The sequence below is a fragment of the Bradyrhizobium sp. LMTR 3 genome, from assembly GCF_001693485.1.
Taxonomy (GTDB): domain Bacteria; phylum Pseudomonadota; class Alphaproteobacteria; order Rhizobiales; family Xanthobacteraceae; genus Bradyrhizobium.
In genome coordinates, this window is the sequence record NZ_MAXC01000033.1 from 502465 (window position 1) to 558183 (window position 55719).

Genomic DNA, 55719 nt, shown 5'->3' on the forward strand with positions numbered 1-55719 from the left:
CTCGGCGCGATGACGCTCGGCGAGCGCGACGGCGCGCCGTTCTTCCATTGCCACGGGCTGTGGACCGAGACCGACGGGCAACTGCACGGCGGCCACATTCTTCCCGAGGAAAGCGTCGTCGCCGAATCGTTCGAGGTCGAAGCATTCGGTATCGACGGCGCTGTCTTCACGGCCGAGCCCGATCCCGAGACCAATTTCAAATTGTTCGGGCCGGTGGCGTGCGCGAGCACGGACGCCGAGACCACGAGCCGCGCCTTTGCGCTGCGGCTGCGGCCGAACCAGGATTTTGCTGCGGCGCTGGAGACCTTCTGCCGGCAGCACGGAATCCTGCGCGCGCGGATTCACGGCGGCGTCGGCTCCACCATCGGCGCGCATTTCACCGATGGCCGAACCGTGGTGCCGTTTGCAACCGAGCTTGCGATCAGGGACGGCCTGATCGCGCCCGGCGCTGACGGCACGCTGCACGCGGGGCTCGATGTCGCGCTGGTCGATTATCTCGGCGGCATCGCCGAGGGACGGCTGATGCGCGGCGACAATCCGGTGCTGATGACGATGGAGCTGGTGCTGGAGGTGGTGTGAATCCGTAGGGTGGGCAAAGGCGCAACGCGCCGTGCCCACCATCTCTCCGGTTCGTTTGCGGAATGGTAGGCACGCTTGCGCTTTGCCCACCCTACGCAGCTTGCGCGGTGATAGCGCGTCTCACCTGAAGTGATAGTTCACGCCCACCTTGATGGTGTGGAAGTCAACGGTGCCGGAGTCAAACACGTCGCCGGCCAGATTGTAGGTCTCGCCGCCGAGGCTGGTGTACATGTATTCGGCCTTGGCCGACCAGTTCGGCGTGAACAAATATTCGAGGCCGCCGCCGATGGTGTATCCAGTGTGAGACTGGCTATCCGAATCCGACACGCCAAGCGCTGGAATTGAAAGGGAGTCCTTTCTGTTGGCCCACGCAAAACCGCCCTTGGCGTAGATGAGGGCCGCATCCAATGCGAAGCCCGCGCGGCCGGTCACGCTGCCGAACGAGTTGATCTTGATCTCCTCCGTGGCCAGGACGCCGCCGCCGATGTCTGCGGTGAGGCTATCCTTGATGCTGGCGCCGGCGGCGTCGACTTCGATGCCGAAAACAAACTGACTGCCTGGGAATTGCCAGTTGTAGCCGATGGTGCCGCCGCCGAATCCGCCGCTGGCGTCCCCGCTGTCCCAGCCATAGCCGCCCATCGCGCCGATATAGAAGCCGGACCAGTTATACGCCGGAGACACCACCGCCGCAGGAGGCGCCTTGGCGTAGGGCCGCGCCTGCATGTCGGCGGCCGAGGCTGCGGTCGCGACCGAGAGGGCCACACTAGCTAGAAGTAGTCGTTTCATTTTTTGTCCCCTAAAGTTGAACATTCGTATAACCCCCTGCGGGCTCGATAGCGAACCGATCGCACCGGCATGGTGACGTATCGTTTTCGGAAAGCGGGCGCGAACGCGCCCCAAAGAGCCGTCTGCAAGCAACGTTCGCGCGGATGTGAGAACGCCGCTCGCAAGTTCACCATACGATGCGTATGCCGGCAAAAATTGGACCGAAGCGCGTTCCCTCATTGGCGCAGGCAGGTTGCTATTTCGACAGCAGTGCGGCGACGTGTGGTGCAGAACGCTCTCGCGATCTGCGAGAGAGGGGCGCGAATGCGAGCGTGATGAGAGGCGGGCCCGCGTCAGCGCCGCTTTCGAACATGAACGTTGATGTCGAGATCGATATCGTTGACGCAGGTCTGCGTCGTGCGATGCGAGCCGCCTTCGTGCCAGCGCCCCTCGCGCGCGTGGGCATCTCTGACATTTGCCAGCTTCAGGCAGCGCCATTGCGGCAACGGGCCAGAGCTTTCGCCCGCGAATTGCCAGGCCAGTGCGACCTCTTCGCCGTGTCTGTTGGTGCCGATGATGTGCGGGCATAGTTCGCGGGCGCAGCCGTCATAGCGGCAGACGACCTGCTGTTCGTCAAGGATGGCATTGCGGAAGAGGGTGTAGGTGGCACTCGGCATCGCTGGTTCTTGGGAGGGCTTTCTCGCCATCTGGGGTTGCAGGACGATCCGGATATATGCATTGAATGCGATGTTGTTCCCTTCGGACCTGCGCACATGGCTTCACGACGCAACCGCCCGATCAACCTGCCGGCGCCGTACCTCAAGCGCATCTGGCTCGAGCCATCACGGGTCACCGATCGCGAGGCCTATCCGTTCTGCCTTCCCTTGCTGCGCGACGATTTCGAATTGAGTTTTGAGCGCGCGATCACCATCATTGTCGGCGAGAACGGGACGGGGAAGTCCACGCTGCTTGAAGGCATCGCTGTGCTTGCCGGCTACGATGAAGCCGGTGGCGGCAAGGGGTACATGCCCGTCGATCATTCGAAGGCGTTGGAGAAGATGGGTGGAACGTTGTCGACCGCCCTTCGCGCAAGCTGGCTTCCGAAGATCACCAACGGATGGTTCTTTCGTGCCGAGAGTTTCTTTTCGGTCGCCCGATATCTCGATGAAGCGGCCATCGGAACGCCCGGGCCGCCGCCTCCCGATTTCCTCTCGCACTCCCACGGCGAAGGCTTTTTGCGCTTCTTCGAAGAGCGCTGCCAGCGGCAGGGCATCTTCATCTTCGATGAACTGGAATCCGCGCTGTCGCCCGCGCGCCAGATCGAGTTTCTGAAGCTGATGCGGCGCATGGACCAGATCGGCCATTGTCAGATCATCATGGCCACGCATTCGCCTGTCCTGATGGCCTATCCGAACGCGACGCTGCTGCGGCTGACAAAATACGGGCTGGAGCCGGTCACGGTGCGCGAGACCGACCACTACAAGGTGCTGCGCGAGTTTTGCGACGACCCGGACGGATTTGTGCAGGCCGCGATCGAGGAGTGAGAGGGCGGTGAGTTGCTGACCAGCTTGTAGTTCACCGGAACTCGTAGTATGTCCATGCCATGATCAAGTCGTGGCGGAATTCGGTGACCCGCAAGGTTTGGGATGGAGACCGGCCAAATCAGTTCCGCGGGTTGGATTTTGAAGCTGCCATTGACCTGTTGCTGGCTTTGAATGTCGCCAAATCGCTGAACGATTTGAGTCCGTTGAGGAGCGTCGGCTTGCATAAGCTTAAGGGTAATCGTCGCGGACAATGGGCGATGACCGTCAATGATCGATGGCGAATTTGCTTCGAGTTTCGCAAGAGCGACGCCTTCGAGGTAGAAATCGTGGATTATCATAGAGGATGAATAATGGCTCCCGTCGTACATCCCGGCCGCTTGCTGAAGCGCGAGATGGCAGCCCGCAAGCTGAGTGCCAACCGGCTATCTCTGGACATTGGCGTGCCGTCCGGCCGCATCACCGATATTCTCAACTTTCGCCGGGCGATCACCGCTGATACAGCCGTGCGGCTCGGCCGGTACTTCGGAAACGGCGCACAGTTTTGGCTCGACCTGCAAGGTCAGTACGACATCGGCGTGGTCGAGCGCGAGAAGGGCGCGGAGATCGCCAAGCGCGTGAGGCCCGCCGACGCGGCGTGAGCTGTCGTAGGGGCCGGCCTCTCGACCGAGCTTCGCCCGTTGGGCTAAAGCGGACACCTCGTTCCACCCACGCCACTGCAGAGTTTTGTTGCAGGGTGGCTCGTCCATCTCGAGCCCAGTTGTGCTATTATGTCAACCGAACAAGGGAAGACAGGGAGGTCGCCATGCCCCATACCCTGGTGCCCAGTGATCGCGTCGAGCGCGTGAACGTGTACGGGCGCGACGGCACAAAGCTCGGCTCGATCGAGCGACTGATGCTCGACAAGGTGAGCGGAACGGTTGCCTACGCCGTGATCAAAACCGGAGGACTGCTCGGCAGCCACCATCATTGTCCGATCCGGTGGGACGCACTCCGATTTGATCCCGCGCGTCAGGCCTACCAATCCGACGTAACACTGGAGGATCTGCGCGCGGGCCCGTCCGAGCTCGATGACGACGCCTTCGACTGGGGCGACCGCTCGCGGCCGCATCCGCATTATTGGGGGGTGTAGCGGCGGCAGCGGAGTGACCTGCTCGCAGAGCGAAGCGATACCCATCAATCCAATCGACAGTTGTGATGGGTATCGCGAAGCGATACCCATCCTACGCTACTGGCATGGGTGTTCCGGGTTTGTGTCCGCCCTGCCTCTGGCTTATTCCGCCGCCTCGCTCGCAGCTCCGCTCTTCCGCGGCTTGCCATCTGCCTTCTTCAGCACGGGCGCCAGAAACTTGCCCGTGTAGCTCCGCGGCGCCTTGACGATGTCCTCCGGCGGGCCCCAGGCGACGATTTCTCCGCCGCCGTCGCCGCCTTCGGGGCCGAGGTCGATGACCCAATCGGCGGTCTTGATGACCTCCAGATTGTGCTCGATCACGACGACCGTGTTGCCCTGGGCGACGAGCTCGTGCAGCACTTCCAGGAGCTTTGCGACGTCGTGGAAGTGCAGCCCCGTCGTCGGCTCGTCCAGGATGTAGAGCGTGCGGCCGGTTGCGCGTTTTGACAGTTCTTTTGCAAGCTTGACGCGCTGGGCTTCGCCGCCGGACAAGGTCGTCGCCTGCTGGCCGACGTGGATATAGTCCAAGCCGACGCGGTGCAGCGTCTTGAAGGTTTCGCGCACGCGCGGCACCGCCTTGAAGAATTCGGCGGCTTCTTCCACCGTCATGTCGAGCACGTCGGAGATCGACTTGCCCTTGAACAGGACCTCTAACGTCTCGCGGTTGTAGCGTTTGCCTTTACAGGTATCGCAGGTTACGTAGACGTCGGGCAAAAAGTGCATCTCGATCTTGATGACGCCGTCGCCCTGGCAAGCCTCGCAGCGGCCGCCCTTGACGTTGAAGGAGAAGCGGCCGGGTTCGTAGCCGCGCGCCTTGGCTTCGGGCAGGCCGGCAAACCATTCGCGGATCGGGGTGAAGGCGCCGGTATAGGTCGCAGGGTTGGAGCGCGGGGTGCGGCCGATCGGCGACTGATCGATATCGATGATCTTGTCGATGTGCTCCAGCCCCTCGATGCGGTCGTGGGGGGCGGCGCCTTCGCTGGCGTTGTTGAGTTTGCGAGCGATGGCACGGTAGAGCGTGTCGATCAGCAGCGTGGACTTGCCGCCGCCGGAGACTCCCGTCACGCAGGTGAATAGCCCCAACGGAATTTCCGCCGAGACGTTTTTCAAATTGTTGCCGCGGGCGTTGACGACCTTGATGGTGCGGCGATGGTTCGGCGGCCGGCGCTCGGGGATCGGCACCGACAATTCGCCGGTGAGGTATTTGCCCGTCAGCGACTTCGGATTCCGCATGATGTCGGCCGGTGTGCCTTGCGCCACGATATGGCCACCATGCATGCCGGCGCCGGGGCCGATGTCGAGCACGTAGTCCGCCAGACGTATCGCGTCCTCGTCATGCTCGACCACGATCACGGTATTGCCGAGATCGCGCAGCCGCTTCAGCGTTTCCAGCAGGCGCGCATTGTCGCGCTGGTGCAGGCCGATCGAGGGCTCGTCCAGCACGTAGAGCACGCCTGTTAGCCCCGAGCCGATCTGCGAAGCGAGGCGGATGCGCTGGCTTTCGCCGCCGGAGAGCGTGCCGGAGGAGCGGGAGAGCGTGAGGTAGTTCAGGCCGACGTCGAGCAGGAAGGACAGCCGCTCGCGGATCTCCTTCAGGACGCGCGCGGCGATCTCGTTCTGCTGGTCGTTGAGCGCCTTCGGCACGCTTTCGAACCATTCGCCGGCGCGCTTCACCGACATTTCCGAGATCTCGCCGATATGCTTGCCGCCGATCTTGACGCAGAGCGCCTCGGGCTTGAGGCGATGGCCCTTGCAGGCCTCGCAGGGGATGTCGGAGAAATATTTGGCCAGTTCCTCGCGCGCCCATTCGCTCTCGGTCTCGCGGTAGCGGCGCTCGAGGTTGGTGATGACGCCCTCGAACGGCTTTTTGGTATCGTAGGAGCGGACGCCATCCTCGTAGGAGAACTTTATCTCGTCGTCGCCGGAGCCATGCAGCAGGGCTCCTTGTGTCTTCTTCGGCAGGTCCTTCCACTTGGTGTCGAGCGTGAACTTGTAAAACTTTCCGAGCGCGGTCAGCGTCTGGATGTAATAGGGCGAGGACGACTTTGCCCACGGCGCGATTGCGCCCTTGCGCAAGGTCAATTCCTTGTCGGGAATGACGAGGTCCTCGTCGATGTGCTGCTCGATGCCGAGGCCACCGCAGGCCGGGCAGGCGCCATAGGGATTGTTGAACGAGAACAACCGCGGCTCGATTTCGGGAATCGTGAATCCGGAGACCGGGCAGGCGAATTTCTCCGAGAACAGAATCCGCTCGGGCCCGCTCTTGTCGTGGATCTTTGCGGTTTTCTTCTTGTCCTCCGCCGCAGATGCGCCCGCCGGCGCGTCGGCGTATTCGATGACGGCGAGGCCTTCGGCCAGCTTCAGCGCGGTCTCAAAGCTTTCCGCGAGGCGCTGGCCGAGATCGGGGCGCACCACGATGCGGTCGACGACGACGTCGATGTCGTGCGGGAATTTCTTGTCGAGCGTCGGCGCGTCGGAGAGTTCATAGAAGGTGCCGTCGATCTTGACGCGCTGAAAGCCTTTCTTGAGCCATTCGGCGAGCTCCTTTTTGTACTCGCCCTTGCGGCCGCGCACGACGGGAGCCAGCAGATAGAGGCGGGTGCCTTCGAGTAGCGCCAGCACGCGATCGACCATCTGCGAGACGACCTGGCTTTCGATCGGCAGTCCAGTTGCCGGCGAGTAGGGCACGCCGACGCGCGCCCATAGCAGGCGCATGTAGTCGTAGATCTCGGTGACGGTGCCGACGGTGGAGCGCGGATTCTTCGACGTGGTCTTCTGCTCGATCGAGATCGCAGGAGACAGCCCGTCGATCTGGTCGACGTCCGGTTTCTGCATCATCTCCAGGAATTGGCGCGCGTAGGCCGAGAGCGACTCGACGTAGCGGCGCTGGCCCTCGGCATAGATGGTATCGAAGGCGAGCGAGGATTTGCCGGAGCCGGAGAGGCCGGTGAACACCACGAGCTTGTCGCGGGGAATCTCGAGATCGACATTCTTGAGATTGTGCTCGCGCGCACCGCGGATGGTGATCGCACGCGATGCGGAGCCGGCGTTCTGTTGGCGCTTCGCCCTTAGCACTTCATCCATATCGGCATTTCCAGGCGCGAGGCACGCGCCACGTTGGGCGCGCATCGCCGGGCAAGAACCGGGATCAGGCGCCGTTGATTGAAAGTCGGAACATAGGAAGAACGGCAAGGAATTTCCAGTGCCGCGCGCGAATCATCAACGGATTGTTTGTGCTGTCATATTTTTGGCAGCAGCAGGCAGCAGCTCGAATTCGGAACTCCGCAAACAGAAACGCCTCCGTTCCGGATTCGTCGGAACGGAGGCGCAGGTAGCTTCAGCCAAACAGACTTAGAAGTGATAGTTCACGCCGACCTGGACGCTGTTGAGATTGAGCGTTCCCGTCGGGAGGACGCCGGCGAAGTAGGTCTCGCCGTCAAAGCTGCGGTAGAGATACTCGGCCTTGACGGACCATTTCGGTGCGAACATCACCTCAACACCGGCACCGAGAGTCCAGCCGGAGTGGATCTTGCTGTCCGACAGTCCTGCGATCGACAGACGGTTGTCGGCCCAGGCATAACCGCCGGTGCCGTAGACCAAGACCTGGTCGAACGCGTAGCCGACACGGCCACGAACGGTGCCCATGTCGCGAGTCCGGGACTCGAGCAGGCCGATGGTTGCGCCGACATCCGCCCAGGCCGCATCAGCCTCGATGCCGAGAACGACGTTGCCCATTTGCCAGTTGTAACCAACGGTGCCGCCGGCGAAGCCGCCGCTGAGCGTACCGATGCCATCGCTGTTTTCCTGCGCGTAGCCGCCCATCGCACCGATGTAGAAGCCGGTCCAGTTATTGATCGCAATCGCTGCAGCCGGCGCCTTGGTGTAGGGCCTGGCAGCGAGATCGGCGGCCATCGCAGGCGCCATCCCAAGCGCGATCAGGGCAGTGGTGGTCAGCAGAATCTTCTTCACTTTCGTCTTCCTTTCGCGGATATCCAACGCAACTTTCCTCAGCCGTCAATTTGAGGTTGCTGGGCGATATAGCGCGAAGTTCCCGAGAAATGCTGTCGCTGAAAAACCACATCCGCGGCGAAAGTAGGCGCAATGCAACCGATGCGGGTGGTGACCGCGCCGTCCTACAACCAAACAAAAAGGCCGGCATGAAGCCGGCCTTTCCGTAGTCCCGCGCTGGTGTTGCGGTCAGTACCTCCCGATGACCGGGCCGCCCCAGCGGTAGTTGACGCGGACCGTGACGAGATCGACGTCCTGGCTGATGTTACTAGTCCTCGAAAACGAGCCGGCCGGAGCAAAGATGCCGGATGCAGCAAAGTCGACGTCGCGGTCACCCATGAACAGGTGGTTGTACTCGACGCCAACCGACCAGTTCGGGGCGAAGCCGACTTCGAGACCGGCACCAACGACGCCGCCCCAACGCGTTTCCTTGGCGCTGTCGACCAGAAGCCCGGTCGGGATATCGAATCCCCTGTACTTGTCGCTGGTCACCGCAGCGCCGCCCTTTACGTAGAGCAGGACGTTGTTCCAGGCATAACCGACCTGACCGGTGATCAGTCCGAACGCGTTGATCCTCGACTCATTCTCAGTGGGAGCGAGCAAGGCCAAACTTGTGTTGGAGCCCGTGAAGTCAGCCCAGTTGCCTTGCCCTTCCACGCCAAACACCCAGGTACCGGCCTGCCAGCGGTAGCCGAGTTGACCGCCGGCCGTGCCGCCCGTCGCGTCATGGCAACCTTCGGCCAGGGGCGGAACGAAAGGACCCACGACGTCGGCGGTGAGATCCCAGCACTTGCGGCCCGAACCCCAGCCGCCGTTGGCGCCGATGTAGAAGCCAGTCCAATCATACACGGCGGCGATCGGAGCGGGCGGCGCCTTGGTGTAAGGGCGCGCAGCAAGGTCGGCCGCCGCCGCAGGTGCGGCGAACGCAATGAGCGCAACTGTAGCCAACAGATACTTCTTCATGATCTATCCCCAGTTTTGTCCGCTTCCCGCTAGGCCTGAAGCGTTGTTGTGACGCGAGCGCCCGCGCCGCTGGAGAATTCTATAGCGTGACTCGCGCGGAAATGGCGTGTCCCGGATGCAACAGGCGCCCACCAAGTTTGTGGAACAAGCTTATGATTTATCTGGTATAATTGGAACCGAGGCGGGAATTTTCGGGTTCCATTTCGTCTCTTTCGGTTCCCCCGTGAGTTCCCGGGGTTCGCTTAAAGATTGTAGAGCCGCCAGCAAGCGCACATGGGACGTTATCCGGAACAAAGCTGGAACGTGCACATAGGCGATGCTATATGTGGATAACCGGCGACTTGCCGAGCGATCGCCAAGTCAGCGGGGTCTGTCAGTGTATAGGGTCCGGATGTCCGGGAGCGGACGCGGAAACGGACAAGCGACAGGTCAAGAATTGAAGACGGCCGGCACGGAAGCGGCCGGACCAGTGATTTTTGCCGGCGATATTGAGTGGAGAGCGGCGATGGCGGGAAGCGTGAACAAGGTGATTCTGGTCGGCAACCTCGGCAAGGATCCTGAAATCCGGCGGACACAGGACGGGCGACCGATCGCCAATCTGAGCATCGCGACATCGGAGACCTGGCGCGACAAAGGCACCGGCGAGCGCAAGGAAAAGACCGAGTGGCACCGCGTGGTGATCTTCAACGAGGGTCTCTGCAAGGTCGCCGAACAGTATCTGAAGAAGGGCGCCAAGGTTTACATCGAAGGCCAGTTACAGACGCGCAAATGGACGGATCAGAGCGGGGTCGACAAATACTCGACCGAGGTCGTACTGCAGGGCTTTAACTCGAACCTGACCATGCTCGACGGCCGCAGCGGCGGTGGGGGCGGCAGCTTCGGCTCCGATGATTCCGGTGATTTCGGCTCGAGCGGTCCGGCCAGCTCCGCGCCGCGGCGGGCGGTCGCGGCGGGCAGCCGCAACAGCGATATGGACGACGACATCCCGTTCTGAGTGCGAAATCACCCGGCAGAATCGCATTTTCGGTAGAGCGTTAGTTTGAGGCATTCGGCCTATCTCGCGCCGAATGCCTTCGTGCGCCTGCAATTCCACGGCAGCCAAATCTGCAAGGATGATCGGGGTTGACCTGACCATGACGAACGCATGCGTTTTGAATGGCCCGGCAGAAGCTTGAACCTGGGGGCAAGCGCGATAGGATCGAACTTGACAGTGGAAAGATTGATGTAAATACTTCTTACATGATGCGGGAACCCTGCATCACACGTGCGGTCGCCGGGAGTTTCAGATGTCGCTTGCACCGCTACTGGATGCCGCTCCCGCCATACCGGTTCATGCCTTTGCCGCCATGGCGGCGTTTGCGCTCGGTGTCGTTCAATTGGCCGCGCCAAAGGGAACGCTGCCGCACCGGACGGTTGGCTGGATCTGGGTCGGCCTGATGGCCGTCGTCGCCGCCAGCTCGTTCTGGATCCACGAGATCCGGCTGCTCGGCCCCTGGAGTCCGATCCATCTCCTGTCGGTCATGGTTCTGCTGATGCTGCCGATCGCCGTCATCGCTGCGCGCCGGCACAATGTGAGCCGCCATCGCAAGACGATGATCGGTATTTTCGCCGGCGGATTGATCATCGCCGGGCTGTTCACGTTCGTCCCTGGGCGGATCATGCACGCCGTGCTTTTTGGCCATTAGGCCGACCGCGGGAACATCACTTTTGACACCGCCCTCCGGCCCTGAAATGGCGGTTCCGGCAGGGCTCGGGCGAGCTGTCTCCGATCCCGGTAAGTCTATGAAAAAACGAGCGGAAAAACAGCTTCCTCCTGACAGCTTCGGGGTGGTTATCGGACCCTCGATGCGCTATATGATTCTTAGCTGAGAACTGACTGGATTCCCCTTTGTCCGATAACGAAGACGACAAGTCCGGCGAGCCGCCGGAGCATTCCGACATTCGCCCCGTTTCCATTCTCGACGAGATGAAACGCTCCTACCTCGATTACGCCATGAGCGTGATCGTGGCGCGGGCGCTGCCGGACGCGCGCGACGGGCTCAAGCCCGTGCATCGCCGCATTCTCTACGCGATGCACGAGAACGGCTTCGAGTGGAACAAGCCGTACCGCAAATCGGCGCGCACGGTCGGCGACGTCATCGGTAAATACCACCCCCACGGCGATCAGTCGGTCTATGACGCCCTGGTGCGCATGGCGCAGGAATTTTCCATGCGCGTGCCGCTGATCGACGGCCAAGGCAATTTCGGCTCGGTCGACGGCGATATGGCGGCGGCCATGCGCTACACCGAATCCCGCCTGACCAAGATCGCGCAGAGCCTGCTCGACGACATCGACAAGGATACGGTCGACTTCCAGCCGAACTACGACAGTTCGGAGAAAGAGCCGTCGGTCCTGCCGGCGAAGTTCCCGAACCTTTTGGTCAACGGCGCCGGCGGCATCGCGGTCGGCATGGCCACCAACATTCCGCCGCACAACCTCGGCGAAGTCATCGACGCCTGCGTGGCGCTGATCGACAACCCTGCGCTTGCCATCGACGATCTCATCAACATCGTGCCGGGCCCGGATTTCCCGACGGGGGGCATCATTCTCGGCCGCCAGGGCATCCGCTCGGCCTATCACCTCGGCCGTGGCTCGATCGTGATGCGCGGCAAGGTGACGATCGACACCATCCGCAAGGATCGCGAAGCGATCATCATCACCGAAATTCCCTACCAGGTGAACAAGGCCACCATGGTCGAGCGCATCGCCGAACTGGTGCGCGAGAAGAAGATCGACGGCATTTCCGACCTGCGCGACGAATCCGACCGCGACGGATTCCGCGTCGTGGTCGAACTGAAGCGCGATGCAGTGCCCGACGTGGTGCTGAACCAGCTCTATCGCTTCACGCCGCTGCAGACCAATTTCGGTGCTAACATGGTGGCGCTGGATGGTGGCCGGCCGCAATTGATGAATTTGAAAGACCTGCTGACGCTGTTCATTGCATTCCGCGAGCAGGTCGTCACCCGTCGCACCAAATTCCTGCTCAACAGGGCGCGCGACCGCGCTCATATCCTGGTTGGCCTCGCGATTGCGGTGGCGAATATCGACGAGATCATTCGCGTGATCAGAACTTCGCCCGATCCGAACACGGCGCGGGATACGTTGATGTCGCGCGATTGGCCGGCGAAGGACGTGGAGGCGATGATCACGCTGATCGACGATCCCCGTCACCGGATGGCGCCCGACGGCACCGCGCGGCTGTCGTTGGAGCAGGCCAAGGCCATTCTCGACCTGCGCCTGCAGCGGCTGACCGCGCTCGGCCGGGACGAGATTTCGGAAGATCTCGACAAGCTTGCGGTGGAAATCGCCGATTACCTGGAAATCCTGCGCTCGCGCGCGCGTGTGCAGGCGATCATCAAGGACGAACTCGCCGCGGTGAAGAACGAGTTCGCGACCCCGCGCAAAACCGTGATCGTCGAGCAGGAAGGCGAGGTCGAGGACGAGGACCTGATCCAGCGCGAGGACATGGTGGTCACGGTCTCGCACGCCGGCTACGTCAAGCGCGTGCCGCTCTCGACCTATCGCGCCCAGCGCCGCGGCGGCAAGGGCCGCGCCGGCATGCAGACCCGCGACGAGGATTTTGTGAGCCGGCTGTTCGTGGCCTCGACCCATACGCCGGTGCTGTTCTTCTCCTCGCGCGGCCAGGTCTACAAGGAAAAGGTCTGGCGGCTGCCGGTGGCGGCGCCGAACGCGCGCGGCAAGGCGATGATCAACATCCTGCCGCTGGAGCAGGGCGAGCGTATCACCACCATCATGCCGTTGCCGGAGGATGAATCCTCCTGGGGCAATCTCGACGTGATGTTCGCTACCACCGGGGGCACGGTCCGCCGCAACAAGCTATCCGACTTCGTCGACGTCCGCCGCTCCGGCATCATCGCCATGAAGCTCGGGGAGGGTGAATCGATCGTCGACGTGCAGATCTGCACCGAGCGCGACGACGTGCTGCTGACGGCGGCCGGCGGGCAGTGCATCCGCTTCCCGGTCACCGATGTGCGCGTCTTCACGGGGCGCACATCGATGGGCGTGCGCGGCATTGCGCTGGCGGGAGGCGATAAATTGATCTCGCTGGCGATCCTGCGCCATGTCGAGACCACCTCGGACGAGCGGTCGGCCTACCTGAAGATGCGCCGCGCGGTAGCCGGCGAAACCGCGGCGGAAGAGCCCGTTGATGCCGAGGGCGAGGAGACTTCGGGTTCGCTCCAGCTCTCGCAGGAGCGCTACGCCGAAATGTCGGCGCAGGAGCAGGTGGTGCTGACGGTCTCCGTCAACGGCTACGGCAAGCGTACCTCGTCCTACGAGTACCGCACCACCGGCCGCGGCGGCAAAGGCATCGTCGCAATGAGCGTCAACAACCGCAACGGCAAGCTGGTGGCGTCGTTCCCGGTTGAGCACAGCGATCAGATCATGCTGGTCACCGACAAGGGCCAGCTCATCCGCTGCCCGGTCGAGGACATACGCATCGCCGGCCGCTCGACCCAAGGCGTCATCGTGTTCGATACCGCCGAGGACGAGCACGTGGTGTCGGTCGAGCATATCTCGGAAGACGAGAACGGCGTGAACGGGAATGGCGGCTAGCGCCGTCCACCGTCATCCCGGGCATCACGAACGCGATGAGCCCGGAATCCATCCCGCCATTTGCGTTTGCGGCGCGATGGATTCCGGGCCTGCGTGCTGCGCATCCCGGAATGACAAGGTGCGTAGTCCGAAAGAGCTGGACGCTCGCCCCGGCGCGCCGCGTCAGGGCTCCCGTCTACGGTAAACCAAGCATTAACTATAGATTGATACCGTTTGCTGTGTCCGGGTGGTGACCGTCCGGCCAACGGGAGCGGATCTCATGCCCGTCGAGATGCTGACGTATGCCGGTCTGGGCGAACGGCTCAAGATTTCCCCAGAGGCTGCCCGCGCTCTGGTGAAGCGACACCGATGGCCGCGCTCCCGCTCCAACGACGGCAAGACGCTAGTCCAGATCGATCTCAGCGAATTCAGCCATTCCCCAATACCCCGTCAGCCGCAAACGCAGGCCGGTCACCAGGTGGTCACCGCCCTAAAGCAGCAAATCGAGACGTTGCAGGCCGAGCTGGCGGAGATGAAGGTGATTGCCGCCGGCCATCGGGGCGACTTTGAAAGAGAATGCGAACGCACGAACAAGCTGTTGGCCGAACTGCTCAAAGTCAGCACGGAAAGCGTGGGAGCCCGGGAAAGGGCAGCTCTGCTCGAAGGCAAGCTATCGATGCTGACGCAACCTTGGCGACGTCGGCTGGTCGATGCTTTCACCCTTGCTTTACCTCAAGTCGCCTCCAACCCTCGCGAGAGCGCCGGCCCTGTAGCCCAATCACAGAATTGAACCGGCTTGCCGACGGGCCGGGTTCCGCCGCGATTGGCACAAACTTTCAGATCACACCGGACATTCCGGAGCGTTGCCGATCTAGGTTCAACCTCGGCGCCGATTGACATACAGGAGCGTCACTGGAGCGCATCAAGCAGCGCCTTGGCCTCCCGCAGATCAGGGGTGTCGAAACCTTCCGTGAACCAGCCATAGACCGGCGCGAGAAGATCACCGGCCTGCCGCTGCTTGCCCTGATCACGCCAGAGCCGGGCCAAGCTCATGGTGGCGCGCAGCTCCAGGGCCTTCGCGCTCTGGCGACCGGCCACGTCAACCGCTCGCCGAAAGTACGCTTCCGCTTCGGTCCTGTCGCCGCCTGGCCTTGCCATCGTAAGCTCCCCAATCAAGCGATAAATTTCCGCCTCCCATCGCTGCTCGCCGGTCTCCTCGACAGCGGTCGTAGCTTCGGCCAGCGCAGTCAATCCTTGCTCGATTTCACCGACCCACGCCAAAGCTTCAGCCAGTAGTGCGAGATAATAAGGTCGACGGATGCGCACGCCCGTCGGCTCGACGGCTGCGAGACCGCCGCGAACCTCCGCGATCCCTTCCACCGCCTGGCCGCGTTCCGCGATCGCCCAGCCCCGCAAGATGCTTCCAGCCGCCGCCAAGTGCGGTGCGATGCCATGCTCGGCGCACACCGCGATTGCGGCCTCCGCTTGCTCCAGGGCCGGCTCCGCTTCCCGCCGATGCTGGTAGATCATCCCCGCGAACACCAGGGCGAGAACAAGGCTAAAGGGATGCGACAGCTCCCGCGCCATGCTCACGGCCTCGCGCGCCATCGCAAGCGCCTGCTGAGGGAAACCAAGCGGCCACAGCGCCGCGGCCGCGGTGTATCGGTTGCAGACGCCCGCGTCGTGGCTGCCGTAGAGGAACTTGTGAGCCCGGTACGCGTCCGGCCGATAGAGCGTCAGTCCCGCCTCGAGATGCGCACGGCACGCGGTCGGCTCCGGGAGATTGAGAAGCGTTGTCCATGCGGCATGATGCGCCTGCAGGAGGAGTCCCGGATCGGCGCTCCGCCGAGCGACTGCGAACAGCTCGTCCAACAGATCGCGAGCCGTCTTGAACTCGCAGCGCTGCTGGTACACGAGCCACAATCCCCAACTGACGGTAAAGAGCTGCACCACATCGCCAGCTTGCCGGCACAGGTCGCGGGCGCGCAGGTATGCTTGCTCCACCTCCGGTGCCGACCAGCTCTTGGTGGCGATCAGCACCGGCGCAAGCACGAGCTGCAACTCGAGTTCGCGGCAGGCGCGTTCCGCCGGATCGGCAACTTGCTCTGCGACGATCAGCCCATTGCGGAGATGGGCGATCGCCTCCGCGTGTGCCGAGCGCTCGGCTGCGCGCTGGCCGGCCTTGCGCCAGTAGGCAACAGCGCTTTCGGTCAGATTAGCCTCGGTGAAGTGGTGCGCAAGCACCTCCGGCTGGGTGGCTGCAATGTCTGGGAAATGCTCCTCCAGCGCCCGCGCGATGCGCGCGTGTAGAGGTTGCCGCCTGCTGCGCAGCAGTGTGCCGTAGGCGGTGTCCTGGACCAGGGCGTGCTTGAAGCTATAGGCCGATGAACCACGATGGAAAATCAACTGTGACGCAGTGAGCTGTTCGAGGGCCGCCTGCAAGGGAGCTTCCGGCAGCGGCGAGACGGCCCGTATCAGATCGTCGGAGAACTCCCGGCCAATAGCGGCGCCGGTCTGGGCAATTTCTTTGGCTTCCGGGCCGAGGCGGTCGAGACGGGCAAGGAGCGAGGCGTGCAGGGTGGCCGGGACGGCGAGTGCACCCGGCGAGATTCGCGATAGCACAGCCTTGGCATCCCCTTCAACGGCTCCTGTTTCGAGCACCGCCTTGGTCAGTTCCTCAACGAACAGCGGCACGCCGTCCGTGCGGTCGACGATTTCGTGGACGATCGCGCGAGGCAGCACCTTCTCGCCGACTACCCGCTCCACGAGGGTTGCGGTGTCGCGGCGGTTCAAGCGACCAAGCGTCAGCATCGTGACGTGCGGCTGGCCGATCCATGGTGGCGGGAACTCCGGTCGGAAGGTGAGGAGCAACAGCACCGGTAGCTGCTGCACGCGATCGACCGTCATCTGGAGCAGTTCAAGCGAGGTCGGGTCGATCCAGTGCACGTCTTCGAAGACCATCAGCACGGGATTGCGCTGAGACAGGTTCTCCACGTGCCGGATCAGCGCCTGAAGCGTGCGCTCCTTCTTCGCCTGCGGACTGAGCGCTGCCAGACTATAGCGGTCGGAGGGCAACGACAGCAGTTCCGCCAAGAGTGGCACGTCCTCGGTGGTGGTCGCTGCGCCCGCCAATAGCGCCTCGAGTTTGTCGAGCTTGACCGCCAGCGGATCGTCCCGGGCGAACCGGGCCGCCCGCTCCAGTTGCTTGATCACGGGGTACAGCGCGCTGCCCTGGTGGTGCGGCGAGCAGAAGCAGCGCGGGCGCGAGTACGGTTCGGCTTGAAGCTTCTCCTGGAGGGCCGCCACGAGCCGCGATTTCCCGACCCCGGGCTCGGCTGAGAGCAGCACCACCTGCCCCTCGCCAGAGATCGCTCGCTGCCACCGGCGCAGCAGTAGTTCGATCTCCTCCTCGCGACCGACCAGCGGGGTCAGACCGGCCGAATGAAATGCTTCAAACCGGCTCTCGACGGCGCTCGACCGGAGCACCTGATAGGCTCGGACCGGCTGCGGGAAGCCCTTCATCGCAACCGTGCCGAGATCACGGTACTCGAAAAGATCACCCAGCAGGTGGCGCGTCGTGGGGCCGACGACAATGGTGTTCGGCTCGCCAAGAGCTTGCAGGCGCGCCGCGAGGTTGGGCGTCTCGCCTACCACGACGCGTTCCTGTGCTTCGCCCGAGCCAATGAGGTCGCCGACCACGACTAGCCCGGTGCCGATGCCGATGCGGACCCGAAGGCGCTCGGAGGTTTGCAGTTGGTCGACGGCGTCGATAAGGGCCAAACCGGCGCGCACCGCTCGCTCGGCGTCGTCCTCGTGCGCATGCGGATAGCCGAAATAAAGCAGTACGCCGTCGCCCATGTACTTGGCGACGAAGCCGTCGAAGCGGGCGACCGTCTCAGCTACGCAGCGGTGATAGGCGCCAATCACCTCGCGTAGGTCCTCGGGGTCAAGACCAGCCGATAGCGCGGTCGAACCGACGAGGTCGCAGAACATCACCGTGAGCTGCCGACGTTCGGCCGAGGAGACGGCACTGAGGCTTGGCGCCGACGCGGCGCTCGGGCCTGCCAATTCCGAGGGCTGTGGCAGGCATGCGGCCGCTTTCAATAGCTTCTTGCGCTGGCCAAGCGAGAGACCGAGCTTCTCCAGGTCCGCCTCGCTCAGCTCAGGCAGGATCTTGAGATCGACATCGTTCGCCCGCAACGCGGGTGCGAGCTGCATCAGCCCAAGCGGCGCCAGCCAGCGCTCCAGCTCGTCCACGGCTTCCTCCTCGCTCGTGCGAATTCTACCAGATCGAGCGCGCGCTCCAAAGGGATCTCTGCCGGCTGCAGGAGTTCCGAAAGAGGTGGACTCGGCTCCGATCCGCGATAGTCGGCTCTTGGCCCTTCGCGTCATTACGCTGCCGTGCGGTAACGCGTCGCTTTAGGACCGAGCAGACACTACTTCTGTACGTCACGCCACAGGTCTTATGAGTACACGGCCGAGAGCGGAAACGGGCGTGGAAGTCGCCCGGCGGAAGGTCACGATCAGCACCTGCAGAAGATCACCAGGCCGTCCGAGATGTTCGTGATCGATGATCGGATTGTAGCGGAGTTTTCCTCCCTGATGTTTATTGATCGTACTTATCGTTTGCTGTGTCGCGCGAGCACGCGGTCGACCATCGCTCCCGCGGTGCCGAGATAGTTTGACGGCTCGCACAACGCGGCCAGCCGATCGCGCGGCACGGCCGATGCGATGGCAGGGCGGCGCAGCGCGGCATCGAGCAGCGCGTCGCCGCGGTCGAACGCATCGCGGCAGGCGGCATAGACCTCATCATGGGCCAACTGGCGCCCAAGCGCGGGCGCGAGCCCCATCATGACTGCTTCGGCGACGATCAGCCCGCGCGTGGATTGCAGGTTTCGCTTCATCGCCTGGGGATCGACGATCAGGCCGGACAGCATGAATTGCGCCTGCGCCAGCGATCCGGCCGTCAGCAAACAGACTTGGGGCAATGCCAGCCATTCGCAGTGCCAGGGCCCGGTTGCGCGCTCGAGATCCTGAACCATGGCATCCAGCATCAGCGAAGCGGCGTCGCGGGATGCCTTTGCGTTCGCCAGCAGAATTTCCGAGGAGATCGGGTTGCGCTTCTGCGGCATGGTCGAGGATGCGCCGCGATGCGAGGAGAACGGCTCGAACACCTCGCCGATCTCGGTTGCCATCAGGATCATGACGTCGTAGCCGATCTTGCCGAGTGCGCCGCAGATCACGGCGAGCGTCTGCACCATCTCGACCAGTCCGTCGCGGGCGACATGCCAGGTGATGTCGGGGTCGGCCAGACCGAGCACGCGGGCATAGGCGGCACGTACATCCAGTCCGCGATCGCCGAGTGAAGCCAGCGTTCCCGCCGCGCCGCCGAGCTGAGCCTGAAGAGCGCGAGGCTTGACCTGTTCGAGGCGATCGGCCGAGCGCTGCAGCGCAGACAGCCAGATCGCTGCCTTGTGTCCGAACGTGATCGGCAGCGCCTGCTGCAGGTGCGTCCGTCCCGCCATCGGCGTATCGCGATGGAGGCGGGCGAGATTGGCAAGAGTTGCCATGACCTCGCCGAGCTGCGCTTCGATCAGCGCGACCGCTTCGCGCAGTTGCAGCACAGTCGCCGTATCCATGATGTCCTGGGTGGTCGCCCCCCAATGCAGATAGCGGCCGGCTTCGCCGAGTCGCTCCGATAGCTGGCGGACCAGGCCGACGATGGGATAGCCGACGTTCTCGGTGTCGCGCTTCAACTGCTCGATATCGAGCGCGATCGTCAGCGCCTGCCGCGCGATCGCCTCGGCCGCCTCGCGCGGAATCACGCCGGCTTCGCCTTGCGCCGTGGCAAGCGCCACTTCGGCCTGCACATAGGCCTTGAGCTGTGCCTCGTCGGAAAACACCGTCCGCATGGCCGGCGTCGAGAAAACGTCGCGATAGAGGGCGCTGTCGAACATCGTGCTGGCCACGCGCTTGTTTCCTCCCTGTTAATATGTCCGGCCATCTGATTGATACGTACAAATCCGTCAAGCGCGGCCCGCGAAGACCTCGAACGCTTGCTCGCGCGCTGTGGCAGGCAGAAGAATTTCGCGCAATCCAGGCCTCCAGAACGCAATGGCGAGCAGGGGGGCATCCCTACTCGCCACGAGAGCGTTTCTTGGAGGTGGGGTCGGAACGAATATTTGCCGTTACGGGGTGCGGTCGGCGGTCACCAGGCGGGCTTCCCTCACCACGGCCTTGGAGCCGGCGGCGCGCAGGCAGGAAGCCTCGAAATTCGGCCAGGCCTGCTGCGAGCAATCCTTGCCGACGGTGCGGATATCCAGGCGGTCACCCTTGGCAAGCGCCTGCGGCACGCTGGCTTCGACCTGGGGGGCAAAGCCGGGCAATACGGTCATCGCGGCGGCGATGAACGCGGCAGCAGCGATGGCGGAAAAAGCCTTGATCATGACGGTCCCCTGTCATGGGCCTTGGCGGCCCGTCGTTTCGTTGGGCGAACTTGTAGGGGGCGCAAGTTTCCGGCCGTCTTCGCCGCGTTCGAAAATGGTTTCGTCCGGGCCGAGTTTTGTTTCGTCGGCCGGTGGCGGACGAAACATTGCCGGCCGCCCGGGGACGCCCGGGCTCCAGGGCCTGGTTCATTAGCTGACTTGAAGTAAAAACCCGGAACCGAAGGGAACCGACTCGGCTTGCCGGGCCGCCCGGAGCGCGGTAGGAGGGGAATATGTCCCGTATCGCGCTTTATCCCGGTTCATTCGATCCCATCACCAACGGCCATCTGGACGTGCTGCGGCACGCCGTGACGCTGTGCGACCGCCTGATTGTCGCCATCGGCGTCCATTCCGGCAAAAAACCGCTGTTTTCGACTGAGGAGCGGCTGGAGATGGTTCGGGCGGTATGTGAGCCGATTGCGCAAAAGGCCGGCTGCGCTTTCGACTGCACCACCTATGACAACCTCACCGTAGCTGCGGCGCGGCAGGTCGGCGCGACCATCATGATTCGCGGCCTGCGCGACGGAACCGATATGGACTACGAAATGCAGCTTGCCGGCATGAACGAGGTGATGGCGCCAGAGGTGCACACCGTGTTCGTCCCGGCGTCGCCCGCGGTCCGCCCGATCACCGCCACGCTGGTTCGCCAGATCGCCGGGATGGGCGGCGACTACTCCGCCTTCGTGCCGCCCCAGATTGCCGCAAGGCTGAAGGCCAAGTTCGCGGGTTAACGCGCTTCTACGCGCTGTCCTGTTTCACATGACCGGAGCTTTCATGATCCGAATTCTCGCACTCGTCGCCGCGCTCGTCTGTGCGGTTCCCGCAATCGCGCAGCCGCTGCCTGGCAATCTCGACAAGGCGAATGCGATCGTGATCGACACCACCAAGGGCCGTATCGTGATCAAGCTGCGGACCGACATCGCGCCTCAGCATGCCGAACGCATCAAGCTGCTCGCGCGCGAGGGCTACTACAACAATGTGCCGTTCCATCGCGTGATCGAAGGCTTCATGGCGCAGACCGGCGACGGCAAGAATTTCAACGGCACCGGCGGCTCGAAACATCCGAACCTGCCGGCCGAGTTCTCCAACGTGCCGTATAAGCGCGGCATCGTCGGCATGGCGCGAACCAGCGATCCCAACTCGGCGAATTCGCAGTTCTTCATCATGTTCGCGGAAGGCGCGTCGCTGAACGGCAAGTACACCGTGATCGGCGAAGTGGTGTCGGGCATGGATGTGGTCGACAAGATCAAGCGCGGCGAACCGGTCGTCGACCCCGACAAGATGGTGAAGGTGCAAGTCGCATCCGACATCAAGTGAGGCCATGACGGCGGGCCGCAGCAAGCCATTCGTCTGGTTTGCCGCTGCTCTCGTGTGGCTCGCATCGGGTGCGCATGCGGAGGCTCAGCCGCAGCAGCTCGACACCCTCAAGGACGTCTTCGCCAAACTGTATTCCTGCTGGCAGCCGCCGCCTTATTCGCGCGCCAACCCGATGGACATCACAGTTGTCGTCAGTTTCAACCGCGAAGGCGCCATTCTCGGTCAACCCAGGATTACCTATGAATCCGGAAACCCCAGCGATAATGACCGGATTGCGTACCGGACTGCCGTCATGGAAACATTGCAACGCTGTACGCCGTTGCCATTTACCGAGGGACTGGGCGGTGCGGTCGCCGGCCGGCCTTTCGCGGTTACTTTCAGAACCCGCAAACGTCCACCCAAACCGGAAGAGAAACGAGCATGGCTGACACCGAAAATACTTTGATCCTTGAAACCACCCAGGGCCCCGTCACCATCGAAATGCGTCCCGACCTCGCACCTGGCCACGTCGCTCAGATCAAGAAGCTGGTGCGCGAGGGATTTTACGACGGCATCGTGTTCCATCGCGTCATCGAGGGCTTCATGGCGCAGACCGGCTGCCCGCATGGCACCGGCACCGGCGGTTCCGGCAACAAGCTGAAGGCCGAGTTCAACAAGGAACCGCATGTGCGCGGCACGGTCTCGATGGCTCGCGCCGCGAACCCGGATTCCGGCGACAGCCAGTTCTTCATCTGCTTCGATGACGCCTCCTTCCTCAACGGCCAGTACACGGTCTGGGGCAAGGTCACGTCGGGCATGGAGAACGTCGACAAGATCAAGCGCGGCGAGCCGGTGCAGAACCCGGACAAGATCGTGAAAGCGCGCATGGCGCTGGACGCATGATTTGACTCTGTCATTCCGGGGCACGCGAAGCGTGAACCCGGAATCTCGAGATTCCGGGTTCGCATCTTCGATGCGCCCCGGAATGACGGCAAGTGAGCTTACCGGCGCCATGCGCACCGATCTCTTCGACTTCGAACTCCCCGCCACCAGCGTCGCGCTGCGGCCCGCGAGCCCGCGCGATGCTGCGCGGATGCTGGTGGTGCAGCCCGATGGGGTGCTGCGTGATCGAACCGTCGCCGAGTTGACGCAATGGCTGGAGCCCGGCGACCAACTCGTCGTCAACGACACCAAGGTGATCTCCGCCCAGCTCAAGGGCCGGCGCATCGGCCGCGAGACCGAGCCGAAGATCGAGGCGACGTTGATCAAGCGGCTGGACGGGTCGCGCTGGCAGGCGCTGGCCAAGCCGGCGAAGAAGCTCGCGCCTGGCGACATCGTTCGCTTCGGCAATGAGGGAAAGGTCTGCCTGCTCGGCCATCTCGACGCCGAGGTCGAGGCCAAGGGCGAAGAGGGCGAGGTCACGCTGTCGTTTTCGTTTCACGGTCCGGCGCTGGACCAGGCCATCGCCGATCTCGGCACGCCGCCGCTGCCGCCCTATATCGCCTCCAAACGCACGCCCGACGATCGCGATGCCGCCGACTATCAGACCATGTTCGCCGCAAATGAGGGGGCGGTCGCGGCGCCAACGGCGGGACTGCATTTCACGCCTGAGCTCGAGACGGCGCTACGCCGCCACGGTGTCGAATTGCATCGGATAACGCTGCATGTCGGGGCAGGGACTTTCCTGCCGGTGAAGGTGGACGAGACCTCCGAGCACAGGATGCATGCCGAATGGGGATCGATTTCGGCTGATACCGCTGCCGCGTTGAATGCCGCGCGCGCCCAGGGCGGGCGCATCATAGCTGTCGGCACCACATCGCTACGGCTATTGGAGAGCGCCACGCACGAAGACGGCACCGTTCAGCCGTTCGACGGCGAGACCTCGATCTTCATCACGCCGGGCTATCGCTTTCGCGCGGTCGATATCCTCATGACCAATTTCCACCTGCCACGCTCGACGCTGTTCATGCTGGTGTCGGCGTTCTCCGGTCTGGACACGATGAAGCGCGCCTATGCGCATGCGATCGCAGCCGGCTACCGGTTCTATTCCTACGGCGATGCTTGCTTGCTGTTTCGCGCACCGGATTGAGGCGAAGCCGGGCGTCCTCGCTGGAAAAAGAGGCCCGCCCAATTGGGCGGGCAAAGGTTCAGGGAGGAAGCGCTCTGACAATAAAGCGCTAACGCCTGTCTCTTTGATTCGGCGGCTGACGCCAAGATCGTATAACTACCGTCTCTCGGCGCATCGGTGCGCGGGAACTACAGGGGCTTTTGCATGAACTTTTCCGGCATTTTCGCACGAATGGTCGCGCTGATCGGCGCCGCGGCGCTGCTGTGGCGCCGTCTGCAGGGATCCGCGCCCAAAGCGGCCTGGGGCAGCGCGCCGGCGATCCCGGCGGCGAAGCCGCAAGGTGCGATCCCGACGCTCAAGATGCCAACAGCGCAGGGCTGGAGCGACGGCGAGACGCCGACCGCGGCGCCCGGGCTCAAGGTCAACGCGTTTGCGACCGGCCTGGACCATCCGCGCTGGATCAACGTGCTGCCCAATGGCGACGTGCTCATTGCCGAGGCGACGCAGATCGCCGGACCGCCCAGGAGTGTGTTCCATTATGCGATGCAGGCAACGATGCGGCGTGCCGCGGCGCTCGGCGTCAGCGCCAACCGCATCACGCTGCTGCGTGATCGCGACGGCGACGGCGTTGCGGAGGCGCGCGGGATTTTCATGGAAGGGCTGAGCCAGCCGTTCGGCATGGCGCTGGTGGGCGAGACGTTTTACGTCGGCAACACCGATGGCGTGGTTGCCTTTCCCTATGTGGCTGGTGCGGACCGCATCACTGCCGAGGGACGAAAACTGGTCACGTTCAAGCCCGGCGGGCATTGGACGCGGAGCCTGCTGCCGAGCGCGGATGGCAAAAAACTCTATGCCGGCGTCGGCTCGCTCAGCAACATCGCCGAGAGCGGGATGGAGGTCGAGCAAGGCCGCGCGGCGATCTATGAGCTCGATCTGGCTAATGGCACGAGCCGTATCTTCGCCAGCGGCCTGCGCAACCCCGTGGGCCTCGCCTGGGAGCCCAACACCGGCGTGCTCTGGACCGTCGTCAACGAGCGCGACGGCCTCGGCGACGAGACGCCGCCGGACTATCTGACGTCGGTGCGCGGCGGCGGCTTCTATGGCTGGCCCTATTGCTACTGGGGCCAGACGGTGGACGACCGCGTGCCGCAGGACCCGGCCCTGGTCGCGAGGGCGATTACGCCAGACTATGCGCTCGGTGGGCACACCGCCTCGCTCGGCCTGTGCTGGATGCCATCAGGCACGCTGCCGGGCTTTCCGGACGGCATGGTGATCGGCCAGCACGGCTCCTGGAATCGCAGCACGCTGAGCGGCTACGCCGTCGTCTTCGTGCCGTTCGAGAACGGCCGCCCATCGGGCCCGCCGCGGGATATTCTGGCGGGCTTTCTCGCAGCCGATGAGAAGGTCTCGTACGGACGACCGGTCGGCGTCACGCTCGGTCCCGACCGCTCGCTCTTGGTGGCGGATGATGTCGGCAACGTCATCTGGCGCGTGACGGGCGCGTAACCGGTAGGTGCGGTAGGGTGGGCAAAGGCGCGCCGCGCCGTGCCCACCATCGTTCCGCACCGTCGGTCACAATGGTGCGCACGCTTCGCTTTGCCCACCCTACAAATCCGTCGCCTTCACGCCATCGCGCGCTGCGGCAACAGCTCCGCGATCTGGATCGCGTTCAGCGCCGCGCCCTTCAGGAGCTGGTCGGCCGACACGAACATCGAGATCGAATGGCCGGACGCGTCGCTGAGATCCTTGCGGATGCGGCCGACGAGAACGTCGTCCTGGCCGGACGCATCGATCGGCATCGGAAAATAGTTCTTTGCCCGGTCGTCGACGATCTTGACGCCCGGCGCCTTCGACAGGATCGCGCGCACTTCATCCTCGGTGATCGGCTTTTCGCATTCGAAGGTGATGGCTTCGCAGTGGGCGCGCAGCACCGGCACGCGCACACACGTCACGCCGATAGCGATCTGATCGTCCTCGAAGATCTTGCGAGTCTCCTTGATCACCTTGGTCTCTTCGTCGTTGTAGCCGGTGTCGGGATCGATCGCCGTGTTGTGGCTGAAGACGTTGAAGGCGTAGGGGAGCGGGATCACCTTGGGCGTGAACGGCCGGCCGTCGAGATAGGCGCGGGTCGACTCCACGAGTTCTTCCATGGCGGCCGCGCCTGCGCCGCTTGCCGCCTGGTAGGTCGAGACGATCATCCGCTTGATGCGGTTCTGGCGGTGGATCGGCCACAGCGGCACCAACGCGGTGATCGCCGAGCAGTTCGGGTTGGCGATGATGCCCTTGTGGTTGCGGATGCGGCCCGCGTTGATCTCGGGGATCACCAGCGGCACGTTCGGGTCCATCCGGAACGCTGAGGAATTGTCGACCACGACCGCGCCAGCCTTCACGGCAGCAGGCGCGAACTTGCGCGAGATGCCGCCGCCGGCCGAGAACAACGCGATGTCGACACCCTCGAACGACTTCTCGGTGAGCTCCTCGATCACGATCTGCTCGCCGCGGAAGTCGATGGTCTTGCCGGCCGAACGGGCGCTGGCCAGCGCCTTGAGCCTGCGGACGGGAAAGTTGCGCCTGTCCATCGTGGCGATGAATTCGGCGCCGACCGCGCCGGTCACGCCGGCAATGGCTACAACGGGTTCGTGGCTCACGGGTCTATCCTCTGGTTGAGCATCAATGCTGCGGGCAATAAAAAAGCCCCGGTCCTTTTCAGGCGGGGCTTCGGTTCAGATAATGCGATCGTTCGACTACGCGCGCACGGCTCCCGAGCCCCCGGAGGGTGCTTTGGTTTTCGTGGTCGCTTTGGTCGAGGTCGTCATGGCGCGGACTTATGCGGCAGCTTGGGGCTGCCGTCAACGGCTTTTCGCCCCATCCGGGCTGCAAACGGGGGCAGACGAGCCCGTCATCGCCGCCTTGCGGCGCCGGGAGGCTCGAGGATCACCGCTTTCAGGTCGTTGCCACTCATGACGACGATCGCGAAATTCAGCCGGCCGCGTTCGCGGATCAGGCCGCCGCTGATGGCCTTGCCCGACGCCGCGTGCTCTGCCACGCGGACGGCATCTGCCAGGCGCTGCCTGATCGTCTTCAGTGCAACGAGGTTGCTGCGGTCCCCGGCATCGAACTCCTTCAAGGGAAGGGCGGCTTCGCCGCCGACGATCTTGCCAGTCGTGGCGTCGATGGCATGGTGCCAGATGCGGTCGTTGTGAAGGGTCTTGACGCGGTAGACTGGTGAATCCGGCGCGCCGTCGAAGCTGACATCGGCGGTCGTCGCGCCGGCATGCAGGGCTTCGGCGATGGCCATCGCCTCGCTCAGCGAGACCGCCGAGCCACGGAAGAGCTCGAGCTCGCGGTTGACCGCCTGCTGGTCGGACGCAGCGCCATCCTCGGCCTCATTGCGGAGCGAGGCCGGCTCGCCGGTCGACGACGCGGTGGCATAGGCAGGGGCAGGGAGGATGATCGCCAGCAGGACGACCGCAAGAAACTGCCTGAAACATCTCGGCGTACGCATGTTTGCAGTCTCTCCACTCTTGAGCCTGTCTTTGCCGGCGGTCGCGCCGGATCGTCCCGTACAACGCGCGGCCGACCCTTTTGGAGGCATAGGGTCGGCCGCGGAGCGTCGCAAACGGGTACCGCCGTTTGCGGCGATCGAAGCGGCGAGCCCCACCGGGGACCACAAAGCGGGGAACTCGCTCACTTCGCTTATAACAAAACCATACCGTATCGTTTTGTTTTGGTCAACGACATCTCCCGACGTGAACGCCGTTCTCACGGAATTGTCAGCGGGAGGGACGTCGCCGAGCGGTTCCCTTAATGGCTCCCTTGGGGACGGACTGAATGCGGCTCGATGGCCCAAGCGCACCGGCCAGGAACAGCCTGATCGCCAAGCGCATGCGTTTTTCGGCGGACTTCATCTCCAGCGGCGTTCCGAACGTCGCCATGCGGTGGGTGTGACCGACGACAACATCGAGAAAGACCTCTGCCGCGATGCCGGTATCCTCGACGTCCATGGCGCCCTGTGCAACCAAATGATCGAAGAAGCGCGCGGTCGTGGAAACGGCCTTCAACCAGCCCTCTTCCTTGCCGAGTTTGGCAATGTCGGGAAAGTTGATGGCCTGTGACGTCATCATGCGGCTGAACGCAACGGCATCGGGTCCGCAGGTGAACATCAGCATCTCGCGCCCGACCTCTATCAGGCGCTGCTCGACCGAAATGTCCGACGAACGCGTGAGCTGCCCTTCCGCCGCTTCAGCAAGCGGCGCAAGCCAGCGCGCGATCTCGCGCCTCAGCACCTCCGCAAACAGCCCGCGCTTGTCGCCGTAGCGCGAATAGACGGTGGGCTTGCTGACCCGGGCTGCTTCCGCAACCGCATCAAGCGAGGTTGCGTCGTAGCCCCGGTCCAAAAAAAGACGGGTGGCAACTTCGATCAGCCGCTGATCGCGCTCGATGGCGGCGCTCTTCGTCGGCCGGCCGCCGCGCGACTTCTGGACGTCTCGTCTTGCCGGTCTGGCCTTGGTCGCAGTCAATCCCATGCCCATCGATTCCTGCGCGATCGTGATAGTCGTCATAGCTCTATAACGCGCAGTAACAGGGGCGTCATCGCGAATCTGGCCGAATTGGCCATATCGTCGACGGTCCAGATTCTAGTTTTGACGCGTTTTCTTGACGCGAACCGGTACCCACTTCGCTCGAAAACGCTCTGGGCAGGTCGTCGTTCCGCTCCTGCGCGGCTCACGGAAGCGTCGAGGTCCAGGCCCGGCCCGATGCAGCCTTCTCATAGCCATACCGATAAAGGGCGCGCATATAGGCGGTGTCGAACCCCTCTGAGGGCGACGCGGGGTAGTCGCGCTCGATATAGGACAGATGGAAGCCCCACCGATTGCGCTTGGCGAAATCGTAGGTCGAGAAGATGACCGAGCGCGTCTGGGACTGGGTGATCGACGACAGGCTGCGTGAGGCGACATCGATCGTGCTGTTGGACACGAGCTCAAAAGTTCGCTCGAGCTTCTTGTTGACGAGGATGTAGATGTTCATCCGGCTGTTTCCGGGCAGACGTCCCTGGAAGAGCAGGGCATCCGGCAGCGTCAGGACCGGAGCGGTCACGCCGCCGTCGACATGCATCTCCTCAAAGCGCCGGCCCTGGCCCTCGGCTTCAATCAGGATCGGCGGGAAGACCAGGGGAATGCTGGCGGAGGCCGCCATCACGTCGCGAAACAGGCGCAACGCCTCGGGCGAACCGAGCGCGGCGATTTTTCCCATGTCCCAAACGACCGTGCGTTGGGTGTCGAGATCGGTCGTCACCACGAGCAGTTTTCGGCCCTTGGCATTTTCGCGTGCAACGGCGGCCAGGATCTCCGGCCCGACATAGCGGGCCACCAGCTCGCGCAGTCGCTTATTGCCGAACAGGCCGGATCCGAACAGCACGCGAATGATGCTGGGATCAGCAAGCAGGCTCTCCGCTATGCCGCTGGTGTAGACCTCCCTCAACGTGTCGTCGTATTGGGAGCCGAGAAACGCGAAAGGCGCAATCAGGCCGCCGGTGCTTACGCCTGAGACGACCGAGAAGGTCGGGCGGGTGCCGGCTGCGGTCCAGCCGTTCAACACGCCCACGCCATAGGCGCCATCGCCGCCGCCGCCGGAGAGCGCGAGATAGGTCTTGGTTGAGGAGAGGTCTTTCTCGAAACGGAATTTTGTGACGGGTTCGTCGGTGTAGCGCCGCAGGCCGTCGATATCGAGCACGCGGGAGCTAGAGGCATCCGCGGCGCTGTAGGGCGTCCGCGGCAGGGATGTGCAGGCGGCAGCCGCGAGGCTGCACAGCAAGACGGCTGACCTGAGCAGGCGTGAGGTTGCCCTCCTGATCCACCGGTCGGAGGGGAGTGATCCAGCTGGGAAAAAAGAGGGGGAGGGCATTCGTCGTCAGTCGCCGTACACGCTACTATCCGCCGCCGGCCTCATCGCCCACGGTATCCCGTCTTGCCTTTTTATAAAACTATACGGTATCGTTTTATTTAACAAGCGAAAAGCTGAGACGCGTTGGGGGGGTGGATTGACTGAATAACCCTGACATTGCACCTTTCTAGTGCCACAACCAAAAAGGTGCTTTCGATGTCGGACGTTACGATGAAGGACTTAGGCGGTGTGTTCGCTGGCAGCCTGATTCCTAGCGCTCTTTTGGAGACCTTGTTGGCTAGTGGCAGGCTTTCGCTCGCCGAAGTCCGCGAAACCGTGCAGAAGGCCCAGGATGCTGTTGGGCATCCTCCGAGCGGTGCTATGGAGGTCGAGGCCGCTACAATCTTGAACTGGATGCTCGAGATGCGCTTTGCGGCGAACAGCGTCCGCAAATAGCGCTGGCAGCATGCCTTAGCTTTCTTTTTTTGGCTGCTTAGCCTTCGTAGACTTCTTGGCCTTGTGAGGCTGTGGCTTTGTATGCAGGAACGTCTGCACAATCTTTTGAAATTCAGGGCCTTTGTTGGATCGGGTTTCGTCATGGACGCTCAAGCGGTTGAACAAGCCAAAGAAAGGCTTCGAAAGGCTGATAAGGCCCTATACGCGCTGAAAACGGCCACCTGTTACGAAGAGGCCGAAGAGGCATGGTCGGATTTCCTATTGGCCGCATCGACGATCTATTCAAAGTTAGAACAGGGTGCAAAGCAAGCAAAAGGCAAGAGCGCTCCGTGGTTTGGTAGAAAAAAGAAAGAGCGGAAGGATGACCCTCTATTGCGTTTCCTGCATCACGCCAGAAATTCAGATGAGCATGGTATCAAGCGCGTTGCTGCGCGCGGCGGCAATGCTCGCGGTATGAACGGCAAACCTCTAATGTTCAACGAATACGAAGAATGCATAATGGAATACCGCGATTCCGTCACCGGAGAACTTAAAACAACACCCGCCATTTTGCATGGCCCCTCGCTTCAAATGGTTAGGGTGCATGACGACCGCTTTGGCGATTATTGCGATCCTCCAATCCAACACCTGGGCAAGACTATTGAAGTAGAAGACAACTCTCTGATCGGGGTTGCCTCGCTGGGATTTACTTTTCTGACGAATCTCGTCGCAGAGGCGGAGACTCTTGTTCCCCGCTAGGGGCGGGTCAATTGTGTCCGGCGTGGGCCGCGGGCTGCCCGGTGCCCGCAATAGGCGGTTGATCGCCCGTCCCCGGCGCGCAATAAGCAGCGCCATGAGTCTTCCCAATCACTTCGAATTGCTCGCCACCAATGGTACTGCGCGCACCGGGCGACTGACCACGCCGCATGGCGTGGTGCAAACGCCGGCCTTTATGCCGGTCGGCACAGCGGGCGCGATGAAGGGCATGCATTGGCGCGAGGTGCGCGATGCGGGCGCCGATATCGTGCTCGGCAACACCTACCATCTGATGCTGCGGCCGGGCGCCGAGCGGATCGCGGCGCTCGGCGGCTTGCAGGCCTTCACCGGCTGGAACGGCCCGATGCTGACCGACTCCGGCGGCTTCCAGGTGATGTCGCTGTCGGACCTGCGCAAGGTGAGCGAAAAGGCCGTGACGTTTCGCTCGCATATCGACGGCGCCAAGGTCGAATTGTCGCCGGAGCGTTCGATCGAGGTGCAGCGGCTGCTCGGCGCCGACATCGCGATGCAGATGGATGAATGCGTGCGGCTGCCGGCCGAGCGCTCCGACATCGAACGCGCGATGCGGCTGTCGTTACGCTGGGCCGAGCGCAGCAAGCGGGCGTTCGAGAGCGCGCCGGAAGGTTACATGCTGTTCGGCATCGTGCAGGGCGGCGACATTCCCGAGATGCGCCATATCAATGCACGCGAACTGGTCGACATCGGCTTCCACGGCTACGCGATCGGCGGACTTGCGGTCGGCGAGCCGCAGGCGGTGATGCTGGCGATGATCGAGGAAACCGCGCCGGCGCTGCCGGTCGATCGTCCGCGCTATCTGATGGGCGTCGGCACGCCGGAGGACTTGATGGAAGCGGTGGCGCGCGGCATCGACATGTTCGATTGCGTGATGCCGACAAGGAACGGGCGGCACGGCATGGCGTTCACCCGCTTCGGCCAGATCAATCTGCGTAACGCCCGTCATGCCGACGATCCGCGTCCGCTCGACGAGGAGAGCGAGTGGCCCTCGGCGCGCAACATCTCGCGCGCTTATTTGCATCATCTGGTCAGGTCGGGAGAGACGCTTGGCGCAATGCTGCTGTCAGAGATCAACGTGGCTTATTACCAGCGTCTGATGCAGGGCATGCGCGACGCGATTACCGCCGGCACGTTCGGGACGTTCCAAGAACAAACGCGCGCCGGATGGGCGAAGGGCGACATACCACCGCGCTAGGGAGCGGACTGGCCAGGGCGCAACTCGATCTTCAAGTTGAAGTTGCTGAAGCGGGTGCGGACCTTTGGCCAAGCAGAATGATCGCTGCGGCCAGAAACTGAACCACCGCAATGAGTGCGAACGGCAATTGATAATTGGCCGTCGTGTCACGCATGGCGCCAATGATTGCAGGTGCGAATGCAAATACCCCCTGGTTGATCGCGATAATGAGCGCCACTGCGGTGCCGACATCCTCGCGCTCGAACTCCTTCTGCACGATCAATGGCGGGAGTGACGTCAGATTGCCGATGCCGAGACCGAAGAGAACGCATCCGAGCGTAAGACCGACCCATCCAGTACTGAAAATCAGCCATAGGACGCCGCCAATCTGCACGGCAAAGTTGATCGCAGCCGCTAAACGGCGATCATGCTCACCGATCCATTTCCCAACGAGGGTTCGGCCTATGATGGCACTTATCGTAGCCAGGCTGACAAGAAACCCCGCGTAGCTGATCCCAAGGTCCGGCGTCAGACGAGCAACCAGGTGAGCGAGCAGGCCGATCTGTGCGAACAGGCCAAGCGAGAAGGCGGCCGAAATCGTGATGAAGCGTGAGGTTCGAATGATCTCGGTGCGTGTCCGTCGTGGCCTTTGGCTCGGTGCTGCCCTATGCGATGCATCGCCGTCTGGCGCCAGGCCCATTTGGCCGGGCGACCTAGCCAGGAACCTGACGCAGAGATATGCAACCGTAGCCACCATGCAGCCTCCGACGAGGAGCGCTGCTGATGGGAATCCGATCGATCGTATCAGGTAGACCCATATCGGCACGAACAGCACGCCGCCGACGCTGGCGCCATTGAATGCCAGGGCGATCGCCACCGGCCGGTCGCGATCGAACCATTTTGCCACGATGGCGTTCAACGCTGCTCCGCTCGTCATGGCCCAACCAGCCCCGCTCGGGATAGTCGCGACGAACAAATGCCACGGCTCGCGTGCGCCGGACCAAAAAATCAGGCCCGTCGCCGTTGCGACCGCTCCAATGAACGTCGTTGTGGCGATCCCCAGTCGGCGATGAATCTCCGGCAGATAGGCTATGATGATTGCGCTGACCAAGAAGTGAGCCGTGACAGCCATTGAAATCTTCGAGATCGGCCAACCTCGCGATTCGTGCAGCGATTGGAGAAATACCGAAGGGCCGTAGAACCCGATGCCCCAGGCGAACACGGCGATCGCAAACGCCGACCAGGCAACTGACCATCCAAAGAAGCGGCTCGCCGCGACCATTGTCTCCGTTCTCCCGAAACATAAGATGAGCACGACGTAGCATCAGGAGCGCGGAATGGCTCGCCGCAAACGGACTCCGTCGTCGGCAAGGGCGGAGCTTGGCAATCTGGACGTCGCAGCCTGCGAGCGGGCTCGCGTCAGCCGTGATCGACGGTTCGACGGTCGGTTCTTTTCAGGCGTCAGGACAACGCGCATTTACTGCCGTCCGGTCTGTCCGGTTCGCCCCGCGAAGGCGGAGAACGTGTCCTTTTATCCATCTGCAGCGGCGGCGGAGCGCGCCGGATTTCGGCCGTGCCTACGGTGCCGGCCAGAGACGGCGCCATTCTCTCCGGCATGGAAGGGCTCATTGGCGACGGTCGAACGTGCGATGCGACTGATAGCGAGGGGCGCACTCGATCGGGCGACGGTTGAAGCGCTCGCGGCCCGTCTTGGCGTCGGGGCGCGGCATCTATCTCGATTGTTCGACAAGCATCTCGGCGCGAGCCCCGGTCAGGTTGCCAAGACGGCACGGGTGCAGCGGGCGAAGCGACTTTTGGATGATACCAAACTGCCGATGACCGAGATTGCGTCGCTGGCTGGTTTTCGCAGCCTGCGCCGCTTCAATGCGGTCTTTGCGGAGGTCTACAAGCGTCCTCCGAGCGAAATTCGGCGGAGGCAGCGGAAAAGTCTAAAAATTTCAGGGCCTACGCAGCCTAGTACCGCTGCACAGCGATTATGACAGGTTGAACCGGGGATCAAAGTAGCTCTGGCGGGTGTTTCGGATCAACGAGCAGTTCGATGCCGCGGGGGCTGCGCGGTTGCCTTTTGAATCCCTCGCGCTCGAGCGCTAACACCATCGGCGTTCACTACCTGAAGAGCCGGTGAAGCTGGCGAGCTGAGGCGCCGGCGCGGCAGCCGGACTGAAACTCCCACGCATCCTTGCCGTACTTGTGCGCTGGGAGGATCAAATCATGAATGCGAGCTTCGAAGCCGGGCAACGGGGAGGCCTGTCCTGGACCGGCCAGGCGAGGAACGGAATCGCCGGGCAGACGGCGGCGCGCACGCGCATCGATTCCGTCGACCTCGTGCGCGGCCTCGTGATGGTATTGATGGCGCTCGACCATGTGCGCGATTTCTTCGCCCCGGGTGGCTTCAACCCGCGCGACGTGACCGATCCCGCGCTGTTCATGACGCGCTGGATCACGCATTTCTGTGCACCCGCCTTCGTCCTTCTCGCAGGTGTGTCGGCATTCCTCTATGGTGAGCGCGGCCGTAGCACGCGGCAGCTCAGCCGCTTCCTGCTCACGCGCGGGATTTGGCTCGTACTGATCGAGCTCACGCTCGTCCGCCTTGCATGGACCTTCAGCTTCGATCTCAGCTACTTCTTCAGCCAGGTCATCTTCGCTATCGGCGCGTCGATGATTGCGCTCTCCGTGCTGGTCTTTCTGCCGCGCAGTGCGGTCGCGGCCATCGCGCTCGTCTTGATCGCCTCGCACAATCTACTCGATCCCATCAAGGCAGAGGCCTTTGGCCCGGCCGCGCCGATCTGGAATTTCCTGCATGAGCCGGCTCTGCTGCAGTTCGGCGCCACCGTGAAGTGGTTCGCGGTCTACCCGTTGATCCCGTGGATCGGCGTGATGGCGGCGGGCTACGCGCTCGGTCCGGTCTTCACGCTCGATCGTGCGAAGCGGACGCGCTGGCTCGTTGGATGGGGCACCGTCGCGGTGATCGGTTTCGTTCTGCTGCGGGCGAGCAATGTCTACGGCGACCCCGCGCCCTGGAGCGTTCAAGCCGGTGCAATTGCGACGTTGCTGTCCTTCATCAACTGCGAAAAATACCCGCCATCGCTGCTGTATCTGGCCATGACGATCGGGCCGACATTGCTGCTGCTTGCTGCGGTTGAGAACGCGCGCGGCCGGTTCGCGGCGTGGGTCACCACCTTCGGCCGCGTTCCATTCTTCTATTATTTGGTTCATGTTTTTGTCATCCACGCGCTCGCGGTGATCTTCGCGTGGGCGAGCGGTGCGGAGACCGCCTGGCTGTTTGGTCCATTCCCTGCCGACAAGCCGAACGGATACGGCGTCGGCCTCCTGGGCGTCTTTTCCGTCTGGCTTGCGGTTGTGGCGGCGCTGTACCCGCTTTGCAACTGGTTTGCCGGCATCAAAGAACGTCGCAGCGACTGGTGGCTATCCTACCTCTAGTACCGCTGCACGGTGATTATGACTCATTGGCTGAGCGTTTTGGGGGCCGCCTGCCAAGGGGTAGGCGCGGCCAATTTTGGCGCGAGCACTCGCTGCAAAAATCTTCACTCGCCTTCAGTTCATCCGAAACACCTGCCAGAGCTACTTTGATCCCCGGTTCAACCTGTCAGAATACCTGTGCAGCCGTACTAGTCGCATCTCGCACCGAACCGATCGGCAAGGGTAGTTTCGAGGCATCCAAAAACAACCGCGCGCCGGTTGGGCGCGCGGTGACATTGCTCCGAGATGGGCTATTTTGGTTTGACGCGTTTTCTTCACGCGAACCGGACTTCACGCCACTTCGCTTGAAAACGCTATGCCCTCAATTACAGGCGAACCGCTTGACCGAATGCTTGGTCACGAAGCCGTAACCGCAGGTGTCACAGGTCCAGAGATAGCTGATCACGTTGTCCTGCAGGTAGGCGGAGGCTTCCGCTGCCACCATCGTATCGGCACACACGGGGCAGGTCGGCAAATCGCAGCCGCGCGGATCTGGCCTAGATGCTAGGGTCGACAGGATTTCAGCAATAGCTGGCATCGTGACCTCCATGCGATCTGAACCTCAGGCCCAGCTCACGACCAAAGTATAATCAGAAATCTTTGACGATGTCGCAACACAAATGCGTTGATTTCGCGATATTTAGCGAAGTTCTTGTTTTGCAATGCAGCGAACTCTTCGTTCCGGCAATTCCGGCTTGCGCATCGATGTGGCCGCCTCCTAAGTAGGAGAGCGCCTTTTCCCCGCACATGATCGCTTTGGGAGTGTCGAGATGGATGCGTCGTCAGCCGCGAGTGCAGTGCAACGTCCGGGCCGGGGACGGGTCTTCGACTCCATCGTCGATGCGATCGGTGACACGCCGATCGTTCGTCTGCGCAAATTGCCGGAGGCGCATGGTGTTGGCGCAACCATCCTGGCCAAGCTGGAATATTTCAATCCCGCCGCGAGCGTCAAAGACCGCATTGGCGCCGCGATGGTGATCGCGATGGAAAAGGCCGGCGTGATCAACGCCGACACCGTGCTGATCGAGCCGACCTCGGGCAATACCGGCATTGCGCTGGCGTTCGTCGCGGCTTCACGCGGCTACCGGCTGAAGCTTGTGATGCCGGAATCGATGTCGATCGAGCGGCGCAAGATGCTGGCGTTCCTCGGCGCCGAGATCATCCTGACGCCCGCCGCGCAGGGCATGAAGGGCTCGATCGCAACCGCCGAGGAACTGGTGCGCACCACGCCCAACGCCGTGATGCCGCAGCAGTTCAAGAACCTCGCCAACCCCGAAATTCACCGCCGCACCACGGCGGAAGAGATCTGGAACGACACCGGCGGCAACATCGATTTCTTCGTTGCAGGCGTCGGCACCGGCGGCACCATCACCGGCGTCGGACAGGTGCTGAAACCGCGCAAGCCGTCTTTGCGGATCGTTGCCGTCGAGCCGGAGGAAAGCCCGGTGCTGGGCGGCGGCCAACATACGCCGCACAAGATCCAGGGCATCGGCGCCGGCTTCATTCCGGACATTCTGGATCGCTCTGTGATCGACGAGATCGTCAGGGTCAACGGCCCGACCGCGATCGAAATGTCGCGTGCGCTGGCGCGCATGGAGGGCATTCCCGGCGGCATCTCCTCGGGCGCCGCGATCGCGGCGGCGCTAGCGATCGGCAAGCGTCCCGAGAGTGCCGGCAAGACCATTTTGGCCGTCGTGCCGTCATTCTCCGAACGCTATTTGTCGACGGCCTTGTTTGAAGGAATTTAGCGATGGCGGACCAGCCGCGGCGGCCGAGAACCCTGAACGATGCGCGCACCGAAGCCGAGGCCGCATTCAAGCGCGCGACCGCGAAGGTGGCGCAAGCGCCGGCCAAACAAACCGCCGTTCCCGGCGTGCGCGAGCAGGTCACGCTGCGGATCGATCAAGATGTGCTGGAATGGTTTCAGGAGGGGGGTCCGGGTTGGCAGGATCGCATCAACGAGGCGCTGCGAAAGGCTGCAGGCAAATAGTTCTACTGCGTCATGGCTACTCAAACCCCTCATCCTGAGGAGCCCGCGAGAAGCGGGCGTCTCGAAGGATGTAGGCCACGAATGGGCCTCATGGTTCGAGACGCGCGGAGCCTGTCATCGGGCCGCGCTACGCGCGGACCCGGTGGCGCTCCTCACCATGAGGGGCTTATAACGGAGCACGGATAGCACGCCGTCTAGAACTCGCTTTGCGACCTTCAAAATGAAAAAGGCCCGGGATGATCCCGGGCCTTTTTTGGCAGATGGGTCGCTCGCCGTTAGCGCAGCATGCCGCCGACGACGCCGCCGATGAAGCGTCCGGCACCGGCCGGATCGGGGCCGGGGTTGCTGTACTGGCGCTGCGGCGGGGGCTGCTGCGGTTGAGGCTGCGCCTGAACGGTGCTGGGGGCGCGGCGCTTGGGGGCGGGACGCTCCTCATCGGAACTCGCAGTCGGTGCGGCCGCCACGATCTCCGTCAGCAGCGCCTTGTGCTGCAGCTTGTTGAGGTAGCCGCTCTTCGGATAGCCGCGCGCCGCTTGCCAACGCGTGATCACGGCGCGGGTCGGGGCGTCGAACTGGCCGGTGACCTTGGTATCGAAACCGAGTCCGGTCAGGCGGCGCTGCACGTCGCGGCGCTGGCCTTTGTCGAGGCCGATCTGGTCCTCGGTGGTCTGGTTGGCTTCGTCCTTGAAGGTCGCGGGATCGATACCCGTGCTCAGGTTGCGGGTTGCATCCTTTGCACCGCTCTCCAGCGACGCAATCCGCGACAGCGCCAGCGACCGGAACTGACCGTTGGGATAGTTGGTCAGATAGGCATTGAACTCTTCCGGCTTGTTGGAATCCTTGATCGAGCGCCAGAACTCCAGTTCGACGTCGGAGCCCGGCTTTGGACCTGATGCCGGCGCTGCAGCCGCCACGGCGCCAGGCGCGGGCGAGCCGTTCAGGTAAACCGCGCCGATCAGGTTGGTGTGGCCCCAGGGGAGCTGACCCTTGTTGGTCTCTTCGTTGACCTGGGCACGGACCTTGGTCATCGCCTGCTGGATCTCGACGCCGGGCTGGGTGAGGTTGGCGAGCAGGGCGCGCGTGAACGGGCTGTTGCCGCCTTCCTGGCCGTCGAGCGCGGTCTGGCCCGGGCCGGTCGCAAACGCGATCAACGTGCCTTCACCTGACTTCATTTCGGCCAGACCGGTCTGCACGTTGACGCTGCGGGTGGCGGAGTTCGACTTGATCTTGGCTGCGAACGGGTTGTCGCGGCAGGCGTCGAGGAACACCAGCTTGACCTTGGCATCGCCCATGGTCTGCTCGAGGGTGAGGTCGATATTGATCGCGGCGCCGAGTTTGACGTCCATTTCGGATTTGATGTCGGCGTCGATCGGCAACAGATAGTTGGTGCCGGAGATGGCAATGCCATGGCCGGCATAGAAGAACAGCGCGACGTCGGCGCCTTGCGCCTTCTTGCCGAAGTCGAGCAGACGTTCGGTCATCTTGTCGCGCGTGAGGTTGGACCCCTCGACCACCTCGAATCCGACATTGCGTAGCGCGGCGGCCATCGCCTTTGCGTCCACGGAAGGATTCGGAAGCGGAGCAACGTTCTTGTAGGTGCCGTTGCCGACGACGAAAGCGACGCGCCTTTCGGCTTGAGCGGTTCCGGTCGCAAAGACCATGCATATGACGGACAAAATGAGCGTTGGGTAACGCATAAGAAATCCCCCTGCAGAATCAACAAAGGCTTTGGCTGTAACGCTGGCTGGACATTACAAATATCGCCTGCTTCGCACCACAAAAAAGCAGCCAAACGGCCAAATCCGGAGCCATCCGTTACCGTCGCGACACGCGCCGTAGCGTGATCTAGATCACAGCCCGGGAAATAAACTTCAGCCTTGCACGCGCGCAGGCGAAGGATTCGGTTTCAGGTTCAACAGATTGCCGGTGAGGATCAGCGCCGCGCCGAACACGGTGAATGCATCCAGCCGTTCCGAATAGATCAGCCAGCCCGCGGCGGCGCTCAATGGAACCCGCAGAAAATCCATCGGGATCACCACGGTGGCATCCGCGTGCAGCATCGCGCGCGCCATGCAGTAGTGGGAGAACGTGCCGCAAAACGCGATCACCACCACCCAGCCCCAGAGATGGGCCGGCGGCCAGGTCCAGACGTAGAGCGCGGGGAAGAGACCGGCCGCAGACTGTATCACCAGCATCCAGAACATGATCGAGAGCGTGTGCTCGGTCCGGGTGAGCGACTTCACCATCGCCACCGAAACGCCGAACCCGACCGCGGCTGCCAGCGCAATCAACTGCCCCGGATTGATCTCGCTGGCGGCGGGTCGAACAATGACCACGACGCCGACGATTCCGAGCACGATCGCAGCGATCTTCCAGAGTGTCATGCGCTCGCCCAGAAACGCGGCGGCCAGGATTGCGGTCCAGATCGGCATAGTGAATTCGATCGCCACCACCTGACCGATCGGGATCAGCGTGAGCGCAAAGAACCAGCCGAGCTGCGCGCCATAGTGAATGAGGTTGCGCGCAACGTGCTGCGGCAGCCGCGCCGTCTTCATCATGGCAAATCCGCCCCGGGCGCGGATCAGCGGGTACAGCATCAGAAAGCCGAGGATCGAGCGCATCTCCATGAGCTGGAACACGTTGATCTCGCGCGCCGCCTCGCGCCCGGCGATCGCGATGATCAGCATCAGGGTCAGCCAGCCGGCCATCCAAAGCGCGGCCAGGGTTTTGGATTGTGTGCGGTCCATTCGCGGGGAGATCGTTGAGAGCAGGCCGGTATCGGCGAGCGCGCCACAATTTGCAACGCGCAAATGCGCGGGGGCAGCGATGCACGCCTTCGCAATTTTGCTGTGGGAGCGGCTGCCGGTTCAGTGGTAAGCACCGTCGTCATTCCGGGGCGATGCGAAGCATCGAACCCGGAATCTCGAGATTCCCCGATGCGCAATTGCGCATCTGAGGTCTGGTCCTTCGGACCATCCCGGAATGACCAAGGAGAGGAAACTACGCATGCGTATCTTGCAACCGGCCGAATGGTCGAAACCCCGCGGCTTCTCGCATGGTGTCGAGGTCGATGCTTCAGGCAAATGGGTCGTGCTGGCCGGCCAGACCGGCGGCGACGAGAAGGGCGACTATGCTCCCGACATGGCCGCGCAGGTCGGCACGGCGCTCAAGCGCATCGTCAAGCTGCTTGGCGAAGCAGGCGCCGGCCCCGAGCACATCGTGCGCCTGACCTGGTACCTGACCAGCCGCAGCGAATACGAGGCCGCAGGTCCCGGCATCGGTGCGGCCTGGAAGGAAACACTCGGGCGCAATTTCCCGCCGTCGACGCTACTCTACATCGACGGGTTGGTCGACGTCAGGGCCAAGGTCGAAATCGAAGTCACGGCCTTCGTGCCCAAGGCGTAGCCAGACATCACAACTGCCACACCGGCGCTGTCCGCTTGATCAGGCGCGCCGGAAAAAGACAAAAGGATACCGTGAGCCAATGACCACTACTCGATCGACCTCTGCAGATTTCGTGACCGCCTTCGCAACCGGCTGGCCCGAGCACCAGCCCGACATCATGGTGCTGTCGCTGACCACGCACCGCGGCGTGCAGGACTTTGCCTTCAACAAGGAGCAGGCCTTGCTGATCGCCAAGACGATCAAGGAGACCGCGGCGAAGCTCGAAAAGCCGAAGACGAGTTAAGAGCTGGGGTGAGCGACATACACACTTGTCGTCGCCCGCGAACGCGGGCGATCCAGTACGCCGCGGCCCATCCCTTCAAGCCGTGACGTCTCTGGAATACTGGATCGCCCGCTTTCCCAGGCGATGACAGTTGAAGGGGGATTAATCTACTTCGATAGCGAAATATTGGCGGCGCGGAACACGCTGTCTGCCCTCAGGGCGATGTGCTGCTTGCTGCCGGTGGTCTTCAGCGAGATGTTGGCGGCGAATCCGGCCGCTTGGGCGATCACCTGGAAACTGCCGTTAGCCCCGCGGCCCTGGATGCTGCCGCCGATATTCCGGCTGGTTTCGCTCCAGGTGCCGCTGACTTCGCCTCCGGCTGCGACCACCGCCGCTTGCAGGTTGAACCTGTAGGCGTCGCTGGCGCAGGTGAGGGCCATTTCCATGCTGGCCCCGATCACCTTGTAGGTGGAGCGGCAGCGGATCCGCTCGCTCGAACCGTCATCCAGCGTCACCGTGCCGGGACCGGACCATGTGCCGGCCATGCCGGCGAACGTGCTGGACTGTGCGTGGCTCGTGGTGGTGGCCAAGGCCGCCATTAAAAAGGCCGTCATAAAAAAAGCGACGGCTGCGAATGTCAGCCGCCGCGCTTTGGCAGAAGATTTAAAAGTCGGGGTTGCCTTACTGACGGGACGCTTCCCATCGACCGCTACATGCGACACCAGCTGAAGCCCCATTCCATTTCCCCGATCCGGAGTTGCCACTGAGTTGACCGTTCGCATATGCACCATTGATCGAGACTCGTACAAGTCCCCCGCTGCCGACGCTGCCGGAAACCGGACCGCCCGAAATCTTGCCGCCGGTGACATTCACGGTGGAGGTAGTCTGCGCATCGCAACTGCCCGTTTTTGTGACAACGGTCACCTGCCAAAGGCCGTCATAGGGATTCTGGGCGGAGGCGGGAGCGCTGGCGAAGGTGGCGGCGGAAGCAAGCAACGAAACAAAAAGCAGGTTGCGGATGCGGTTGGCGCGCATGAATCAAATCCTTGCGATGTGTGTGATGGCGCGCCTTATCTGGCCACAATGTGTCCAAACTTGGGTGCGTCGCAGCACTGAGGAATGTTCCCGCGATCTCAAACACATCAAGGTGAATCTGGTTCCGGTGGAGGAACGGAAAAATTCGCAGTTTTGTCGCGATTGCGGCGGATTACAGCGTTTTGTGGTATGATGGTAGAGATCAATGCTTGGCGTCGGTCAGGCTCGGTGCCTTGGTGGCAAATTCCTCATCCTGGGGCGTGGCCGGCAGGCTGCCGTGGGCTTTGGCGTGGTAAATGACATCGGCCAACAATTTCTGGCCAAGCGGCGCCAGCGCTCGCTCCCAGAGCTCTCGGGCGGTTTCCCCTTTTTTGACGAACACCCATTCCTGCGCGGCGATCGCGCCGGCATCCATCCGGTCGGCGAGATGGTAGATGGTACCGCCAGCGATCGGATCGCCTTCCTTGATGGTCCATTCGACTGCGGCGATGCCGCGATGCCGAGGCAGCAGCGAGGGGTGATAACCAATGCCGCCGAGTTTGGCCGTGGCCAGCGCCTCCCTGGTGACGCGGGCATGGCTGTGTGCAGTGACGATCAGGTCGGTCGCTGCTGCGATTTCGGAGGCGATCACGCGCTTCGGATCGGCCTGCACCACGACGTCAACCCCGGCGGCCCGCGCCGCGGCGGCAAGCCGGTCCTCGCCGTCGTGAACGACGACGCGAACGATTTCGACCCCATGTTGGCGTAGGGTATTGAATGTCGTCACGCCAAAATGGCGGGAACCGACCAGGGTAATCCGCATGTGTTCCGTCCGTCGTTTATCAGGCCGATATGCCGATAGCACACCACGCCGGCCTGTCTCGATGCTCGCCAACAGGGGCGTGGGTTATCAACAGGGCGGGCCGGCAGAGCAGGGGCGGAGCGGCGGGTGCCTAATTCTGTTCCGTCACCATGAAAGGATTCGCAGTTCTGGCCTGGAATAGGGCGAGGCCGGTGATCGGACCGGCTCGGGCTGTTGTTCCGCCACCCTCTGCAGGCATGCCCGCAAGTCGGCGCTGCACAGCTTCATCTGGTTGCGCAGCTCGCGCCGGGCGAAGGTGGTGAGGGAGGGATCGCCGAGCTGCTGCCAGGCAGCGCGCAGCCATTGCTGCAGGGCGCGGATATCGGAATCGAGCACTTCGGGCTGGTTCATGCCGCCGGAATCTCAAAACGTGATCGCGCCTTGATTAGGACTGATTCTCCCGCCGACGCCTACTCCGTATCAGGGCGGGCAGCACGAAGATGGGCTCGCCTGGAAGCTGGGGAACACGCGTCCTACATGTTCGTTGAGTAGGAGCCTCCTGGAGAGACCTCGATGTCCCGCAATCCGGCGCTTGTTCTCTTCGCGGCGCTCAGCCTGATCGTTCCCGTAAAGGCATTCGCACAACTGACGCCGCCAGCCGGCTCGGCGGGCGCCGGCAATTCGCCGATATCGGGCGTGCCGTTCGGACCGGCGAACCCCAGGGCGCTCTCCGATCCCAGCGGCATCGGCAATGCCGCGAGCGTGCCACCGCTCCGCCCCAACCCCCCGCCGCCGGCCGTCTCCTACGGCTCAGTTGATCCGCCGCGCGCACGTGTCGTGACGCCGCCATATCCAACCGCCTCGCAGCGGATCATCAGTGCGCGCAAGGCCCCGCGTAAGTCGCCGGTTCGGCCGCGGGGGCGGCCGGAGGTGAGCAGGTTCACCGGGATCTGCCGCGGGTGCTAGCGATCAAATCGCGATCCATCCTGCGGGAAACGAAGCGCCGGAAGACCGACGTTTCCGCGCCCGGCCACAGCTAGGAACAAATTTTCTCCTGCCGGATTTGTCCAAGGTCAAGCGCTCAGCGGTCGTGCGTGCTGGTCCCTGCATGTGCCGACACCGAGTATCGTGTAACGCAAAATTGCCCTTCGGCAGGGATGGCGGGAATGAACATCCAGCGACGGACGGCCAAGACTTTCTCCCAGCCAGGCCGGTCCGCCTTCCTGGACGTGCCTCATCTGCCTCGCGATGAATGGCGGCAGGCGCACGAAGACAGGCTGGCTGTCACCTACGAGCATGTCGGCGTCGGCATCATCGAGATCGATGAGGCTGGGCGGATGCTGCGCGTCAATCAGAAGGCCTGCGATCTGGTGGGACGAGAAGCGGCCGACTTGCTCGGCCGCTCCATCTTTGACGAGACCTCGCCACAGGACGTCGCGCAGGATCTCGCGCAGTTCAGACGACAGGTCGCGGGCGAAATCGATCGCTATACCATCGAAAAGCGTCTCGCGCGCAAGGACGGGTCATACTTCTGGGCGGAGGTCACGTCCTCAAGCGTTTGCGATGCGTTGGGAAATTTCCTCTACGCGGTGCGTGCTCAGCATGACATCAGCGCCCGCAAGCAAGCCGAACAGGCGCGGTGCGCCGCCGAAGACCGTGCGCAGCAACTCGCTTCGATCGTGGATTCCTCCGACGACGCGATCATCAGCAAGGATCTCGACGGGATCATCAGGACCTGGAATTCAGGCGCCGAGCGGCTGTTCGGCTATACCGCCGCCGAGGTCCTCGGCGAGCCCGTGACCATTCTTTTTCCGCCAGGACGCGAAAACGAGGAGCCCGGGATTCTCGCACGCATACGGCGAGGCGAGCGCATCCACCATTACGAAACGGTTCGCCGGCGGAAGGACGGGAGCCTTGTGGACATCTCGCTGACCGTCTCGCCCGTGCGCGACCGCGCGGGGGGCATCGTCGGCGCGTCGAAGATCGCCCGCGACATCACCGATCGCAAGCAAGCCGAACGCAAGCTGCGGGAGAGCGAGCAGCGTCTTTCGGAATTGCTCGCGGCGATTCCCGCCGCGGTCTACACGACCGACGCGCAAGGGAAAATTACGTATTTCAATCCGGCCGCAGTCGAATTCTCGGGGCGGACGCCCGCGCTCGGCAGCGACGAATGGTGTGTCACGTGGAAGCTGTTCAACCCCGACGGTACGCCGCTTCCGCACGACCAGTGCCCGATGGCGGTTGCGCTGAAGGAAGGACGCGTCGTGCGCGGCGCCGAAGCAGTTGCGGAACGGCCGGACGGGACGCGGGTGCCGTTCATTCCGTTCCCGACGCCGCTGCGGGACACTTCCGGCCAGATCACCGGCGCCATCAACATGCTGGTTGATATCAGCGAGCGACGGCAAGCGGAAACCCAGCAACGGCTTTTGCTCGACGAACTCAATCATCGCACCAAGAACAACATGCAGATGCTGCAGTCGCTGCTTTTCTCGGCGGCAAGGACCGCACCGAGCGAGGAGGCGCGCAAAGTCCTGAAGGAAGCCAGCGCACGGATCGCGGCCATGGCGGCGGCGCAGCGTGTGCTGTACGGCCGAAGCGATGCCACCTGCTTCGCTGCGGAGGAATTTCTTCCGGCGGTTTGTCAAACCGTTCGGCAGTTGCTGCCGCCGGATGCACGAATTGAGTGTGGCGCGGCGCGCGGCGCGCTTTCCAACGACATAGCGATGCCGCTGGCATTGATATTGAACGAGCTGCTGACAAACGCCGTGAAGCACGGCACCAGGGACTATGCGAGGCAGGCCGTTCGCGTCAGCCTGACCAGCCAGGACGGACGTCTGGCGCTCTGCGTCGAGGACGACGGCGAGGGGTTCGACCTGGAGGCAGTGCGTAAGAACTCGTCCGGGCTCCGGCTCGTACTCGGCCTCGCACGCCAGCTCCATGGAACGCTTCACGTCACGAAAAGCCCTTCGCGGGCGTGCCTCGATTTTCCTGCTGCCAAGAGTTAGGCCGGCGATCGATGACGACGCCTCATCAGAACGCAGGGGATATTGCGTTGCCATCCGATCCGGACCGGAATTCGTCGCCACCTGCTGAAGAGACCCGGCCCATGGAAGGGAAGCAGGGCCCGCTGCGGGTTCTTGTCGTCGAGGATGATTTCCTGATCGCCATGCAATCCGAAGTCGCGCTGACGGCTGCCGGCTTTGAAGTTGTCGGTCCGGCCACGACCGCCGAGGAAGCGGTCGCGCTCGCCAGCGAGGCCCAACCGACTCTCGCTGTGATGGATATTCGCCTGGCCAGCACCCGCGACGGTATCGACGCCGCACGGCAACTCTATCAGGACTTCGCCATTCGCTGCATCTTTGCAACCGCACACGACGATGTGCACACGCGCGGGCGCGCCGAGCCCTACGCTCCGCTCGGCTGGCTGCCGAAGCCGTACACCATGGCGTCGCTGATATCGGTGGTCGTCGAGGCTCTCGCACAGTTGCGCCGGCCGTAGCGGATGCGTCGGCCGTCTAACCGGAACTATGGAACTTTTCGGTCCGAGCAATTGCAGAGAAGGTGGATCGACCGTGCTCACGGCTCACCGGTCCGGCGCCAAGGACCGCCGTCGGACAAGAGATCGACGCGGGCGGCCGACGTTTGACAAATGCGCCTGAGGCGCCGCGGCGCCTCAGGCGACGTTTTGCTTTCTCCGCGGCGCTAGTCGGTGCGGTAGGCATCCAGCGCGTGGGCGGCGAAGATCCCTACGCTAATCAGGGCAAGAATCCCTGCTGACAGCTCGATCATTGTTCGGCGTCCCTGTGTTTTTATTAATAACTAGGTACGCAGTCGTTTGTTTCAGGCAGCGGTCGAGCAATCGTGAAATTGACGTTTGGCGAGGGACAGCCGGGCTAAATGGAACAGGGGAGGACGTTCGGCGCTTCTTCATCTCCGCGGCAACCTGGAATGCCAGGCGGTTTCGGATCGCGTCGATGGGGCATACGTCGATGGGGCGTACTTGGCGTGAGCGCGACGGTCGGCCGCGTTCGCTCTGAGCCATTGGTAGTGCACCGATCGTCCTTCAAGACAAAGCCGCCAGGCGGAGATCGCCTGACGGCTTGCTGGTGTGGGCCCGGACGCTTGGGGGATTGTCCGGCGGCTGATCGTTAGGCGTCCCCGCAGCGGGCGGCAATCGAACTTGCAGTTTAACCTAACCAGTCAACCTTACCGACCGCGATCGCTCTTGGTGAGCTCAAGCAAAAGCAACGTAATGGTCGATTTAAGATTTTCACGGCGCGTGGTCAAAGCTCTCACCGTCATCGGAAATGCAAAGTGATGAGGATCTCTCGTCGGACTTTTCTGTAGTTCAGCCTCAATGCTTTGATCAAGCAGGCGGAGGGCGTTCTTGATGTCGATTAGCATTGCTTCAGTTTGTTGACGCCTCCGCCTAAGCGCGTCATCCGCCGCGAGCTGCTTGCGCTCTGCCATGGCCTGTCGCTTAGCCTGAACGCGAACATGATGTCGTAGATCCGCTGTCTCGAATTGGGGCTGGTTCATTTGTTTGCTCCGCAATGGCACATCGCTGGCAGCGATACGTGGCGATGCCGTAAGGAGAGCAAGGAGCTTGCCAGAAACAAAATGACCGCCCGAAGGGCGGTCTCTCTGTTTGCGAGTGCAGCTTTGAGCGGCGCGATCGTCCCAAGGACTTCGACCGCGGCTGAAGTCGATCCGACCTTCGCATGGATCGAGCAGGCGCTGCCGGGCAGGCTCAACCCGGATCCCCAAGCTGAGCAACGGCCCAATGGAAGGCGAATGTTAACTTTTTCTTAAGTATTTGGATGAAATAGTTCAGAGTTTAAGAAATTGCGAATCATCGGGCTGGAGATTTGCCATGCTCACGACGGTTCTCTTGATGGCTTTGACCGCGCTGGCCGCTTGCACAGTTATCCTTGTCCGGTTCGAATTGTTAGCACGAAAGCGAAGGGCGTCATAACTGCCTCAGGCGGATGCCCATTGAGGCAACAAGGGTAGGGCAGCCGGACCTCGGGAGCCCGAACGGCTGCATCGAGCTACAGGTCGAAGACCACGCCAAGTCTGTAGTCCTTGCGCCACACAACGCGACAAGGGAGCTTTAGCTTGTCATCCGGTAAGATCAATGTGAACTCATTGGGAATGCGGAGCAGCTCGGAAAAGTCCAGCGCCGCGCCCGTGCTGGAGATGTCATGAACGATACAAGGATACTTGTCGCCGCCGTAATCGATCTTGGCAGGCTTCATCACGCGAACACGTGGAGCAATCCGAGTTTCCACCATCGCAATAATCCGCTTTAAAATACTGCCTTGATAGCACTGAACTCTTAAAGCGTTCCAAAGATGGAGCCCGTTTTCAGGCAGATCGTGTCAGCGATCGGCGTCGAGGACGGTCGAATGGGCGACAGTGGATAATCGCCGCAGAACACGACGACACCGCAGACGCCCGATTCGCGCATCTCTCCAAAGGTGATTATCCAATGTCGCGGCATCGTGCCCAATTCTGCCAAGAATCGAAATCAGCCTGAACGGGCCATTTTGGGGAGTGCCCTTTGGGGAGTACCCCGGCGTGGCATGGCTCTGCGCATGTCGTCCGGCAACGTCGTGCGCAGAGCCTTCCATTGTTGGAAGGCTCCGGCAATGAGGACAGCGAGCACGACGACGATCGTAACGATGAGGCCGTATCCGCTGCAGGGCGCCGCCTGTCACGCCTGTTTGTTCGTCCCCGAGACGTCCTGCGAGGCGCGGAATGCGCGGCTCGACCGAGGCCCGCTGACCCAAACGGTCTTAGGTGGCGGAGTTCCGCTGTTGGGGTGAGGCAGAGCTGTAGCTGCCAAGCGCTGCGTCGCGTTACCTTGTACCAAAAGTTTGCGTTCCCAGGCGAGCGCATGGCGGACGATCAGGGAAAGATCATCCCATTGAGGCCGCCAGCCTAGCAGATTGCGCATCCGTTCCGCCGATGCCACGATCTCCGCCGGATCGCCGGGCCGGCGGGCGGCAAGTTCGACGGGAAAGTCGTTTCCGGATTCGTGCTGCATGGCCTCGATCACCTGCAAGACCGAAAAGCCGCGGCCGTAGCCGCAATTTAGCGTCAGGGATTCTCCACCACCGCGCAGGTATGAAAGCGCGTGATAATGGGCGTTTGCGAGGTCGCTCACGTGGATATAGTCGCGAATGCAGGTCCCGTCAGGCGTGGGGTAATCGGTGCCGAAAACCTGCATCTTCTCTCGCAGACCCACGGCGGTTTCCGCTGCAACCTTGATAAGATGCGTTGCCCCACGCGTTGCCTGTCCAGTGCGCAGGGCAGGATCGGCGCCTGCTACGTTGAAGTACCTCAGGATGACGTACCGTAGGCCATGAGCGCGTGCAGCATCACGCAGCATTGTTTCGGCCATGAATTTGGATGAGCCGTAAGGTGATACGGGCGCGACGGGGGTCTCTTCCGTGACAGGATTTGCCGGCGGATTCCCGTACACCGCAGCAGTCGACGAGAGGATGAAACGCCGCACCCCACTCTTGATTGCGATCTCGAACAGGCTTCGGGAATTTGCGGTGTTGTTGCGATAATATCTAAGCGGTTCGGCAACCGACTCAGGCACGGCGACAGAAGCCGCAAGATGAATGATCTCAGAAATCCCATACTTCGTGATCAGCCGCGCAACTCGCCGCTGATCCCCGATGTCCTCAACGAAAACCGAAACTCCGGATGGTATTGCCCATTTGAAGCCCGACGAAAAATCATCGATCACGACGGGCAGTTCGCCACGATCAGCAAGTTCGTACACCAGGTGGCTCCCGATGTATCCGCCACCACCGGTGATAAGGATCGCCATTGCTATCGCCTTAGGAGACCTGATTTGAAACTTCGGAACAAAGTTCCTTTCAGGCGTGTTATGCCCATTCCAAGGACAACACTTGAGGTGCGCTGGGGGTTCGTTCCCGATTAAGCGATTTAGCTGGGTGTCGCCTGATATGATGCAGGCGGCGGTATCGGCCGATGGATGGCAGAAGCGTCCGCGTGTCGATCCGCCGCTTGAAACTCTTCGTGCCGCCGCTCGATCGCATTGGTGGTAGTAGCGATGTGGCGATTCCGCCGCGCGAATTCCCACCACATTTCCAGCCGGCACCAGTGCGTTGTCATGCAACCGGTCAAGGACAATGCATGGCGCTTGAACAGGTGGATGACGACGGCTCCGGGTTTGCGAGGCCGAAACTCGGTCTCGCATTTGCTGCTCGCCATGCCGAGACGCTGCTCGTGCTCCTCGTGCTGGGCGTGGCCGTGGTCATCGGGCTTGCGACCGCCGCGGATTACGGGCTGTCGACCGACGAATTCAACACCGACGATTACGGCCCCAAGGCGCTTGCCTGGTACACGAGCGCGTTTGCGGACCGGTCTCAGTTCGAGACGGTCGAAGAGTATTTGTGGATGTATGGACCGTGGTTTCAGATGCTCGTTGCGGCCGTGCAGTCGCTTGAGCTCGCGAGCCCGATCACGGTCCGGCACGCCATGACCTTCCTGTTCGGCCTCGCTGGGCTCGCCGCCGTCGTGCCGTTGGCACGGCTCACGGTCGGGTACTGGGCTGGGTTGACGGCGCTCATTCTGTGCCTGCTGACCGGCTACCTGTACGGCAACCTGTTTTTTGCCCCGATCGACGTGCCGTTCCTGTTCGCCATGAGCTGGTCGACGCTCTCGATCGTCCTGATGGTGCGGCAGGAGGTGCCGAGCTGGCGTCTGACCCTTGTGACGGGCCTTGCCACTGGCCTCGCCATTGCGACGCGCACCGGCGGGGTGATCACGCACGCCTACCTCATCGGCGGCATGAGCCTGTGCGCGCTCGAGGTGTTGCTGCGCCATGGCCGCGCGGGCTATGGCCAATTGCGCCAGATCGCCCTGCGTACGCTGCTCGCCATCCTCGTCGCCTGGCTGACGGCGATTGCGCTCTGGCCGTGGTTGCAGATTGGACATCCGCTCAGACAATTCCTCGAGGCCTATCGGCACTTTGCCCCGCTCGACACCTCGTTCGAATTCCAGAACTGGGGCCAGCGCACGTTCACCGATAAGCCGCCCGCCTGGTACATCCCCGGACAGCTCGCGGCGCGTTTGCCCGAGGGCTTTTTGGCGTTGCTGTTGCTCGGCATCGCGGTCTGGATCGGTGCTGCAGGGTCGTGGGCGCGCGCCGCCCTCAGCGCCTTGCGTCGGTCCGGCGTCGTGGGCCTGCGACCAGTCGCGGCCGAGCTCGCAGGATCGCGCGCGGTGCTAGTCGTCAGCGTGGCGGCGTTCGGGCCTATCGTGGTGCTCATCCTGCAGGGCTCGACGCTCTATGACGGTGTCCGCCACATATTGTTCGTGATCCCAATGCTCGCCATCGTGGCCGCGCGCGGGCTGACGAGCCTCTTGCCCTTCTTGCGACGCCTCCCGATTGTGCCCGCAGCCCTCGGGGTCGCGCACGTGGCCGTCATCGTGGTGACGCTCGTCATCCTGCATCCGCTCGAATATATCGCGATGAACAGTCTGGCAGGCGGCGTCGCCGGCGCTTACGGCCGATTCGACCTCGACTATTGGAGCATGGCGGCTCCCGAGGCACTGCGCCGCCTCGAGGGTCGAATTGACGCCGAAGGCCGGTTCGCGGGCGATCCACCGCGCGTGCTGGTCTGCCTGGGCTGGCGCGAGCAACTGGCCGGCATGATGTTTCGTCGCAACTGGATTGCCGAAACCGATCTGCGTAAGGCCGACTACCTGATCGCCACCGAGCGCTGGCCTTGTGCCAAAGGCACGTCGGCCGTGCTGGTTGATGAGGTCACGCGATTTGGCCGCTCGTTCGCCCAGATCTACGCTACTCGTCGCGGGCTCGGCGACTGACGCCAAATCCCGGCGCGAATTGGCCAGCGGACTTGGCCAGCGGACTTGGCAATGGCATCTACTTCTTCGCTTGCAATTCGATCGGGGACGCCTCGGCGGCCTTTCGGCCCAACATGACCTGGCGACGTTTTCGCGGCGGGCCCGCCTCACGCCGGCTCTCCTTGGCGTGATCGATCGCGACGGCGCGCGCCAGCCGCGTGATCATATCGAGCTGGACCCGCAGCTTGAGATGCAAGTTGAGCATGATGAGCAGGCTGATCACGACCCAGATGTAGAGGATGAGGTCGGAGCCGCGGCCGATTCCCACGAAGGCGGCAAGGGCGGTGGCATGCTCCGGCACCCAGACGAAGTAGAGGCCGGCGAGCGTAGCGCAGCTCGCGAGCAGGCCGATGATCGGCACCGTCCGATGCGCCGACCAGGCGTAGACCAGAACCAGCGCCAGAAGGGCCGTCAACAATAGCTGTGCGATCATCGGTAGAGCCTCCGCGCAAACAGGTCGATCAGGATGGCCAGCGCATCGCTGATGCGTTGGCCCTTGCCCAGCGAATAGGCGCTGTACTCGATGTTCACCGGCACTTCGGCAAAGCGCAGGCGGCTCTGCGCGATCTGGTGCAGGATCTCGGACGCATGCGCCATTCGGTTCTGTCGCAAGGAGATCGCTCGGGCGCCGCGCGCGGTCATCGCCCGTAGGCCATTGTGGGTATCGGTGAGCGGCAGTCCGGTGCTCGCGCGCGTGAACCAGAGCGCGGCGCCGAGCAGGATGCGGCGCGACACCGGCAGATTTACCGTCGCGCCGGTGAGAAAGCGGCTGCCGAGCGCGAAATCGATGCCGGGCGGCTCGATCGCCGCGAGCAGCGCCGCGATGGCCACGGGGGAATGCTGGCCGTCGGCGTCGAACGTGACGAGCGCATCCGCACGCTGCTCAAGGGCGTAGTCGATGCCGGTCTGCAGCGCAGCACCCTGTCCGAGGTTGACCGGATGCCGGACGACGACCGCGCCGGCGAGCAGCGCGACGTCGCCGGTCCTGTCACTGGAGCCGTCATCGACCACGACGACCGCGTATCCGGCGCGGCGAATGCCGGAAACGACGTTGCCGACCACCGGCGCTTCATTGTACGCCGCGACGACGACCCAGGGATTACGAATCCGGCCGAGGTTGAGGCGCTCTGTCATGGGGCGCTCGTATCCGGACATGGTGGCGCCTTGCTCAAGACCACGCGCATCGCGTCGAACAGGTTTACCGGAATGGCGAACCGGTTGCCGGTTGGGCTGGCCGCGATCTTGCGGCCGAGCATGCGACCGACCTGGAAGGCGATCAGCGAAAACGGCACGAATTTCCAAGGGTAATCGGAACTCTCGACGCGAAAGCCGACCGAATGGGCCAGAGACGCGATGCTGGCGCGATTGAAGAACCACAGGTGCTGCGGAGGCGTCATCAGGCGCCAGTGCGGGCCGGTCGACCGCGCCGCCAGGGAACCGAAGTCTCCGGTCGTCAGCACGATGATTCCGTCCGGCCGGAGATGGTCCGCGAGCAGCGCGAGGGCTTCCTGCGGGTCGGGCAGATGCTCGATGACGTCGAGGAGGACGATAACATCCAGGGTGCCAAGCTGCTTGAGAGTCGCTTCGCTCAGCAAGCCGCAGATGACGTTCAAGCCGAGATCGCCGGCATGGGCAGCAGCCGACTCCGCCGGCTCGATGCCGCTCACCTCAAATCCCGCGCGGCGGGCTTCATCGAGAAAGAAGCCGTAGGCGCAACCGATCTCGAGCAGGCAGCCCTGTGGCTTGCGGCGCTGGATGAACTCGACCGTGCGGGCGAACTCGCGCCGTAGCACGGGTTCGGCGCCGCGATAGTCGGCGTAGCCGTCGGACTGACGGCCGGAAAAGTAGCCATCGTCATAGTAAGCGAGGGGATCGAAGCTCGATGCGTCGGTGCGTCCCAGTCCGCAGTCCCGACATTGAAAGATGTCGCAACCGTTCCTGATGTAAAGAAACCGATGTGGCGTCGCCCGGCTGCACGCGGGACATTTCAGCGTAAGCGCAGTTCGGACGTTTCGCATCAGCACATGCGTCCCCACAGCGTTTCTCGAGTTGCGAAAAAACGCCTCCGATGCCGAACGGTTCCGCTTGGCGAACGGCCACGGGGTCGCAGGCTGCTTTGTCTGCGCTTCGAATATTGACCCCTTTCGGCGCCCAGTGACCCCAGTCAGAGTCATTTTTCGACCGGCTCGAGACTGCAGGCAAATTTTGGAGGCGCGTCAGCCTCGGCGAAAGGCGCGAGGGTCGAAAGCGAGATCGACGCGTAGTTGAACAACTTGATCCAGCAAACGCTCGCGCGCACTCGGCACACGCGGAAATCAGACCGACAAGTGTGCGGCTCCCCTGCGTAGATCGCACGCCTGACCAATCTACTACCAACGTGCTGATCCGCGCTGATAGCTTGCTACCTATTTGCTACCTGGGAGAGCTTTTTGGCAGCAGCCAAAAAATCCTGTCTAGAAGCGCTTGATTCTATCTACGGAGTCCAAGCTCGCTCGCTAGTGCATTTCCAGTCGTTGCTGATATTGCAGCAGACGCAAGCTAAAGCACCTCAACGCGAACTTGGGCCACGCCGCGATCCGTGATCCCCAAAGTCCGTGCGGCACCGAGCGAAAGGTCAAGGATACGGCCGCGTACCCACGGTCCGCGGTCGATGATACGGACTACCACTGACCTGCTGCTCATAGGATCAGTTACGCGAACTCTTGTGCCGAACGGCAGGCTGCGGTGAGCTGCGGTCAGTGCATCGCGACTGAACGTGGAGCCGCTGGCTGTTTTTCCTTTCGTGTACGCATAGTAAGAGGTCTTTCCGGAAAAAGTGCGATTGGAAGATTGACGAGTTACGCGATCGTCCGAGGGCCGGGTCGGCTGTCCTCCAACCTGAGATTGCTCTGGCGAACTTCGCTTGGTCTGGTCGGGTGCTTCAGGTGCCGGTTCTGCATGAGCCTTCGGAATGATCGACCATCTCTCATTGAAGCTCTGAGCTGCAGCGGAATTTACATGCAAGCCTAACCACGCGGGGACTGTCGCAATCGCGACTATTCTAAACAGGAGACGCATGACCAACCTCACAAACAATGAAAACAGAAGATAATGCAAGCTCATGAGGCTGTGTTCCGGAAGAGCGTAGAACCTCCAGCGCCATGATCGTGAACGGTGATAAGTTACCGATGATTTCATGTGCGCCGAGGTAAGCGGCTTTGAGGCACTGCAGCAAGAAGGACGTATTTGTTTCGCTAAGCCTTCCGTAGAACAGACGGACTTCGAATTTTTCCGGAATGTTCGCAACGCGGACGGCTTGCACCTGCTGGCGTTCGGAGATGCCGGCCCCTCAGCGAGGTGCCTCTGGGACAAATTAGTATGGGCCACCTCGCTGTTCTGACGGGCGATCGCGAATCCATCGAACTGCTTCATCCGTCGGCACTCCGCGCGCCTGGATGCGATCGGATAATGTCGGCAATTTAGATAGCTACCAGCAAACGGGGTGTGGCATCGTATAATGCGGCGCGGATGTCCGCGACGCTGAGGGCGCGCACACACCATTGAGCACGGGCGAATGCGGAGCGCTGATAGTTGCATGTCGGTTAAGCCGCAGTCCTGGTCAGGATGCGCCCAACTGCGTTGCGTCTCGGCAGGTTTTTGGCCTACGGACTCCGAAGATGTTGCTCGATCAGTTCGCGAGCGGCCTCGAACACGTCTGGCGAGGAAGTCATGACCTGGTTAGTCTCAAGCATCAAAAGCGCCTGCTCGTAGATCTCATGGCCTTCTTCGTCGGTAATGAGATGATTGCGGATCATCGACTGAATTATTGCCGCTTGCATGGCGCCGGCCATCAGGCTTGACGCTATGGCCAACTCGAGCGCAGAGAGCTCCTTCATCAAACGCCCCTGTGCAAAGGCAAACAAGTTGACACAGGATAGAAACTTGGAGGGGCGCCGAGTGGTTCCTAGGCGATCATTTGGCGCGTTCAATCCCCGACTGTACAAGCGGCGGAACTAGTCCCGATTGTTCCTCATCTTCACCGCTCTGTTTACTATCGTACAAGCGTTGCCAGCCTTTCCCGCTTCAATCGGGGCGCCAGACG

General features: G+C 62.5%; 55 protein-coding genes and 1 pseudogene (1 of these 56 only partly in view). 28 read left to right on the plus strand and 28 right to left on the minus strand.

Annotation, left to right across the window (positions count from 1 at the left end; translation table 11 throughout):
• On the plus strand, positions 1 to 579 hold the 3' portion of the coding sequence (locus LMTR3_RS23185) for a PCC domain-containing protein (protein WP_065747283.1). It extends 279 nt beyond the left edge of the window; only the last 579 of its 858 coding nucleotides appear in the window; the start codon falls outside the window, past its left edge; it ends in the stop codon at positions 577 to 579.
• 120 nt (positions 580 to 699) lie between these two features.
• On the opposite strand, the gene LMTR3_RS23190 is transcribed toward LMTR3_RS23185, so the two are convergent.
• Both LMTR3_RS23190 and LMTR3_RS23195 read right to left on the minus strand, forming a co-directional pair.
• Positions 700 to 1365, minus strand: coding sequence for an outer membrane protein (locus LMTR3_RS23190; protein ID WP_065747284.1), 666 nt, complete (start codon positions 1363 to 1365; stop codon positions 700 to 702).
• Between the two features lie 332 nt (positions 1366 to 1697).
• Entirely contained in the window at positions 1698 to 2021 is a 324-nt protein-coding gene (locus LMTR3_RS23195) for a hypothetical protein (protein ID WP_065747285.1), read from the minus strand.
• 96 nt (positions 2022 to 2117) lie between these two features.
• Here LMTR3_RS23195 and LMTR3_RS23200 point away from each other — a divergent pair, with 96 nt between their 5' ends.
• The 4 genes from LMTR3_RS23200 (at position 2118) to LMTR3_RS23215 (ending at position 4017) form a co-directional block, all read left to right on the plus strand.
• Positions 2118 to 2888 (plus strand): AAA family ATPase, encoded by a 771-nt coding sequence (locus tag LMTR3_RS23200; protein ID WP_065747286.1) that lies wholly within the window; start codon positions 2118 to 2120, stop codon positions 2886 to 2888.
• Between the two features lie 83 nt (positions 2889 to 2971).
• Entirely contained in the window at positions 2972 to 3235 is a 264-nt protein-coding gene (locus tag LMTR3_RS23205; RefSeq protein ID WP_245319975.1) for a type II toxin-antitoxin system RelE/ParE family toxin, read from the plus strand.
• A 3-nt stretch (positions 3236 to 3238) separates the two neighbouring features.
• Complete coding sequence (locus LMTR3_RS23210; protein WP_065747288.1) at positions 3239 to 3526, plus strand: HigA family addiction module antitoxin; 288 nt, start codon at positions 3239 to 3241, stop codon at positions 3524 to 3526.
• Positions 3527 to 3690: 164 nt separating this feature from the next.
• Positions 3691 to 4017, plus strand: coding sequence for a PRC-barrel domain-containing protein (locus LMTR3_RS23215; RefSeq protein ID WP_065747289.1), 327 nt, complete (start codon positions 3691 to 3693; stop codon positions 4015 to 4017).
• 141 nt (positions 4018 to 4158) lie between these two features.
• Here the strand turns inward: LMTR3_RS23215 and uvrA are convergent, their stop codons facing one another.
• From uvrA to LMTR3_RS23230, 3 genes are all read right to left on the minus strand, one after another.
• Complete coding sequence (gene uvrA, locus LMTR3_RS23220; RefSeq protein WP_065747290.1) at positions 4159 to 7140, minus strand: excinuclease ABC subunit UvrA; 2982 nt, start codon at positions 7138 to 7140, stop codon at positions 4159 to 4161.
• Positions 7141 to 7407: 267 nt separating this feature from the next.
• The gene (locus LMTR3_RS23225) at positions 7408 to 8025 is read right to left on the minus strand and encodes an outer membrane protein (protein ID WP_065747385.1); all 618 of its coding nucleotides are present in this window, start codon (positions 8023 to 8025) and stop codon (positions 7408 to 7410) included.
• 228 nt (positions 8026 to 8253) lie between these two features.
• Positions 8254 to 9027 carry an outer membrane protein gene (locus LMTR3_RS23230; RefSeq protein ID WP_065747291.1) on the minus strand — a complete coding sequence of 258 codons (774 nt, stop codon included), beginning with the start codon at positions 9025 to 9027 and terminating at the stop codon, positions 8254 to 8256.
• A gap of 505 nt (positions 9028 to 9532) precedes the next feature.
• Here LMTR3_RS23230 and LMTR3_RS23235 point away from each other — a divergent pair.
• The 4 genes from LMTR3_RS23235 (at position 9533) to LMTR3_RS23250 (ending at position 14411) form a co-directional block, all read left to right on the plus strand.
• Positions 9533 to 10021: a single-stranded DNA-binding protein gene (locus tag LMTR3_RS23235; protein ID WP_057841921.1), complete on the plus strand. Its 489-nt coding sequence runs from the start codon at positions 9533 to 9535 to the stop codon at positions 10019 to 10021.
• A gap of 292 nt (positions 10022 to 10313) precedes the next feature.
• Positions 10314 to 10712 carry a DUF2306 domain-containing protein gene (locus LMTR3_RS23240; RefSeq protein WP_065747292.1) on the plus strand — a complete coding sequence of 133 codons (399 nt, stop codon included), beginning with the start codon at positions 10314 to 10316 and terminating at the stop codon, positions 10710 to 10712.
• A 203-nt stretch (positions 10713 to 10915) separates the two neighbouring features.
• On the plus strand, positions 10916 to 13642 hold the full coding sequence (gyrA, locus tag LMTR3_RS23245) for a DNA gyrase subunit A (RefSeq protein WP_065747293.1): 2727 nt from the start codon (positions 10916 to 10918) through the stop codon (positions 13640 to 13642).
• Positions 13643 to 13901: 259 nt separating this feature from the next.
• Positions 13902 to 14411: a hypothetical protein gene (locus tag LMTR3_RS23250; RefSeq protein WP_065747294.1), complete on the plus strand. Its 510-nt coding sequence runs from the start codon at positions 13902 to 13904 to the stop codon at positions 14409 to 14411.
• Positions 14412 to 14530: 119 nt separating this feature from the next.
• Here LMTR3_RS23250 and LMTR3_RS23255 read toward each other — a convergent pair whose 3' ends face one another.
• The 3 genes from LMTR3_RS23255 to LMTR3_RS23265 form a co-directional block, all read right to left on the minus strand.
• Positions 14531 to 17878 (minus strand): adenylate/guanylate cyclase domain-containing protein, encoded by a 3348-nt coding sequence (locus tag LMTR3_RS23255; protein WP_245319976.1) that lies wholly within the window; start codon positions 17876 to 17878, stop codon positions 14531 to 14533.
• A 362-nt stretch (positions 17879 to 18240) separates the two neighbouring features.
• Positions 18241 to 19578, minus strand: coding sequence for a 3-carboxy-cis,cis-muconate cycloisomerase (gene pcaB / locus LMTR3_RS23260; protein WP_065747295.1), 1338 nt, complete (start codon positions 19576 to 19578; stop codon positions 18241 to 18243).
• Positions 19579 to 19809: 231 nt separating this feature from the next.
• Positions 19810 to 20067 carry a hypothetical protein gene (locus LMTR3_RS23265; protein WP_028345952.1) on the minus strand — a complete coding sequence of 86 codons (258 nt, stop codon included), beginning with the start codon at positions 20065 to 20067 and terminating at the stop codon, positions 19810 to 19812.
• Positions 20068 to 20339: 272 nt separating this feature from the next.
• Between LMTR3_RS23265 and coaD the strand changes: the two genes are divergently transcribed.
• The 6 genes from coaD to LMTR3_RS23295 all read left to right on the plus strand — a co-directional run bounded on the left by coaD (position 20340) and on the right by LMTR3_RS23295 (position 24976).
• Positions 20340 to 20837, plus strand: coding sequence for a pantetheine-phosphate adenylyltransferase (gene coaD / locus LMTR3_RS23270; protein WP_065747296.1), 498 nt, complete (start codon positions 20340 to 20342; stop codon positions 20835 to 20837).
• Positions 20838 to 20880: 43 nt separating this feature from the next.
• The gene (locus LMTR3_RS23275) at positions 20881 to 21423 is read left to right on the plus strand and encodes a peptidylprolyl isomerase (protein WP_065747387.1); all 543 of its coding nucleotides are present in this window, start codon (positions 20881 to 20883) and stop codon (positions 21421 to 21423) included.
• 4 nt (positions 21424 to 21427) lie between these two features.
• Complete coding sequence (locus tag LMTR3_RS23280) at positions 21428 to 21868, plus strand: UCP034077 family protein (RefSeq protein ID WP_065747388.1); 441 nt, start codon at positions 21428 to 21430, stop codon at positions 21866 to 21868.
• Entirely contained in the window at positions 21844 to 22305 is a 462-nt protein-coding gene (locus LMTR3_RS23285; protein WP_065747297.1) for a peptidylprolyl isomerase, read from the plus strand. The genes LMTR3_RS23280 and LMTR3_RS23285 overlap by 25 nt, the downstream gene beginning before the upstream one ends.
• 109 nt (positions 22306 to 22414) lie before the next feature.
• A complete protein-coding gene (gene queA / locus LMTR3_RS23290; protein WP_065747389.1) occupies positions 22415 to 23491 on the plus strand; it encodes a tRNA preQ1(34) S-adenosylmethionine ribosyltransferase-isomerase QueA in 1077 nt (358 codons plus the stop codon).
• A 183-nt stretch (positions 23492 to 23674) separates the two neighbouring features.
• Positions 23675 to 24976 (plus strand): PQQ-dependent sugar dehydrogenase, encoded by a 1302-nt coding sequence (locus tag LMTR3_RS23295; protein WP_065747298.1) that lies wholly within the window; start codon positions 23675 to 23677, stop codon positions 24974 to 24976.
• A gap of 116 nt (positions 24977 to 25092) precedes the next feature.
• Here the strand turns inward: LMTR3_RS23295 and LMTR3_RS23300 are convergent, their stop codons facing one another.
• The 4 genes from LMTR3_RS23300 to LMTR3_RS23315 form a co-directional block, all read right to left on the minus strand.
• A complete protein-coding gene (locus tag LMTR3_RS23300) occupies positions 25093 to 26118 on the minus strand; it encodes an aspartate-semialdehyde dehydrogenase (RefSeq protein WP_065747299.1) in 1026 nt (341 codons plus the stop codon).
• 251 nt (positions 26119 to 26369) lie between these two features.
• Positions 26370 to 26975 (minus strand): PepSY domain-containing protein, encoded by a 606-nt coding sequence (locus LMTR3_RS23305; protein WP_065747300.1) that lies wholly within the window; start codon positions 26973 to 26975, stop codon positions 26370 to 26372.
• 268 nt (positions 26976 to 27243) lie between these two features.
• Positions 27244 to 27996: a TetR/AcrR family transcriptional regulator gene (locus LMTR3_RS23310; protein WP_065747390.1), complete on the minus strand. Its 753-nt coding sequence runs from the start codon at positions 27994 to 27996 to the stop codon at positions 27244 to 27246.
• Between the two features lie 199 nt (positions 27997 to 28195).
• A complete protein-coding gene (locus LMTR3_RS23315; protein WP_245319977.1) occupies positions 28196 to 29284 on the minus strand; it encodes a patatin-like phospholipase family protein in 1089 nt (362 codons plus the stop codon).
• A gap of 285 nt (positions 29285 to 29569) precedes the next feature.
• Here LMTR3_RS23315 and LMTR3_RS23320 point away from each other — a divergent pair, with 285 nt between their 5' ends.
• From LMTR3_RS23320 to tgt, 3 genes are all read left to right on the plus strand, one after another.
• Complete coding sequence (locus tag LMTR3_RS23320; protein ID WP_141686764.1) at positions 29570 to 29809, plus strand: hypothetical protein; 240 nt, start codon at positions 29570 to 29572, stop codon at positions 29807 to 29809.
• 81 nt (positions 29810 to 29890) lie between these two features.
• Positions 29891 to 30547, plus strand: coding sequence for a hypothetical protein (locus LMTR3_RS23325; protein WP_065747303.1), 657 nt, complete (start codon positions 29891 to 29893; stop codon positions 30545 to 30547).
• A gap of 94 nt (positions 30548 to 30641) precedes the next feature.
• Complete coding sequence (gene tgt, locus LMTR3_RS23330) at positions 30642 to 31775, plus strand: tRNA guanosine(34) transglycosylase Tgt (RefSeq protein ID WP_065747304.1); 1134 nt, start codon at positions 30642 to 30644, stop codon at positions 31773 to 31775.
• 31 nt (positions 31776 to 31806) lie between these two features.
• On the opposite strand, the gene LMTR3_RS23335 is transcribed toward tgt, so the two are convergent.
• Entirely contained in the window at positions 31807 to 33036 is a 1230-nt protein-coding gene (locus LMTR3_RS23335; protein WP_065747305.1) for an MFS transporter, read from the minus strand.
• 55 nt (positions 33037 to 33091) lie between these two features.
• On the opposite strand from LMTR3_RS23335, the gene LMTR3_RS23340 reads away from it, so the two are divergent.
• Both LMTR3_RS23340 and LMTR3_RS23345 read left to right on the plus strand, forming a co-directional pair.
• Complete coding sequence (locus LMTR3_RS23340) at positions 33092 to 33754, plus strand: bifunctional transcriptional activator/DNA repair enzyme AdaA (protein WP_084029765.1); 663 nt, start codon at positions 33092 to 33094, stop codon at positions 33752 to 33754.
• A 232-nt stretch (positions 33755 to 33986) separates the two neighbouring features.
• Entirely contained in the window at positions 33987 to 35216 is a 1230-nt protein-coding gene (locus LMTR3_RS23345; RefSeq protein ID WP_084029766.1) for an acetyltransferase domain-containing protein, read from the plus strand.
• Positions 35217 to 35577: 361 nt separating this feature from the next.
• Here LMTR3_RS23345 and LMTR3_RS23350 read toward each other — a convergent pair whose 3' ends face one another.
• On the minus strand, positions 35578 to 35793 hold the full coding sequence (locus LMTR3_RS23350) for a hypothetical protein (RefSeq protein WP_057845369.1): 216 nt from the start codon (positions 35791 to 35793) through the stop codon (positions 35578 to 35580).
• 232 nt (positions 35794 to 36025) lie between these two features.
• On the opposite strand from LMTR3_RS23350, the gene cysK reads away from it, so the two are divergent.
• Both cysK and LMTR3_RS23360 read left to right on the plus strand, forming a co-directional pair.
• Positions 36026 to 37003: a cysteine synthase A gene (gene cysK, locus LMTR3_RS23355; protein WP_065747306.1), complete on the plus strand. Its 978-nt coding sequence runs from the start codon at positions 36026 to 36028 to the stop codon at positions 37001 to 37003.
• Positions 37004 to 37005: 2 nt separating this feature from the next.
• Entirely contained in the window at positions 37006 to 37245 is a 240-nt protein-coding gene (locus LMTR3_RS23360; RefSeq protein ID WP_065747307.1) for a BrnA antitoxin family protein, read from the plus strand.
• 275 nt (positions 37246 to 37520) lie between these two features.
• Here LMTR3_RS23360 and LMTR3_RS23365 read toward each other — a convergent pair whose 3' ends face one another.
• The gene (locus LMTR3_RS23365; RefSeq protein WP_065747308.1) at positions 37521 to 38942 is read right to left on the minus strand and encodes a caspase family protein; all 1422 of its coding nucleotides are present in this window, start codon (positions 38940 to 38942) and stop codon (positions 37521 to 37523) included.
• A 174-nt stretch (positions 38943 to 39116) separates the two neighbouring features.
• Positions 39117 to 39992, minus strand: coding sequence for a DMT family transporter (locus LMTR3_RS23370; protein WP_065747393.1), 876 nt, complete (start codon positions 39990 to 39992; stop codon positions 39117 to 39119).
• A 259-nt stretch (positions 39993 to 40251) separates the two neighbouring features.
• Between LMTR3_RS23370 and LMTR3_RS23375 the strand changes: the two genes are divergently transcribed.
• Both LMTR3_RS23375 and LMTR3_RS23380 read left to right on the plus strand, forming a co-directional pair.
• Positions 40252 to 40650, plus strand: coding sequence for a RidA family protein (locus tag LMTR3_RS23375; RefSeq protein WP_065747309.1), 399 nt, complete (start codon positions 40252 to 40254; stop codon positions 40648 to 40650).
• A gap of 79 nt (positions 40651 to 40729) precedes the next feature.
• Entirely contained in the window at positions 40730 to 40933 is a 204-nt protein-coding gene (locus LMTR3_RS23380; RefSeq protein ID WP_065747310.1) for a hypothetical protein, read from the plus strand.
• A gap of 146 nt (positions 40934 to 41079) precedes the next feature.
• Here the strand turns inward: LMTR3_RS23380 and LMTR3_RS23385 are convergent, their stop codons facing one another.
• The 4 genes from LMTR3_RS23385 to LMTR3_RS23395 form a co-directional block, all read right to left on the minus strand.
• Positions 41080 to 41649: a hypothetical protein gene (locus LMTR3_RS23385; protein ID WP_065747311.1), complete on the minus strand. Its 570-nt coding sequence runs from the start codon at positions 41647 to 41649 to the stop codon at positions 41080 to 41082.
• Entirely contained in the window at positions 41594 to 41947 is a 354-nt protein-coding gene (locus LMTR3_RS36770; RefSeq protein WP_084029768.1) for a hypothetical protein, read from the minus strand. The genes LMTR3_RS23385 and LMTR3_RS36770 overlap by 56 nt, the downstream gene beginning before the upstream one ends.
• A 202-nt stretch (positions 41948 to 42149) precedes the next feature.
• Positions 42150 to 42749: a formyltransferase family protein gene (locus tag LMTR3_RS23390; RefSeq protein WP_065747312.1), complete on the minus strand. Its 600-nt coding sequence runs from the start codon at positions 42747 to 42749 to the stop codon at positions 42150 to 42152.
• A 144-nt stretch (positions 42750 to 42893) separates the two neighbouring features.
• A complete protein-coding gene (locus tag LMTR3_RS23395; protein ID WP_065747313.1) occupies positions 42894 to 43139 on the minus strand; it encodes a hypothetical protein in 246 nt (81 codons plus the stop codon).
• Between the two features lie 162 nt (positions 43140 to 43301).
• On the opposite strand from LMTR3_RS23395, the gene LMTR3_RS23400 reads away from it, so the two are divergent.
• The 3 genes and pseudogenes from LMTR3_RS23400 to LMTR3_RS23410 all read left to right on the plus strand — a co-directional run bounded on the left by LMTR3_RS23400 (position 43302) and on the right by LMTR3_RS23410 (position 46227).
• Positions 43302 to 43694, plus strand: coding sequence for a hypothetical protein (locus LMTR3_RS23400; RefSeq protein WP_065747314.1), 393 nt, complete (start codon positions 43302 to 43304; stop codon positions 43692 to 43694).
• 281 nt (positions 43695 to 43975) lie between these two features.
• Positions 43976 to 45733, plus strand: a pseudogene (locus tag LMTR3_RS23405) (PAS domain S-box protein); the annotation flags it as partial.
• A gap of 11 nt (positions 45734 to 45744) precedes the next feature.
• Complete coding sequence (locus tag LMTR3_RS23410) at positions 45745 to 46227, plus strand: response regulator (RefSeq protein WP_065747316.1); 483 nt, start codon at positions 45745 to 45747, stop codon at positions 46225 to 46227.
• A 707-nt stretch (positions 46228 to 46934) separates the two neighbouring features.
• Here the strand turns inward: LMTR3_RS23410 and LMTR3_RS23415 are convergent.
• The 3 genes from LMTR3_RS23415 to galE all read right to left on the minus strand — a co-directional run bounded on the left by LMTR3_RS23415 (position 46935) and on the right by galE (position 49572).
• Positions 46935 to 47267: a hypothetical protein gene (locus LMTR3_RS23415; RefSeq protein WP_065747317.1), complete on the minus strand. Its 333-nt coding sequence runs from the start codon at positions 47265 to 47267 to the stop codon at positions 46935 to 46937.
• 512 nt (positions 47268 to 47779) lie between these two features.
• A complete protein-coding gene (locus LMTR3_RS23420) occupies positions 47780 to 48022 on the minus strand; it encodes a PilZ domain-containing protein (RefSeq protein ID WP_065747318.1) in 243 nt (80 codons plus the stop codon).
• A gap of 422 nt (positions 48023 to 48444) precedes the next feature.
• The gene (gene galE / locus LMTR3_RS23425) at positions 48445 to 49572 is read right to left on the minus strand and encodes a UDP-glucose 4-epimerase GalE (RefSeq protein ID WP_065747319.1); all 1128 of its coding nucleotides are present in this window, start codon (positions 49570 to 49572) and stop codon (positions 48445 to 48447) included.
• Between the two features lie 329 nt (positions 49573 to 49901).
• Between galE and LMTR3_RS23430 the strand changes: the two genes are divergently transcribed.
• Positions 49902 to 51599, plus strand: coding sequence for a glycosyltransferase family protein (locus tag LMTR3_RS23430; protein ID WP_065747320.1), 1698 nt, complete (start codon positions 49902 to 49904; stop codon positions 51597 to 51599).
• A gap of 58 nt (positions 51600 to 51657) precedes the next feature.
• Here the strand turns inward: LMTR3_RS23430 and LMTR3_RS23435 are convergent, their stop codons facing one another.
• From LMTR3_RS23435 to LMTR3_RS23455, 5 genes are all read right to left on the minus strand, one after another.
• Positions 51658 to 52071, minus strand: coding sequence for a DUF2304 domain-containing protein (locus LMTR3_RS23435; RefSeq protein ID WP_065747321.1), 414 nt, complete (start codon positions 52069 to 52071; stop codon positions 51658 to 51660).
• Positions 52068 to 52793: a glycosyltransferase family 2 protein gene (locus LMTR3_RS23440; RefSeq protein WP_245319978.1), complete on the minus strand. Its 726-nt coding sequence runs from the start codon at positions 52791 to 52793 to the stop codon at positions 52068 to 52070. The genes LMTR3_RS23435 and LMTR3_RS23440 overlap by 4 nt, the downstream gene beginning before the upstream one ends.
• Entirely contained in the window at positions 52769 to 53656 is an 888-nt protein-coding gene (locus LMTR3_RS23445) for a class I SAM-dependent methyltransferase (protein ID WP_176721971.1), read from the minus strand. The genes LMTR3_RS23440 and LMTR3_RS23445 overlap by 25 nt, the downstream gene beginning before the upstream one ends.
• A 520-nt stretch (positions 53657 to 54176) precedes the next feature.
• Positions 54177 to 55214 (minus strand): septal ring lytic transglycosylase RlpA family protein, encoded by a 1038-nt coding sequence (locus tag LMTR3_RS40080; protein ID WP_084029770.1) that lies wholly within the window; start codon positions 55212 to 55214, stop codon positions 54177 to 54179.
• 65 nt (positions 55215 to 55279) lie between these two features.
• Positions 55280 to 55513, minus strand: coding sequence for a hypothetical protein (locus LMTR3_RS23455; protein WP_057845340.1), 234 nt, complete (start codon positions 55511 to 55513; stop codon positions 55280 to 55282).
• Between the last annotated feature and the right edge of the window lie 206 nt (positions 55514 to 55719).

Excerpts from the sequence above, each read along its gene's own strand:
- LMTR3_RS40080 (WP_084029770.1), bottom strand. The coding sequence starts at position 55,214 with ATGCAACTATCAGCGCTCCGCATTCGCCCGTGCTCAATGGTGTGTGCG.
- LMTR3_RS23325 (WP_065747303.1), top strand. The coding sequence starts at position 29,891 with ATGCAGGAACGTCTGCACAATCTTTTGAAATTCAGGGCCTTTGTTGGA.
- LMTR3_RS23375 (WP_065747309.1), top strand. The coding sequence starts at position 40,252 with ATGCGTATCTTGCAACCGGCCGAATGGTCGAAACCCCGCGGCTTCTCG.
- LMTR3_RS23235 (WP_057841921.1), top strand. The coding sequence starts at position 9,533 with ATGGCGGGAAGCGTGAACAAGGTGATTCTGGTCGGCAACCTCGGCAAG.
- LMTR3_RS23345 (WP_084029766.1), top strand. The coding sequence starts at position 33,987 with ATGAATGCGAGCTTCGAAGCCGGGCAACGGGGAGGCCTGTCCTGGACC.
- LMTR3_RS23410 (WP_065747316.1), top strand. The coding sequence starts at position 45,745 with ATGACGACGCCTCATCAGAACGCAGGGGATATTGCGTTGCCATCCGAT.
- LMTR3_RS23305 (WP_065747300.1), bottom strand. The coding sequence starts at position 26,975 with ATGCGTACGCCGAGATGTTTCAGGCAGTTTCTTGCGGTCGTCCTGCTG.
- LMTR3_RS23285 (WP_065747297.1), top strand. The coding sequence starts at position 21,844 with ATGGCTGACACCGAAAATACTTTGATCCTTGAAACCACCCAGGGCCCC.
- LMTR3_RS23360 (WP_065747307.1), top strand. The coding sequence starts at position 37,006 with ATGGCGGACCAGCCGCGGCGGCCGAGAACCCTGAACGATGCGCGCACC.
- pcaB (WP_065747295.1), bottom strand. The coding sequence starts at position 19,578 with ATGTTCGACAGCGCCCTCTATCGCGACGTTTTCTCGACGCCGGCCATG.
- LMTR3_RS23380 (WP_065747310.1), top strand. The coding sequence starts at position 40,730 with ATGACCACTACTCGATCGACCTCTGCAGATTTCGTGACCGCCTTCGCA.
- LMTR3_RS23200 (WP_065747286.1), top strand. The coding sequence starts at position 2,118 with ATGGCTTCACGACGCAACCGCCCGATCAACCTGCCGGCGCCGTACCTC.
- LMTR3_RS23395 (WP_065747313.1), bottom strand. The coding sequence starts at position 43,139 with ATGAACCAGCCCGAAGTGCTCGATTCCGATATCCGCGCCCTGCAGCAA.
- LMTR3_RS23420 (WP_065747318.1), bottom strand. The coding sequence starts at position 48,022 with ATGGTGGAAACTCGGATTGCTCCACGTGTTCGCGTGATGAAGCCTGCC.
- LMTR3_RS23310 (WP_065747390.1), bottom strand. The coding sequence starts at position 27,996 with ATGGGATTGACTGCGACCAAGGCCAGACCGGCAAGACGAGACGTCCAG.
- LMTR3_RS23295 (WP_065747298.1), top strand. The coding sequence starts at position 23,675 with ATGAACTTTTCCGGCATTTTCGCACGAATGGTCGCGCTGATCGGCGCC.
- LMTR3_RS23350 (WP_057845369.1), bottom strand. The coding sequence starts at position 35,793 with ATGCCAGCTATTGCTGAAATCCTGTCGACCCTAGCATCTAGGCCAGAT.
- LMTR3_RS23215 (WP_065747289.1), top strand. The coding sequence starts at position 3,691 with ATGCCCCATACCCTGGTGCCCAGTGATCGCGTCGAGCGCGTGAACGTG.
- LMTR3_RS23210 (WP_065747288.1), top strand. The coding sequence starts at position 3,239 with ATGGCTCCCGTCGTACATCCCGGCCGCTTGCTGAAGCGCGAGATGGCA.
- LMTR3_RS23435 (WP_065747321.1), bottom strand. The coding sequence starts at position 52,071 with ATGATCGCACAGCTATTGTTGACGGCCCTTCTGGCGCTGGTTCTGGTC.
- LMTR3_RS36770 (WP_084029768.1), bottom strand. The coding sequence starts at position 41,947 with ATGCGCGCCAACCGCATCCGCAACCTGCTTTTTGTTTCGTTGCTTGCT.
- coaD (WP_065747296.1), top strand. The coding sequence starts at position 20,340 with ATGTCCCGTATCGCGCTTTATCCCGGTTCATTCGATCCCATCACCAAC.
- LMTR3_RS23455 (WP_057845340.1), bottom strand. The coding sequence starts at position 55,513 with ATGAAGGAGCTCTCTGCGCTCGAGTTGGCCATAGCGTCAAGCCTGATG.
- LMTR3_RS23335 (WP_065747305.1), bottom strand. The coding sequence starts at position 33,036 with ATGGTCGCGGCGAGCCGCTTCTTTGGATGGTCAGTTGCCTGGTCGGCG.
- LMTR3_RS23385 (WP_065747311.1), bottom strand. The coding sequence starts at position 41,649 with ATGGGGCTTCAGCTGGTGTCGCATGTAGCGGTCGATGGGAAGCGTCCC.
- uvrA (WP_065747290.1), bottom strand. The coding sequence starts at position 7,140 with ATGGATGAAGTGCTAAGGGCGAAGCGCCAACAGAACGCCGGCTCCGCA.
- LMTR3_RS23390 (WP_065747312.1), bottom strand. The coding sequence starts at position 42,749 with ATGCGGATTACCCTGGTCGGTTCCCGCCATTTTGGCGTGACGACATTC.
- tgt (WP_065747304.1), top strand. The coding sequence starts at position 30,642 with ATGAGTCTTCCCAATCACTTCGAATTGCTCGCCACCAATGGTACTGCG.
- LMTR3_RS23190 (WP_065747284.1), bottom strand. The coding sequence starts at position 1,365 with ATGAAACGACTACTTCTAGCTAGTGTGGCCCTCTCGGTCGCGACCGCA.
- LMTR3_RS23370 (WP_065747393.1), bottom strand. The coding sequence starts at position 39,992 with ATGGACCGCACACAATCCAAAACCCTGGCCGCGCTTTGGATGGCCGGC.
- LMTR3_RS23240 (WP_065747292.1), top strand. The coding sequence starts at position 10,314 with ATGTCGCTTGCACCGCTACTGGATGCCGCTCCCGCCATACCGGTTCAT.
- LMTR3_RS23250 (WP_065747294.1), top strand. The coding sequence starts at position 13,902 with ATGCCCGTCGAGATGCTGACGTATGCCGGTCTGGGCGAACGGCTCAAG.
- LMTR3_RS23430 (WP_065747320.1), top strand. The coding sequence starts at position 49,902 with ATGGCGCTTGAACAGGTGGATGACGACGGCTCCGGGTTTGCGAGGCCG.
- LMTR3_RS23415 (WP_065747317.1), bottom strand. The coding sequence starts at position 47,267 with ATGAACCAGCCCCAATTCGAGACAGCGGATCTACGACATCATGTTCGC.
- LMTR3_RS23440 (WP_245319978.1), bottom strand. The coding sequence starts at position 52,793 with ATGTCCGGATACGAGCGCCCCATGACAGAGCGCCTCAACCTCGGCCGG.
- LMTR3_RS23445 (WP_176721971.1), bottom strand. The coding sequence starts at position 53,656 with ATGCGAAACGTCCGAACTGCGCTTACGCTGAAATGTCCCGCGTGCAGC.
- LMTR3_RS23400 (WP_065747314.1), top strand. The coding sequence starts at position 43,302 with ATGTCCCGCAATCCGGCGCTTGTTCTCTTCGCGGCGCTCAGCCTGATC.
- LMTR3_RS23320 (WP_141686764.1), top strand. The coding sequence starts at position 29,570 with ATGTCGGACGTTACGATGAAGGACTTAGGCGGTGTGTTCGCTGGCAGC.
- LMTR3_RS23230 (WP_065747291.1), bottom strand. The coding sequence starts at position 9,027 with ATGAAGAAGTATCTGTTGGCTACAGTTGCGCTCATTGCGTTCGCCGCA.
- queA (WP_065747389.1), top strand. The coding sequence starts at position 22,415 with ATGCGCACCGATCTCTTCGACTTCGAACTCCCCGCCACCAGCGTCGCG.
- LMTR3_RS23280 (WP_065747388.1), top strand. The coding sequence starts at position 21,428 with ATGACGGCGGGCCGCAGCAAGCCATTCGTCTGGTTTGCCGCTGCTCTC.
- LMTR3_RS23365 (WP_065747308.1), bottom strand. The coding sequence starts at position 38,942 with ATGCGTTACCCAACGCTCATTTTGTCCGTCATATGCATGGTCTTTGCG.
- LMTR3_RS23195 (WP_065747285.1), bottom strand. The coding sequence starts at position 2,021 with ATGCCGAGTGCCACCTACACCCTCTTCCGCAATGCCATCCTTGACGAA.
- LMTR3_RS23340 (WP_084029765.1), top strand. The coding sequence starts at position 33,092 with ATGGCTCGCCGCAAACGGACTCCGTCGTCGGCAAGGGCGGAGCTTGGC.
- LMTR3_RS23265 (WP_028345952.1), bottom strand. The coding sequence starts at position 20,067 with ATGATCAAGGCTTTTTCCGCCATCGCTGCTGCCGCGTTCATCGCCGCC.
- cysK (WP_065747306.1), top strand. The coding sequence starts at position 36,026 with ATGGATGCGTCGTCAGCCGCGAGTGCAGTGCAACGTCCGGGCCGGGGA.
- LMTR3_RS23275 (WP_065747387.1), top strand. The coding sequence starts at position 20,881 with ATGATCCGAATTCTCGCACTCGTCGCCGCGCTCGTCTGTGCGGTTCCC.
- galE (WP_065747319.1), bottom strand. The coding sequence starts at position 49,572 with ATGGCGATCCTTATCACCGGTGGTGGCGGATACATCGGGAGCCACCTG.